The organism is Paenibacillus eucommiae (assembly GCF_017874215.1).
Taxonomy (GTDB): Bacteria; Bacillota; Bacilli; order Paenibacillales; family NBRC-103111; genus Paenibacillus_AI; species Paenibacillus_AI eucommiae.
Window position 1 is genome coordinate 1 of record NZ_JAGGLB010000024.1, and the last position, 57671, is coordinate 57671.

Annotated in this window: 42 protein-coding genes, 2 pseudogenes and 1 other annotated feature (1 of these 45 running past the window's edge); of the genes and pseudogenes, 15 read left to right on the forward strand and 29 right to left on the reverse strand. The window is 46.4% G+C overall.

From position 1 onward, the window contains the following. Window positions 1-403 precede the first annotated feature (403 nt). On the reverse strand, window positions 404-1042 hold the full coding sequence (locus J2Z66_RS28025) for a response regulator transcription factor (RefSeq protein ID WP_209976052.1): 639 nt from the start codon (window positions 1040-1042) through the stop codon (window positions 404-406). Then, on the reverse strand, window positions 1039-2451 hold the full coding sequence (locus J2Z66_RS28030; RefSeq protein WP_209976053.1) for a sensor histidine kinase: 1413 nt from the start codon (window positions 2449-2451) through the stop codon (window positions 1039-1041). The genes J2Z66_RS28025 and J2Z66_RS28030 overlap by 4 nt, the downstream gene beginning before the upstream one ends. A gap of 998 nt (window positions 2452-3449) precedes the next feature. Here J2Z66_RS28030 and J2Z66_RS28035 point away from each other — a divergent pair. The 5 genes from J2Z66_RS28035 to J2Z66_RS28055 all read left to right on the forward strand — a co-directional run bounded on the left by J2Z66_RS28035 (window position 3450) and on the right by J2Z66_RS28055 (window position 9506). Then, a complete protein-coding gene (locus J2Z66_RS28035) occupies window positions 3450-3635 on the forward strand; it encodes a hypothetical protein (protein WP_209976054.1) in 186 nt (61 codons plus the stop codon). Window positions 3636-3926: 291 nt separating this feature from the next. Next, a complete protein-coding gene (locus J2Z66_RS28040) occupies window positions 3927-5498 on the forward strand; it encodes an SWIM zinc finger family protein (protein WP_209976055.1) in 1572 nt (523 codons plus the stop codon). Further along, a complete protein-coding gene (locus tag J2Z66_RS28045; protein ID WP_209976056.1) occupies window positions 5495-8449 on the forward strand; it encodes a DEAD/DEAH box helicase in 2955 nt (984 codons plus the stop codon). Before J2Z66_RS28040 ends, J2Z66_RS28045 begins: the two co-directional genes overlap by 4 nt. 182 nt (window positions 8450-8631) lie before the next feature. Beyond that, window positions 8632-9171 carry a ribonuclease domain-containing protein gene (locus J2Z66_RS28050; RefSeq protein WP_245375897.1) on the forward strand — a complete coding sequence of 180 codons (540 nt, stop codon included), beginning with the start codon at window positions 8632-8634 and terminating at the stop codon, window positions 9169-9171. 2 nt (window positions 9172-9173) lie between these two features. After that, window positions 9174-9506, forward strand: coding sequence for a barstar family protein (locus tag J2Z66_RS28055; RefSeq protein WP_209976057.1), 333 nt, complete (start codon window positions 9174-9176; stop codon window positions 9504-9506). Between the two features lie 502 nt (window positions 9507-10008). Here J2Z66_RS28055 and J2Z66_RS28060 read toward each other — a convergent pair. The 6 genes from J2Z66_RS28060 to J2Z66_RS28085 all read right to left on the reverse strand — a co-directional run bounded on the left by J2Z66_RS28060 (window position 10009) and on the right by J2Z66_RS28085 (window position 18777). Next, window positions 10009-10326, reverse strand: a complete 318-nt coding sequence (locus tag J2Z66_RS28060) for a thioredoxin family protein (protein WP_209976058.1) — start codon at window positions 10324-10326, stop codon at window positions 10009-10011. Between the two features lie 275 nt (window positions 10327-10601). Continuing rightward, window positions 10602-13718: a hybrid sensor histidine kinase/response regulator gene (locus J2Z66_RS28065; RefSeq protein ID WP_209976059.1), complete on the reverse strand. Its 3117-nt coding sequence runs from the start codon at window positions 13716-13718 to the stop codon at window positions 10602-10604. Between the two features lie 610 nt (window positions 13719-14328). Then, window positions 14329-15219: a hypothetical protein gene (locus J2Z66_RS28070; RefSeq protein WP_209976060.1), complete on the reverse strand. Its 891-nt coding sequence runs from the start codon at window positions 15217-15219 to the stop codon at window positions 14329-14331. Window positions 15220-15455: 236 nt separating this feature from the next. Further along, the gene (locus J2Z66_RS28075) at window positions 15456-15902 is read right to left on the reverse strand and encodes an NUDIX hydrolase (RefSeq protein ID WP_209976061.1); all 447 of its coding nucleotides are present in this window, start codon (window positions 15900-15902) and stop codon (window positions 15456-15458) included. Window positions 15903-16019: 117 nt separating this feature from the next. Further along, window positions 16020-16814: an IucA/IucC family C-terminal-domain containing protein gene (locus J2Z66_RS28080; RefSeq protein ID WP_209976062.1), complete on the reverse strand. Its 795-nt coding sequence runs from the start codon at window positions 16812-16814 to the stop codon at window positions 16020-16022. 1 nt (window position 16815) lies between these two features. Continuing rightward, entirely contained in the window at window positions 16816-18777 is a 1962-nt protein-coding gene (locus tag J2Z66_RS28085; protein WP_209976063.1) for an AraC family transcriptional regulator, read from the reverse strand. A 150-nt stretch (window positions 18778-18927) separates the two neighbouring features. On the opposite strand from J2Z66_RS28085, the gene J2Z66_RS28090 reads away from it, so the two are divergent. Next, window positions 18928-19812: an Rpn family recombination-promoting nuclease/putative transposase gene (locus tag J2Z66_RS28090; protein ID WP_209976064.1), complete on the forward strand. Its 885-nt coding sequence runs from the start codon at window positions 18928-18930 to the stop codon at window positions 19810-19812. Window positions 19813-19823: 11 nt separating this feature from the next. Then, window positions 19824-20126: pseudogene (locus tag J2Z66_RS28095) on the forward strand (Rpn family recombination-promoting nuclease/putative transposase); the annotation flags it as partial. A gap of 110 nt (window positions 20127-20236) precedes the next feature. Here J2Z66_RS28095 and J2Z66_RS28100 read toward each other — a convergent pair. The 10 genes from J2Z66_RS28100 to J2Z66_RS28145 form a co-directional block, all read right to left on the reverse strand. After that, entirely contained in the window at window positions 20237-23971 is a 3735-nt protein-coding gene (locus J2Z66_RS28100; protein WP_209976066.1) for a family 78 glycoside hydrolase catalytic domain, read from the reverse strand. Between the two features lie 1612 nt (window positions 23972-25583). Next, window positions 25584-27128: a 2-isopropylmalate synthase gene (locus J2Z66_RS28105; RefSeq protein WP_209976067.1), complete on the reverse strand. Its 1545-nt coding sequence runs from the start codon at window positions 27126-27128 to the stop codon at window positions 25584-25586. Window positions 27129-27208: 80 nt separating this feature from the next. Then, window positions 27209-27437, reverse strand: a binding site (T-box leader). A gap of 101 nt (window positions 27438-27538) precedes the next feature. Continuing rightward, the gene (locus J2Z66_RS28110) at window positions 27539-28969 is read right to left on the reverse strand and encodes a M56 family metallopeptidase (RefSeq protein WP_209976068.1); all 1431 of its coding nucleotides are present in this window, start codon (window positions 28967-28969) and stop codon (window positions 27539-27541) included. A gap of 1 nt (window position 28970) precedes the next feature. After that, entirely contained in the window at window positions 28971-29348 is a 378-nt protein-coding gene (locus J2Z66_RS28115) for a BlaI/MecI/CopY family transcriptional regulator (protein ID WP_209976069.1), read from the reverse strand. Between the two features lie 90 nt (window positions 29349-29438). After that, entirely contained in the window at window positions 29439-29633 is a 195-nt protein-coding gene (locus J2Z66_RS28120; protein WP_446686406.1) for a DUF7695 domain-containing protein, read from the reverse strand. A gap of 12 nt (window positions 29634-29645) precedes the next feature. Continuing rightward, entirely contained in the window at window positions 29646-30683 is a 1038-nt protein-coding gene (locus J2Z66_RS28125; RefSeq protein WP_209976071.1) for a hypothetical protein, read from the reverse strand. Then, window positions 30676-31506 (reverse strand): hypothetical protein, encoded by an 831-nt coding sequence (locus J2Z66_RS28130; RefSeq protein ID WP_209976072.1) that lies wholly within the window; start codon window positions 31504-31506, stop codon window positions 30676-30678. The genes J2Z66_RS28125 and J2Z66_RS28130 overlap by 8 nt, the downstream gene beginning before the upstream one ends. 28 nt (window positions 31507-31534) lie before the next feature. Beyond that, entirely contained in the window at window positions 31535-31993 is a 459-nt protein-coding gene (locus J2Z66_RS28135) for a hypothetical protein (RefSeq protein WP_209976073.1), read from the reverse strand. A 76-nt stretch (window positions 31994-32069) separates the two neighbouring features. Further along, window positions 32070-32300, reverse strand: coding sequence for a hypothetical protein (locus J2Z66_RS28140; RefSeq protein ID WP_209976074.1), 231 nt, complete (start codon window positions 32298-32300; stop codon window positions 32070-32072). 244 nt (window positions 32301-32544) lie between these two features. Beyond that, window positions 32545-32967 carry a hypothetical protein gene (locus J2Z66_RS28145; protein ID WP_209976075.1) on the reverse strand — a complete coding sequence of 141 codons (423 nt, stop codon included), beginning with the start codon at window positions 32965-32967 and terminating at the stop codon, window positions 32545-32547. A 145-nt stretch (window positions 32968-33112) separates the two neighbouring features. On the opposite strand from J2Z66_RS28145, the gene J2Z66_RS28150 reads away from it, so the two are divergent. Then, window positions 33113-33268 carry a hypothetical protein gene (locus J2Z66_RS28150; protein WP_209976076.1) on the forward strand — a complete coding sequence of 52 codons (156 nt, stop codon included), beginning with the start codon at window positions 33113-33115 and terminating at the stop codon, window positions 33266-33268. 251 nt (window positions 33269-33519) lie between these two features. On the opposite strand, the gene J2Z66_RS28155 is transcribed toward J2Z66_RS28150, so the two are convergent. The 4 genes from J2Z66_RS28155 to J2Z66_RS28170 all read right to left on the reverse strand — a co-directional run bounded on the left by J2Z66_RS28155 (window position 33520) and on the right by J2Z66_RS28170 (window position 36550). Then, entirely contained in the window at window positions 33520-34002 is a 483-nt protein-coding gene (locus J2Z66_RS28155; protein WP_209976077.1) for an SRPBCC family protein, read from the reverse strand. Window positions 34003-34094: 92 nt separating this feature from the next. Continuing rightward, a complete protein-coding gene (locus J2Z66_RS28160) occupies window positions 34095-34406 on the reverse strand; it encodes an ArsR/SmtB family transcription factor (protein WP_209976078.1) in 312 nt (103 codons plus the stop codon). A 109-nt stretch (window positions 34407-34515) separates the two neighbouring features. Continuing rightward, entirely contained in the window at window positions 34516-35847 is a 1332-nt protein-coding gene (locus J2Z66_RS28165) for a sensor histidine kinase (RefSeq protein WP_209976172.1), read from the reverse strand. A gap of 7 nt (window positions 35848-35854) precedes the next feature. Further along, window positions 35855-36550, reverse strand: a complete 696-nt coding sequence (locus tag J2Z66_RS28170; protein ID WP_209976079.1) for a response regulator transcription factor — start codon at window positions 36548-36550, stop codon at window positions 35855-35857. Window positions 36551-36760: 210 nt separating this feature from the next. Here J2Z66_RS28170 and J2Z66_RS28175 point away from each other — a divergent pair, with 210 nt between their 5' ends. Further along, a complete protein-coding gene (locus tag J2Z66_RS28175) occupies window positions 36761-37801 on the forward strand; it encodes a DJ-1/PfpI family protein (RefSeq protein WP_209976080.1) in 1041 nt (346 codons plus the stop codon). Between the two features lie 60 nt (window positions 37802-37861). Continuing rightward, on the forward strand, window positions 37862-38512 hold the full coding sequence (locus J2Z66_RS28180; RefSeq protein WP_209976173.1) for a DUF2306 domain-containing protein: 651 nt from the start codon (window positions 37862-37864) through the stop codon (window positions 38510-38512). Between the two features lie 138 nt (window positions 38513-38650). Here J2Z66_RS28180 and J2Z66_RS28185 read toward each other — a convergent pair whose 3' ends face one another. Continuing rightward, window positions 38651-39109, reverse strand: a complete 459-nt coding sequence (locus J2Z66_RS28185) for an MEKHLA domain-containing protein (RefSeq protein ID WP_209976081.1) — start codon at window positions 39107-39109, stop codon at window positions 38651-38653. 526 nt (window positions 39110-39635) lie between these two features. Between J2Z66_RS28185 and J2Z66_RS28190 the strand changes: the two genes are divergently transcribed. Both J2Z66_RS28190 and J2Z66_RS28195 read left to right on the forward strand, forming a co-directional pair. Beyond that, window positions 39636-40130, forward strand: a complete 495-nt coding sequence (locus tag J2Z66_RS28190; protein WP_209976082.1) for an RNA polymerase sigma factor — start codon at window positions 39636-39638, stop codon at window positions 40128-40130. Next, entirely contained in the window at window positions 40127-41116 is a 990-nt protein-coding gene (locus J2Z66_RS28195) for a hypothetical protein (RefSeq protein WP_209976083.1), read from the forward strand. The genes J2Z66_RS28190 and J2Z66_RS28195 overlap by 4 nt, the downstream gene beginning before the upstream one ends. 1391 nt (window positions 41117-42507) lie before the next feature. Here J2Z66_RS28195 and J2Z66_RS28200 read toward each other — a convergent pair. The 4 genes and pseudogenes from J2Z66_RS28200 to J2Z66_RS43005 form a co-directional block, all read right to left on the reverse strand. Continuing rightward, window positions 42508-43032, reverse strand: coding sequence for a VOC family protein (locus tag J2Z66_RS28200; RefSeq protein WP_209976084.1), 525 nt, complete (start codon window positions 43030-43032; stop codon window positions 42508-42510). A 420-nt stretch (window positions 43033-43452) separates the two neighbouring features. After that, on the reverse strand, window positions 43453-44160 hold the full coding sequence (locus tag J2Z66_RS28205; protein WP_209976085.1) for a DNA alkylation repair protein: 708 nt from the start codon (window positions 44158-44160) through the stop codon (window positions 43453-43455). 330 nt (window positions 44161-44490) lie between these two features. Next, window positions 44491-45168, reverse strand: a complete 678-nt coding sequence (locus J2Z66_RS43000) for an FGGY-family carbohydrate kinase (RefSeq protein WP_312894816.1) — start codon at window positions 45166-45168, stop codon at window positions 44491-44493. A 45-nt stretch (window positions 45169-45213) separates the two neighbouring features. Further along, a pseudogene (locus tag J2Z66_RS43005) lies at window positions 45214-45893 on the reverse strand (FGGY family carbohydrate kinase); the annotation flags it as partial. Between the two features lie 729 nt (window positions 45894-46622). On the opposite strand from J2Z66_RS43005, the gene J2Z66_RS28215 reads away from it, so the two are divergent. The 3 genes from J2Z66_RS28215 to J2Z66_RS28225 all read left to right on the forward strand — a co-directional run bounded on the left by J2Z66_RS28215 (window position 46623) and on the right by J2Z66_RS28225 (window position 51403). Further along, entirely contained in the window at window positions 46623-47870 is a 1248-nt protein-coding gene (locus tag J2Z66_RS28215) for a saccharopine dehydrogenase family protein (protein WP_209976086.1), read from the forward strand. 1 nt (window position 47871) lies between these two features. After that, a complete protein-coding gene (gene nspC, locus J2Z66_RS28220) occupies window positions 47872-48999 on the forward strand; it encodes a carboxynorspermidine decarboxylase (protein ID WP_209976087.1) in 1128 nt (375 codons plus the stop codon). Window positions 49000-49360: 361 nt separating this feature from the next. Continuing rightward, window positions 49361-51403 carry an ABC transporter substrate-binding protein gene (locus tag J2Z66_RS28225; RefSeq protein ID WP_209976088.1) on the forward strand — a complete coding sequence of 681 codons (2043 nt, stop codon included), beginning with the start codon at window positions 49361-49363 and terminating at the stop codon, window positions 51401-51403. A 169-nt stretch (window positions 51404-51572) separates the two neighbouring features. Here the strand turns inward: J2Z66_RS28225 and J2Z66_RS43550 are convergent, their stop codons facing one another. Both J2Z66_RS43550 and J2Z66_RS28230 read right to left on the reverse strand, forming a co-directional pair. Beyond that, a complete protein-coding gene (locus J2Z66_RS43550; protein WP_281068896.1) occupies window positions 51573-51701 on the reverse strand; it encodes a hypothetical protein in 129 nt (42 codons plus the stop codon). 39 nt (window positions 51702-51740) lie between these two features. After that, window positions 51741-57671, reverse strand: partial view of an Ig-like domain-containing protein gene (locus tag J2Z66_RS28230; protein WP_209976089.1) — the final stretch only. It continues 8652 nt past the right edge of the window; only the last 5931 of its 14583 coding nucleotides appear in the window; its start codon lies off the right edge, out of view — the gene reads right to left on this strand; it ends in the stop codon at window positions 51741-51743.

Below are 57671 nucleotides of genomic sequence, written 5' to 3' on the forward strand. Positions count from 1 at the left end.
GCTCATTTGGATATTTTTTATTTATATAAAATCAACTTAATTTCCAATATTTGATATTTCCATAAAATTGGAAGCATAGTGGGGCAAGTTTAGACTGCGGTGACCATTAGCGTACGTTGCGATCTCGTACCCCGATGCGTACTCGTTCAGCCGGGCCTTCAGCCAATATTATAGATTTCCCCCCTCTCGGACTCGGGATCTCTGAACAGCCGCCCCATCGATTACGTTCATCTTAGCAGAGGCGGATAAGAGACAAAATGGCATAATGTTTCGGAATTCGGATTGCATTTTGTGCGGTGGGAATCAGCCTAAAAACGAACGTATGGTCGCATAAAAAAAACTCCCCGATGTAATGAGGAAGTTCATGTATGTACCTGCTTCGTTTTTAATCAATCGTCTAACCTCAATCCCCCTTATAGTATCGACTCTGCACGAATTTCTCCACGGCTTGACCTCTTGTTTTCACCCCATATTTCTCATATATTTTCCTTTGATAATTATCTACGGAACGCTTGCTTGTAAATATGGCGTCGGCTACTTGTTCAAGCGTAGCACCCTTCACTATCATGGTCATAATCAGAATTTCATCCTCAGTCAGAACTACTTCCTGTAGGGACTGATTAGGCATCATTTTGATCTTCTGCAGAATAGAGCGCGGCAGTACAATGTGGTTTTCCAGAATGCAGGCAATCATATTTTTGATGGATGTATGCCTCGTGCCTTTAGAGATAATGCCGCTGACCTCAAAATCCAGCAAATGATTAACGAAAGCGGAAACATCGACTCCGGTAAAAATAACGATATGTATATTAGGGTTCTTCCCCTTCACAATCCTGGCAACATCGGTACCCACCATATCCGGAAGCTGGTAATCAAGAAAAACCATGTCGGGTCCATACTGATCAACTAGCTCGATGCACCTCTGGCCATCATTGGCTACACCGACAACTTCAATGCCTTCGATTTGATCCAGGAGCTGTTTAGTCGCTTGAGCCATCAAGGGATGGTCATCCACAACGAGAACTTTGATAACCTGATTCATGCGACTTGACCTTCTTTCATTGGGAGTGTTACCGCTAACTTCATTCCGTTTCCTTTACTCGTACTAAGTTCAAATAACCCGTTTAATGACAACACCCTGCTTTTCATTTGCTCGATGCCTATGCCTGAAGAACCTATTTCTCTTACAGCTGTATGATTCGAATCGAAGCCACGTCCATCATCCTCATAGCTTAGCACCATCATTTGCCGCGCACAGATCAAGGTAACCTTGACCCGCGATGCCCGGGAATGCTTCTTGGCATTGTTAATTAACTCCTGGATCATGCGAAAAATATGCAGTTTCCGGTCCAAATCCCATTGCTCAATCTGGTAAGCGTTCTTGGCATCCAATTCCAGTTCAAAAGGACTAACTGCCATTTCAAAATCAAACAGCTTCTCAATCGTCTGGATCAGTCCGACCTCTTTCAATAAGTAAGGATGCAGTTCAAAACAGCTTTGCCGCAGGTTCGAATTAATGACATCAATATATTCAATCATATTAATCATCTTGGCCTGATCAGCACTGCTGAACATATACTTTTCGAGTAGAGAGTGCAGTCTTTCCTTGAAAAAAAAGAGATCCTGCATAGTAGTATCATGGAGCTCTGTTGCAATCCGCACCCGCTCCTTTTCCTGCAGTTCAAACATTAATTTACGGAACCAGACGAAGTCAGTCGCTACCTGTTCATTCGGCATATTAGAAGCTAATTGCTGCAGTTTCATAGTCAGCTTACGGATCAGATGGACATTTTCCAAGCTGACGGCCAAATAAGTAATGATGAGACTGAGCCAATTCCTCTCTTCCGTTCCTAGCAATGTCATTGTTTTTTTCTGGGTCATGATCAGATAACTGGTGTACTCCTCCTGCTCGTTAATCTCAAAACATGAGTACTCCTCATGTTCCAGATCCCCAGAAGTAATGAGCAGCTCCACCTCCTCAACATTAATATCCCCGTGACTGATCACTTCGATGGAATCGTTATGCTTATATTTTAAAGCAATAGCCCCACCGAATACCTGCAAGGTATTCACCAAATCAACCAATATAATCTCCTTTAACCCACGAAAGCTTGTGATAGACCCCAGCCTCTTCGATATGTTGCCCAGCCCGGATTGTAGTTGATACTTTCTCGGAAACATGACCGGCTCCAGCTTGGTCGTAAAGTATTCGAAGGAATATAAAATGAATGTGAAAATACCAACGAATAAAATGAAGATAACAAGCAGTCGCTCCGCAGTTGCTTCATGTGGCAAAACAACCCGGATAATGCCTACGAAAAGTCCACTTGGAAGGATAGAAATAACTGCCGCTAAAAGAATTCTGCGTAAAACCACGTCGATATCGTATAGTCTTTTGGTAATAATCAGGTAAGCAAACGTTAGAGGTAGAAAAAATACAAACCACCCCATAACAAAGGGATCTACGATTGGGTACCCTCGTATAATTTGCGGGATAAACGAAAAAGAAATGATAGGCGAAAATGATATAATTAATGCCACCCAAACACTTTTAATTATAGTAGATACATAAGTTTGCTGCTTTCGATACTTCGTATACATCCAGATAAGGAAGAAGAAATTACCTACTAATCCGATTACAAAGGATAGCATTATTTCCTTTGATATAAATTGGTATATGTAATATGTAACCTCGGATGTAGTAAAATATGATAATGTTGCAACAAAATTACATCCAGCAAATATATAAAGATATTTAAGAAATTTGGTGGATATTTCAATATTGCCTTTCTCTTTGAGAAAAACTATAAAGAAATGCAAAAACGTGATTGGAATTAATATGATAAGAACACTAATACATATTTTTCCTAATGCATCACCCCGAGTAGAGGCGCTTAAACTCAAAAATGTTATGCCAATATTTAATAGCACTAATGATAAATATTGTGCTGACCTGGACATTGGCATTTTTATGTAAAGCATATAAGCGATGAACAGACTAAAGAAAGAGACAGATATGGACAATAAATCATTGCTTGAGTAAAAAGATTCACTTTTAAAAGATACTTCAAATTCCTTCTCTTCCCTTGCAGCAAGGAGCGTTTTGGCTTGATCAAGTGTTTTCCACTTTATTATGGAAGAGAATGTGCTAGGATCAGAGCCATTAACTTCTTTAATCACATCTCCAATCCTCAGATCATATTTGAATGCCATATTTCTTGTGTCAAATTTGTCTATTACCCAATCTCCCCCTTTATCTCTCTCAACTATAATTCCTATTACTGGCTCGGATATCGTAAAGTAGATTAACCACAACGGAATTAGTAAAACTGCTAACAGCAGCAATAGCTTTAATTTCTTCACAGCCCCCTTCTCCCCCTTTACTTTTATATGATTAATGGTATAAAGTGTTAATATAGTTTATATTTCTCTAGAATCGAGGTGATGAAATGAGTACAATGGTATGGTCTTCCAATTTGCAACATTTGACTAAACAATTAAAGAACATAGATCTAGAAAGCACTACTGCTAAAAGATTGATGGAAGCGTTAACTCTTTCTGAAAAAAAAGCAGTAACTAGCACTTTTGCAAAAAAGAATGACGAAGCGAATATTAAGAATGGCTACTGGGTTTAATCTATTGAATATTTTACCAAATTAAAAAGAGATTGTATATTGGGTCTATGTACCCTAATATATAATCTCTTTTTAACGTCTGGGCTTAAGAGAAACAAAATAAAAGAGGCACTCAATGATTATTTTCCGCCCAATCCTATGATAGGCTGTGCAGCATCTGGCTTACCTCCACTTGCTGACACCATAATATTATTGTTAACATAGAGTGTATCGTGTTTATTTCCTTACCCCACTATAATAGAATAGATATTAATAGATATAAACCTTTATATGACAGCAAGGAGCTTTGTGATGAGTGCTACTCCTGCTTTAAACGATGAGCAATGGTTGCAGCTGCTTGAGGAAGTGGCTAAAACTTTTAATGAGGTTACCCTTAAACGAGGGTTTACTTATTTTAAACAGCAGCTTGTAACATCCTTGAACGTTTCTAAGGATCGCGTAGTTCAAGCAAATGTAACAGGCCCGGAGGATTGTAGCGTTACGCTGCGCTTGAACAATTTCAGTTCCAGTTCCTGTACTTGCCCCGCCCAAGCCTCCTGCAAACATCTGGCGGCAGTTATAATGGAGATGGCGGACCGGTTAGGCTACCCAGCTTCCCAGATTGTGAACCCCAGGCAGTTTCTCGAGCAGGCAGCTTCGGCGGCTTCCTCAAAATCCGCGATCAAGCAATTGCCTGGCATGGATGTTGTGGGCTGGCATGAATTCCTGAACCAATATACGGCTCATATTCAATCGTCTTATGATCAGGAAGCTTATGCAGCCGCTCTGCGGGATCAGGCGGAGCATATCCATAAAGCGAATGTCCCTTTTTCTGCGATTGACTGGATCTATTTCGAACTGCATCAAGAATTGTTCATCCTGCAAAAAATAACAGAACAAATCGCTCAAAGTAGTGCAAATACCTACACTTATCTTGCACTGCGCAAAAAATACGATGAAATGCATACCTGGTTTCTGCTGAAATCAACCCACTTTAACTTCAGAATCTCCCCTGAGCGTCTTCAACAAACGTTGGGTTATATAAGACTGCAGATGGCCAAAGAAACCGGTCATAAGTATCTGAATTTCAACCTTTATACGGCGATGTGGAAGCAGTGGATAGCCCCCTATCCCGATACTGACCAGTGGGCAGCGCAGGAAATCAACGATATAGAGAAGCATCATTCTGGCTCCAATTCTGATTCTATTTCTGCTTCTATGTCAGCGGCGAAGGCTTTTTTGTACCTCAATCAATCCAAAAGCAAAGAAGCATGGGCAGTTTTAGAGGCGGGCGGTGGGTTGGATAAGGTACCTGCGAGTCTTTTTCTTTTTTTCCTGAATCATATTTTCGACTCCCAGGATTGGACAAGCTTGTTGGAATGGTTAATTCATACTTCCTCTTCATTCTATGGCCAAAGCGCCACGGAAATCGATACTTATTTAGGTTATTGGAAAGAAGCGGTCTCTCATTTGCCTGAAGCGGATCAGCATTTGTGGAATGTTCTGGAAGGCATGCTTCCCCATTCAACCCTGTTTATCGAGGAACGGCTCTACGAGCAGCATAAATGGAAGAGTTGGGTGGAGATGCAGATCCTTCAAGACCGCAGTCCGCTCTACCATCGGGTCAACGTTTTGGAGCCCATCGAGAAGGAAGACCCGGCGGTTCTTTTGCCCTATTACCATCAATCCATCGAACACTTTGTCGCTCTTAAAAATCGGCATGAATACGAACTAGCGGTTAAACTGCTAAAAAGGCTAAAAAAAGTGTACATGAAAATGAAAGAAGTAGAGCGTTGGAATAATTTTTTTACCAGTTTTATAGATCGGCACAGCTGGCTAAAGGCATTGCAGGAGGAAATGAGGAAAGGAAAACTTTTGGAATGAGCATAAAATTAGTTGATATGTCCATGCACGTGATCCTAACTGAAAGCGGGGATGCCTTACTATGGGGATTTCAAGATGGAAAAGAGGTTCCCGGAGATAAATTCCGGCAATTATTGTTCGCTTGGCACGAGCCATCCTGCTATGGAACAATCCTGGAGCTGCAGCAGGCCGGGGATCTGACACTAACAGTCCTCCCAGTGGAAATGGTGCTTCCTTTCTTCGCTGAACCAAATTTTATGGACATCCTCCGATGGGAGGGCGGAAATGCCGCCACCAAAGGATTGCTAAGGGCAGCACCGCTGCTGTTCAAAGAAGCCCAAGAAGGCCGCTACTCACCAAGCTATAGCTCTTTCCGGAATGGGAAGCTGCAATGGACATGGGAAGCTGACGCCGAAGGGCTGTATGAACTGGATTGGGAGGCGATGCAAAGTCTGGACATCTCCAGCGGCAGCATGTCGGGCTTGCGTTCCGCTTTCTCTGCCGCTGTTACCTCAGCGCATTATGCGGATGAAGGCGCCATGTCCGAGCTTCAGCGGGACTATCCTGCGCTGTTCCAGGGGCCGCGGAATTCCGACGTCCAGATAGATGCGTTCGCGGAGGAAGAGTGGCTTGCAGCACTTGGCTGGAAGCCGGACACGGCCCCCTTCCGCCCTGCTTTGCAGCTGCTAGAGCCGGATGAAGAGCAGGACGAATGGCGTCTTCGTTTGGTTTTACAGGATAAAACCGAAGCTTCGTCACTAGTTCCCATTCGCCTCACTGCAGACGGACAAGCTTTCGGCTTATGGGACAGCCATTGGAGCCCTTATATCCATGAGCGCTCCGCGGGATGGGCATCAAGGCTTGCCGCAGCGCTTCCAAGCGAAACGGATTCCGACGAGCTCTTCGCTGAGCCATTAAGCGATGAGGCTGCCTGGCACTTTCTGAGCACGGACAGCCGCCAATTGCTTAGTGACAACTGGATCGTTATGCTGCCCGGGTGGTGGGAGGATGCCTCCAAGCGGAAGCCCCGCCTGCGCGCGCAGGTTACTTCCGAAGCCGGCGGCAAAGGTCCGTCTCTGTTCGGGCTAAATGCCATTGTCGATTTCGACTGGCGGGTATCCATCGGTAATTCGGAGCTGAATGAAGCGGAATTCGCAGAGCTGCTGAGCCGCAAGGAGAAGCTGATCCGTTTTCGTGGTGAATGGGTCTTCCTCGACCCTGCACTGCTCGAGCAGATCCGCAGAATCATGGAAAACATGAAGCCGGAAGATGGCTTGTCCTTGCAGGATGTTCTCCAGCTGCATCTGATAAGCGAACCGAAAGAAGGGCAAGAGAAGGAGAATGTGAAGTCTTCGGGGAGCCGCTCTACAGCTGCTGAAGCAGATGAGGACAACGAAGATGACCGGATCAAATTGGAGGTTGAGTTAAACTCGCACCTCTTGGCACTGTTCAAACAGCTTGGACAACCCTCGGCGTTACCAGAGCTTGACGTGCCTGCCGGGCTGCGCGCAGAGCTGCGCGGCTACCAGCGTGAGGGCTTCATATGGTTAAGCTTTCTAAGAAAGCTTGGGCTTGGCGCCTGTTTAGCCGATGACATGGGGCTCGGTAAAACCGTTCAATTCATCACTTATTTGCTGCATCACCAAACCGGGTCCGAACAACCTGCCCTGCTCATCTGTCCAACTTCTGTGCTTGGCAACTGGCAGAAGGAGCTCGCCCGCTTCGCTCCAGATTTGAAGGTTTGGCTCCATTACGGAAAGGGCCGGTTAAACGCTGAGGAGATGTCTGCCGTATTAAAAAATACGGATATCGTCATCACTTCCTACACGACTGCGTTATTGGATCAAGAGATCCTGCAGGAAATCCGCTGGAGCTCCCTCTGTTTAGACGAAGCCCAGAACATCAAGAACGCCCAAAACAAACAATCCGCTGCCATCCGTTTATTCAAAGCGCAGCACCGTATTGCGATGACAGGTACACCGATCGAGAATCGTCTGTCCGAGCTGTGGTCGATCTACGACTTCCTCAACCCCGGTTACCTGGGGAATTCGCGCGGCTTTCAGCATCGGTTCGCTAATCCCATTGAGAAGCATCACGACGATGAGCGAACAGCGCAGCTCCAGAAGCTTATCAAACCCTTCATGCTGCGCCGGCAAAAGAAAGACCCGGCAATCCAGCTGGATCTGCCGGACAAGCAGGAAACAAAGGTCTATATCAACCTTACCGCCGAACAAGGGGCCCTGTATGAGCAGGCTGTCAAGGATCTTATGGATCGGATGAAAAATCTGGAGGGCATTGAGCGAAAAGGAGCCATTCTCGCTGCTTTAACTAAGCTTAAGCAGCTATGCGACCACCCCGTGCTGCTGACGAAGGAATCTGCGCTCGCAGAGAATACCCTGCTCTCCGAAGAACGCCGGGAATCGTTCATTACCCGATCCGCCAAACTCGATCGGCTCGTTGCCATGCTCGATGAGCTCAGGGATGAAGGAGACTCCTGCCTGATCTTCACCCAATACGTAGGCATGGGCCGCATGTTGGCCGACATACTGAGCGTACACCGGAGCGAGCCTGTGCTGTATCTGAACGGCAGCACGCCCAAGGCAGAGCGTGACAAGATGATCGACACCTTCCAAGCCGCAGACGGATCGGGCCCCGGCATCTTCATCTTGTCGCTAAAAGCAGGTGGAGTCGGCCTCAACTTGACTGCAGCGAATCATGTATTTCATTTCGACCGCTGGTGGAACCCCGCCGTCGAGAACCAAGCTACCGACCGCGCCTACCGCATGGGACAAAAGCGCAACGTGCAGGTACACAAGTTCATTTCCCTCGGTACCCTGGAGGAGAAAATCGACGAGATGCTGGAGAGCAAGATGAGCCTGAGCGAGAACGTAATCTCCACCTCCGAAGGCTGGATTACGGAGCTCTCCAACGAAGAGCTAAGCGATTTATTTGCACTTCGGCAGTCGTGGTGAATAGTGATTTAATGATTTAATAGACAACCACGTCTGTAGGCACACTAGATTGAATATTTTACATCCGCACAACTTCTATATCATCATGTAAAATTGTTCATAATCATCATATTTGTTCACAATTGTTCATAATTGTTCATAATTACATTTAATTCCAAATAATTAGGAGGGCTATAAGGGAAATGAGGTCGATCAAACGAATACGGCTGCTGCTCTACATGGTACTCATGTTCTCGGTGCTTACTTGGGTACTCACAGGATGCACGGTTTCGGAGGTAGTTCCGGAGGGGACGCCAGGAGTGGTGTTGGAGTCTCCCCCATTAACTGGCACACCCGCCCCAACGCTCAGCAGTGAGTTTGAAGCGTTGGATCATGGCGACGGTGAGCTGGACGAATTCCGGGACATAGCACTCCATTTACTGGAACACGGAGAACTACCCGACTACTATTTAACCAAAGCCGAAGCTCGTAAGCTTGGATGGGTAGCTCAGGAAGGCAATTTGCACGATGTTGCTCCAGGAACATCCATTGGCGGCGATACATTTCTAAATCGGGAGCGGCTTCTACCAACAGCAAAGGGAAGAGTTTGGTATGAGGCGGATATTCACTACTCAGGGGGAGCAAGAGGAGCAGATCGGATTCTGTATGCCAGTGATGGACTGATTTACATGACAAGAAACCATTACAAAACATTTACCCGGATGGACAGAGGGGAGAATTGACTATGCGTATTGTGACACTGAACAGCGAAAAAATTAACAATGCAGCGCAGTTCCACGAGTTGTTAAGACTGGAGCTCGGCCTTCCGGAGTGGTATGGATGCAACCTGGATGCATTGTGGGATGTTCTGGACGGGTTCGTCGGGCTGCCACTATTGATAAGGCTCAGTGGTATGCCCCTAGTCCAAAAACCGGAACTAAACCCTGAACTTACCCCAGAACATAACAAAGAACATAACAAGGAACATTCACAGGCTAACACTGAGATTATAGCAATTATTCAATTGCTGCAGGAAGCCGCTGCGAACATCGATGGGTTTGATTTTGAACTGGTTTGACATTCCTTGAAGCTATGGATACATTGGAATATTAGAGTCAAGATGAGTCAAGATGCTCAAAAATCAAAATGAGTTCTTGAAAATTGGTTCTGCATAAAAATTAGCGCTGGACTCAACAGGCTACAGGGATCAGTATGGTGATTTGGCATCGGTAATTCTTGAACCCACTAATCTACGCATGTATAGCAAAGCTTACGGACATCACAGCCGTTATTCATAATAAAATCGCATGATTTGAAAGGACTACGGACACAGAAGCCTTTATTGAGGCTTTTTTCTCTTGTTTGGGCCCGATTCTGGGCAAATAAGGTATCTCATGTCCGTATGTTCTAGAAATGGCCTCATTTCAGAGAAATAAGGTATCTCATGTCCACTACGGCTTCGCTTAAACTGTCCTTAACCTGCCTAAAGACTATTTCATCATCGGAATCTGGCCAGATCCGTTTCTGTTAACTCAATCTACTTCATCAAACACTTATTTCTTTTACTTCTATTACATCCTTTACACATACCGCGCAAGCGCCGCTTGATACACCCCCTTGGTCCTAAGTCCAATAAATTTATCTACCGGTTCGCCGTTATAAAATAAGATAACGGTCGGCATAGACATGACCCCGAATTCAGAGGCGATCTCTGGTGATTCGTCGCAATCCACTTGCAAGATGGATAGACGATCCCCCTCTTCACGTTCCAATTCTTCAAGAATTGGAAGTAACACTTTGCAGGGTGGGCACCACTTCGCACCGAAATCGACAAGTGTCACTCCCTTCTCTCTAATAGCACTCCGAAAAGTTGTTGAGCTGATGGTCTGCAAACTCATTTTCATTCCTCCGCTTCACTGATTTTTCCATTCATCCAAATCGACTGTATGTGTTCCTTCAAATCCTCTACAGATTCAGACCCTAATGACTGTCGATTCGTTTTCATTATAAACCCTGACATTAGTAACAGGGTCAAGAGTTAATTTCACTTTACTTCAAAAAAGGAAGACCAGAGCGGCGGCCCTGATCCCCTAATATTTCCTCAAATTTTTCAATAACGCTATATATTTGTCCATGCTTGCTCCAGGCTCGCCTCCATGCTTACCCAAATTCCTTACTTATTTTTGTGAACAATAAAAGATATCGAAGTCCCAGAGCCCGGTTTGCTTTTGATTTGAAGTCCTTTTCCGTAGTGCCGTTTTAATCGAAGATCCGTATTCAGCAGGCCGACTCCCGACCTAATGTCCGATCTTCTTTCCGGCATTCGTTGCAGGATCGCTTCATCCATCCCAACGCCGTCGTCTTCTACCGATATCTCTGCATAAGTGTCATAATCCGAGATCCGAATGAGAATCTTTCCTCCCCGGGAACGCTGCATGATGCCGTGCCTTACAGCGTTTTCAACCAGGGGCTGGATCGTGAGCAAAGGGATTTTCAGCTGCTTGCATTCGTCTATCTCCCAGGCAACTTGCAGCCTATCGTCAAATCGTTCCTGTTCAATAAACAGATAGGAGCGGATGATACTTAACTCATCCTCGATGGGTGCGAGCTCATCCATATTTTGAAACTGAAATTTATCCCTCAAAAATGTACCGAATACTTCAATCAGATTGCGCATCCGATCCAAATCGATTTCGCTTAAAGCTGCAACTGCATTCAAGGTGTTGAATAAGAAGTGAGGTTGTATTTGTGCCTGAAGCCATGTGGCTTCCATCCTCAGCCGCTCGCGCACGGATTGTTTCACTTCGGTTAGCGCTCTAACTCGTGACCTGATTTCCAACGCATCCACCGGTTTCGTCACATAATCGTTGGCGCCGGATAGGAAGCCGTTTTCGATGTCCTCAGGATGACTCCTAGCCGTAAGGAGCAGTATGGGAAGTTCCGTTAGCGTGAACCGTTTACGAATCGTACACGACAACTCATATCCGGACATTTGAGGCATCATGACGTCGGAAATGATTAAATCCCATTCCTTAGAATCCAATACAGCCAATGCTTTTTTACCGCTCGTTACCGTCATAATGTCATATCGTTCTAAGGAAAGAATCGTTTCGAGCACTTTCAGGTTAACGGGATCATCGTCTACGACTAATATTCTGGGGCGATCAGAAAGAATCAGCGGTTGCGGCCCAGAGTTGGCATCAAGCGGTGCGGAAGAAGCAGCCAATGTAGATTCCGCAATAGCAATCGTTGTAAGAACTCCCGCCTCTGTTTCTTCTTGCGAACCGATCTGCGAACCGGTCTGCCCGGCAAGCTGTAAGGTAAAGACGAATTCCGAACCTTGACCGGGAACAGAACTGACCTGCAGCGTTCCTCCATGCAGTTCGACCAGTTGTTTGCTGATGCTAAGTCCGAGTCCAAATCCTCCCTCGATCATCGTCTTGCCAGGGTCTGCCTGTTCATAAGGCTCGAACACACGACGCATCGTTTCCTCGTCCATGCCAATGCCCGTATCCGAGATCACAATGGAGGCTCTCCCGTCCTTCACATCCCCCCGAATTGAAACTTCGCCTTCGTTTGTGTACTTCACCGCATTGTGAAGCAGATTAAATATGATTTGTATAACCCGGTTTTCATCGGCAAATACTTGCGGGAAATTGTCAGGAATATGATCTACAATCCGTACCGGCTTTCCTTCCGTCATAAAACGGAGCATATCCAACACGCCATTTGTTATCGTCTGGATGGAAAAGCGGCGGAACTGCAGCCGGGGGACGCTTTCCTGCAGCCTCATTGCATCAAGCAGGTCGTTTAACATCAATGACATTCGGCGTCCCACAGATAGAACCGTCCCTAAATCCTTGATGCTTTTTTCATTTAGCGAATGCTGCTCTCTTTCCAGAACCGCTTGTGAGATGCCTAGTATGCCATGAAGCGGATTTCGCAGCTCATGCGACGTATTGGCCAGAAATTCATCCTTGAGCTTATCTGCTCTTTGAAGCTTCGCCGCGAGCTTTTCGGTTTCGAAATGTGCCTGAAAATAACGCCTGAACCAGACAGATGCAAAACAGGCCGTCGATACAATCAGATCAAACGGATAATAGACAATTTTGATTCCTGTTAGCAGAAAAAATCCCCACCAGGCAAAGCTGCTCGTGAACGCGACAACAGACATCAGCAATAAAACATTATCCTTGATATCCTTAATGGACGTACGAAGCATGGAAACCATGGTTATTAGAATAGAAGCCCCAATGGTCAACACATACAAAGGCTGCAGCACCACAACATACTGGGCAGGCAGGAGCAGCGCCAACAATGCAGCAATTCCACAAAAAATAACAAACACCGGAAAAATTTTGCGCCAATACGCGGACAGCTGGTGTTTCACACATTGAAGAAGAGCGTATGCTGCGGTAATTAAAGAAAGATGGACTAACTTAAATCCCCATTCAAAATTAATGTGCAGCCAAAAATGCAATATTTTTTCTTCGCTCCCAAGAATATTTGCGAACATCACACTGACGGCCACCAGGGAAAAATAAAGCATTCTCTTCTCCCGGGTTCCCAACAGAAATAGTATAAGCGCATATACGGCATGCATCAGAAGTACAACCGCCACCAGTTGCTGCATCGTCACAGACAGTTGTATCTCCCGGGCAATCGCAGACTCCGTACCGAACTTGATCGACCGGATGATGCCGCTACTACGAGGATCATTATAATTTGCCGCCTGGACAACAACCTCGATTACGCTGCCTCCGTTCGCTGAGAAGGAGGATGAGTAAGGAATATTCCGTGCAGCATGCTCCTTCTCATTCTCCCCCGGCTCCCCCGACTTGGCGAGCAGCCTGCCATTTACATACAAAGCCGACGAGCTTCTAACGCTTGGAATGCGAATGCTGTAGTTTAAATCATTTTCTGGACTAACAAGAATTCGTAAACGATAAGAACCATAACCATACGGAGTGTTATCTCCTGGCTGCAAGAAAGCATTCCAGCTTCCTGGAACTTGTATCAATTGGGGATTTCCCACTAATGGTTCTTTGGAATTTTCATTATTTATCAGCCATTCATGAGGATAAAATTCCCACTGGCCATCTAATGTAACAGTACGACCTTCACCAGCATTCCAGTCTCGCAAATCCAGCTGCCCATTCACAGCATTCAGGTGATCCGTATTTTGAAACGACACAAGCCAAAGTATACGCGAGCCTGTCAGGATGATAATAAACAGACCTAATATTAATAAAATGTTTCTTTTTTCAACTTTATTTAGATGAATGGACAAAGCAGCCTCCCTTAAAAGTTACCAACCTAGCCAAGTTAAAATCACAAAGAGGTTAAACCAAATTTTAACATACCATATCACAATCTTTTTTGTATAGACTAGATACTGGAAAAATAGTAAGAAAACCGCCTTGCGGGACTGTTGACAAATTACCTTTTTGACGAAATTGACGTTTGAGAACCCGCATAAACACTGGGTATCTAAAAGTCATTTTTCGTAAAATTGGCTTTTGTCAACAGTCCCTTGCGGCGTCCTTTGATGTGCGTGTTCGTGACTTGGATGCGTTACCGAGGGAATGGCTGTGGGCTCCAGCCGCTGTTAAAGATTTGTTCCTGAATGGAATCGATGAGGAGGTAGGAACAAATCTTTAAAGGCGGACGCTATCGCTCTTCCTCACACAGCCATTCCCTCTCTCAGCTACAATCGCACGAACACCAACCTCAAACGGACAGCCAGCAAGGTTTTTTCTCTTGATTGGAGGAGATTTCCTAGCGGGCAAAGAAGCTGGGGATGAAGAGCAGCAACTTTACCGATGTTTTCATCGCAAGACTTTCTTATCTGGCAAAAAAAGACCAGGAATCGCTCCAGGCCTTTTCATATTCCGCACTACTTATAGCGAATCAAGAAATTCATGGTACAAATCCAGCACGTCAGATAGGTTCACTTCTCCCTTGCACAGCACCTGACGGATCCTTGCACTTCTTTTGTCACCCGGCTGCAAGTTTTCACCGAATAAATTTAGATAGGTTGCGTTATGCTTCATGATATCGTCCTCTGTATCCGGACTTGCATAGGTCACGTCGATTGCCAGACAATGCTCCGGATCAGTCATCTGCACGACATATCCCTCTTGGCTAGCCATAATCGCTATCGGTCTTCCGTAGCACGGACCAATCACATGATGAGCGATCATTTGGCCTGTTGCCGCATCTGCCCACCTGCCATCCGTTCGAATATGCGCTGCCTTCTGATCACGCGGCAAACAAAAGTAGTAGCCCTTAATATAAGGGTGATCCTCCATTTTGATTAACCTCATATCAGCATCATCATTTTTCCCCGGCCAAGAAGAGATAACCGCAAAGGGCTCCCATGAAAAATCAAAATAGGAAGATATCGATACTTCATAGCTTTCCAACTGCTGCAGCGCTTCCACGGACAAAGTGAAATCCAAAACAGATTCATTGATTGCTTCATAGGTGGCGACCATATTGCAAGGATGTGCATCTTGCGCTTCCCATTCCAGGACAAGCCGATTGCTTGCAAAGCTAGTCACCCGAAAAGGTTCGTACCGGGCTACGCCCATCAACTTCCCTGAACTCATCAACCGGTAAACATTGAGTCCGAAATAAGGTTCCCTGATTAATTCACCTGATATTTCTTGCATTTGCAGGGATACAATACCATGACGCTGTTGGTCCGCACCCAGAATAAGGCGACTTTCTGGAAACTCGATCGTGTACCGATTGTCGTTATTTTCCGCTTCATGCGCTTCATACATCATAGACTGCATCCCTCCTCTTGCTGGTCTATTCCAAGCCGCATACCAATGAACCCGATAAAACTAGATTTCTCCGCCATATGTTTTTCCTCCCAAAAATTCCACATTGCCTCTCGGCTTAAACTCTACTGTAGAGTATGGTACCTCACTACATGGGGGAAGTCTTTATCCTTTTGGTTATACTTTTTGCACTGAAGAGGATTTATTTAATTACAGGTAGTCAGGCATGACTAGTGAAGTCAACTTTTGAATAATTTTTCGTATACAGATTCAGCCATCGTTAGGAGTTCCATGCGAAAACCGTCCCCTTCAATTTTTGAAATCATTTGCCGGGCTGTTTCGAAATTCATCGTTACTCTGCCTGTAGTTTCAAAACCTTCCGGTATTAAGGCATAATTCTTTACTTTAGCCATAACGTAAACGGTATAGGTATCCGTATTTTCCCAATACCAGGCAGCAATAGGTACCCTCCGAGACTCTAAAATAATTCCGGCTTCTTCAATCGTCTCACGATCTAAAGCCGTGTGAATATCCTCATTATCTTCTAACCTTCCCCCGACTGTAGTTAGAGCTTTTTCATTCTTATCCCAAACCATCACTATCGACCCGTCGTCAGTAATAGGTAAGCTGTGTATGCCTGCAATTTTTTTATCAGTAGGAAAATCCCCATTTAATGGACGAAGCATTCTATCCCTCCTAATGTATGAATCTTTAAGTAATTCATTATAAAATTGGGATATCCTTCTTAAATTAGTTTGGCCGGAAATAATAAAGAGAGGCAATTTGCCCCTCTTTACTTATCTTTAGGTCATGAATCGGCTGGGTATCGGGCATTTCCTGCAGTACTCAGCAGCTATTTCGTAAAATAGACAGCAGGTTTGGCGAATACCCGTCGCCTCCTCCACTGGGGAACCCATGACCGTCGAGCCCATAAATCGGGACAGAGGGTTCCGGGGTTCGCCAAACAAACTAGCAGGCGCCTTGTGTGCGATATAATCAAAATCATCGCAAATACGCTGTTTAACCAAACCTATAGCTGTACCATCGCTTTCTTCCAAGCCATCCTCGTACAGCGGAACAATCCGGACGGCCGTATTTTCCCATAATATCGCCATCGGCACTCGTCCAACCTCTGATAGAGAGCGAAATATAGGAGACAAATGGCCGGCAAAAATATCATGCAGTACATGGTCCCGCCATTCCTGCCTTTTACCGGCAGCCGGTTCAGTAACTTGCAAGCCGTTCAGAGTGAGATCGGGAAACCGGGACTTTTCCTGATCGCATCCGCTGTAATCTGGCGATACCAACCGGCAATTCCCGGACGATAGTCTCAAGCCTTTATCATACATCGTCATCGCATATAGGACCGGAGCAACCGTCAGAAAAGCATATCTCTTCGCAAGCATAGACGCCGTTACCCTTCGTGAAGGGGCTCCAATGTAAGCCATCAGCCAGTCCAAATACCGCTCGCACTTTTCCCTCTCCAGCAAATCGACCGGTGACAAAGATTGAATGAATGGACGGGAGTTGTCGTATAGCGAAAGACTGAAAGAAGTCGACAAGCTTTCCCATTCCATTTGCGTCAGTGAAGCCGGCATATCAGTGTGTACCCAACAGTGCTTCTCCGACCTGGTCCACTATCATATTAATGGCGATCGGCCCATAATAGGCAATCCATAAGGTTGAATCTACTGTGTACACATGATTCTGTTTGACTGGTTCGAGAGTTTTCCATGTCGTTGTGTTTTGAAACTCCTCTACCAGTTCCTTGAACATGTCATCCTTCAGCAGAAAGTAATGATCAGCGCCTACATCCGCCAGAGCCTCCAATGGAATGTGATACGCTGTGTCTGTCTCTTTACCCACTGCTTCCGGAACCTTCAAGCCCAGATCATTATACAAAATAGCTCCTGTGCGGTGCCCGGGTGTATGTACACGGATCGAATCGTTCCGCGGCCGAATTAATGCGACGGTTTCCCCGTTAAGCTTGGCCGCAAGGTCTGCCTTCAGCTTGGCGGTCTTATCCTTGTATGCCTCCAGCACTTGCTCGGCTACCTGGTCTTTGCCCACGATTTTACCAAAAGTGATTAGCGTCTCGCGCCAGTCCTCGTCAAAGTCAAGCATAATGGTCGGTGCAATTTTGGATAAACTATCATATATTTTTTCCTGGAAGCCCGTACAAATAATAACGTCAGGATTCATCGCCGCAACAGCCTCAAGATTAGGCTCATCCCTCGTTCCCAACACTTTAACATCTGTGAGCTTATCCATTAAGTACTCCGGAAAATCTGAATTAGACCCGGCCGCGGTTACGCTTCCAGCTGGCTGCTCCTCCAAGGTTACCAGTTGGTCCACGAATTTGGTGTCAAGAACAGCAATTTTCTCCGGCTTCTGCTCTAGCGTTAAATCCCCTTTCAAATGCTTGATAGTTACCGGAAACTGCGTCTGTGGAGCTTGGGTAGAACTTGCCCCTGCCGAAGCTATTGGAGACGGGGACACCGTTGATCCCTTCCCGCTTGTTATATTCCCTGTCCCAGTACTGCTGGAACATGCCCCCATAAATAGCATTAAACTTAACATGAAACTGACAACTAACATTGCCCTTGTACGCCTCATCACTTGCATATCTCCTCCGCTCGTGTATTGATAATGATTTTCATCATCAGAAACACTATACGAAAGAATACGCTCCGATCCAATGGAAGTTTGCGACATGCCTGATGCACTTATACGACAATTGCGCCGGTATTGAATAGGAGAGACTCCGCAATATTTCTTGAATGCGCGGCTGAAATAATAGCTGTCTGTATAACCTGCCGCCTCGGAGATCTCCCTGAGCGGAGCGTTTGTATTTAACAGCATGGCTTGCGAGTGATGCATGCGAATTTGGATTAAATATTCCATCGGGCTGATGTGAAGCCTCGCCTTGAATTGCCGCTGCAGCTGCCTGGCCCCATATTGGAGAACAGAAGCCAGCTCTTGGAGGCTGAGAGGCTCTGCATAATGCTCCTCCATATAGCGGATGGCTTGTTTTACAAGGTCAGGACGGGTTACCTGCCCTCCGCCATAGTTATGAAACTGCTGCAGCAGCTCATATATCAGTTGATGGAACAGGGCCCTCACATGAAACTTCTCCAGTTGAGTCTCCACCTGCCATTGCCGGTGCATCTGCTCGATCCTCGTATAGAGACTGAGTGGATAGGCAGGGGCAAAACCATATTGCACCTGGAACGGATTATTTTCCTGGTACAAGCGCAGTAATTCCTGACGACATGGAAGTACTATAGCTGCTTTATAGAAAATTAAATAATAATCCAGCTCTTCATCGACTTGCACAATATCCAGCGACGCACCTTTGCCAGCATGACAAACATAGCAGCAGTTGACGATATGCTTGAATCCGTCGATGAGCACTTGTGCCTGGCCGCGGTCGATGAACAAAAAAGCGCTCGCCGGCAAATGGGCACGCATGCTTTCTCCAGGCTGTATAACGGCTTGCCGGATATCCAGCACTCTAATGGCTGCATGATTCCATAACGGCAAGTGTTCCAGTAATTTCATCCCTCTCACCTTCTATGCACCAGACTCTTTTCTATTTTTGATTATATCAACAATGATTCTCATTATCAAAATGATTTTGAGAAGGCAGCTAAGGCTTAAAAAGCGCATGTCAATTATGGTATAATAAAAAGAAATGGAGTTGATTATCAGATGACGGATTTGCTTGACCCTCGGAACGATTTCGTCTTCAAACGAATTTTTGGAAGTGAAGAGAATAAAGATGTGCTGCTGGCTTTCTTAAATCGCACGTTTACCGAGTCGGGTGAGCCGCCGCTAACGGAAATTATTCTTTTAAACCCCTATACAGATAAAGATGCTCCGCTCGATAAACAATCCATCTTCGACATCTGGGCTAAGACAACCGAAGGGAAATTAATAAATGTCGAGATGCAGCTCTTCAATAAATACGATATCGAAAAACGTACACTCTACTACTGGAGCAAGCGCTACTCCAGCCAGTTGCAAGAAGGGCAAACCTACAAGGAGCTGAAAAAGTGCGTCACCATTAACATTTTGAACTACTCGTTCATTGCCAATGACCGTTATCATAATGTATACCATCTGAGAGAAGACCATACTGGCATTGAACTGACCGATGAAATAGAAGTGCATTTTTTGGAGCTGTCCAAACTGGACGATCAATCGGTTCCGGTGGAAGGTGGTTTGATTAACTGGCTGTTGTTCTTGAAGGGCTCGGACAAATCGAATTGGGAGGTGCTCAAGATGAATGAACCAACTTTGAAGAAAGCCATGGATACGCTGGAGTTTCTCAGCCAGGATCGGGAAGCTCGCCGCTTGTATGAGAAACGGCAGAAGTATTTGCATGATGAGGCTTCTATGATTGAGTGGGCTACGGAAAAAGGGATGGCTGAAGGCATGGCAAAGGGCATGGCGGAGGGTATGGAGAAGGGAGAACATAAGAAAGCACTTGAGATTGCCAAGAACATGCTCTCGCTGGGAATTGAAGTTTCAGTTATCGCCAAAGCAAGCGGACTATCTGAATCCGAAGTTGAATCGTTAAAGCCGATTCACTAATTCTCATCATTTGGGAGGTGCTCAAGATGAATGAACCAACTTTGAAGAAAGCCATGGATACGCTGGAGTTTCTCAGCCAGGATCGGGAAGCTCGCCGCTTGTATGAGGAACGGCAGAAGTATTTGCATGATGAGGCTTCTATGATTGAGTGGGCTACGGAAAAAGGGATGGCTGAAGGCATGGCAAAGGGAGAACATAAGAAAGCACTTGAGATTGCCAAGAACATGCTCTCGATGGGAATTGAAGTTTCAGTTATCGCCAAAGCAAGCGGACTATCTGAATCCGAAGTTGAATCGTTAAAGCCGATTCACTAATTCTCATCATTACAATTCACCGCCTTCAGCGGAGTATTGTACCAAAGCAAAATAATCGCCCTGCCCCTTCAGAAAGGACAAGGCGATTTATTTTTATTGTGAAATCGATGTTAAACTTTGGTCAAGTTCAAGGGCCACTCAAACTCGTACATGCCCGACTCTAAATGAAGAACCTGTTTGCCCTGCTCTTCTCTGACCCATCTGACTCCCGCTGCTTGCAATACCGGCCTGCCTTGCTCTGTAAGCTGTTCCCGGCTGTGTACTGGCACATGCACATCTGCTGTACTATTAGCAGGAACTCGAATATGCCAATGTACATGGGTCCCTTCCAACCTCCATTTACTCTCGATGGTGCCATACGCCGATTTGTAGCTTGTGTTGACGAAGGTCAGATTGTCCGCAAAGTAAGGCCGAATTTCAAAATGCTTGAAACCGGGTGTTTGCACGGCTGGACGAATACCGCCCAATCCTTTGTAAAACCAGGCTCCGACACTGAGGAAGCAGGCATGAATGCGCGACATATGCGGATGCCATTGTTCCCAGATTGTCGTAGCGCCCTGATCGATCATATACCCCCAGCTGGGGAATGTCCGCTTGGATACGATATGATGGGCGATATCTTCCCTTCCATACTGCATAAGTGCATTCAACAGAAATCTCGTTCCAAAATGCCCCGTATCCAGATGTCCCTGACGCACTTCCATAATATCGTAGATCAAGGCATTTAGTACCCGCTGCTCTTCACCGGGAGGAACGATTTGCAGCAGCAAAGCAAAAGCGAGATAAGGCTGTTCGCCGTTGCCATATACCGCGTGCTCGCGATCATAAAACCGTTCATTGATGGCCTGCTTGATCTGCTCCGCCATTTGGCTGTATTTCGCTGCATTAGTATCATCGCTGACCATGACGGCAATTCGATGGGCAATCCACACATTCAAGTACAGGAACATCGAATTGAATAAAATATTGGATGGCAGATCAGGCCAATTTCCGCTTGCCTGCTCAAATGGACGCTCATCACCAGGATTGCTCGAACTGGAATCAAATGCCTTCTGCCAGTCATACGTGGTCATATCCCGGCGGGGGGCCACCCAATCACCCAGAAATTCCCATTCAGGCTGATGCGGATGGACCGCATAAAACTGCAGCAGATGGTTTTCCGTTTGCGATTCCAGGAAACCGATCCATTTCTGTATCGCAGGGTACTGTCTGCACAAAATCTCCTTGTCTCCATAGTAGACATACATATCCCACGGGATTAGAGCAACCGCGCTTCCCCACCCGGGCCCGCCGCCACTAAACCCGTGATACGGAGCGGCATGATAAATGCTTCCGCTCGCCTCCTCCTGCGCATCGGCCCAATCTCTCGACCATTTCGAATAAAAGCCGCCCATGCCATAATTAAACATCGCTTGTTCTGTTACCATATGGCCATCGCCGTATCCGATCCGCTCCCGGTGCGGGCAATCCTCGAATACACCACTGTGCATCAAACTTTTTTGTGTCCACCTGACCGCTTCTGCAATCTGATTCAGCATTTCGTCGGAGCTGCTGAAATCTCCATGATCTTCCACATCATCATGCACCCATTCTCCAATAAGCTGGTCCACTGCCGGCTCTCCCGGTAATCCTGCGACAGACACATAGCGAAATCCGTGATAGGTGAAGCTAGGACGCCAAATTTCGACACCTTCTCCTTTTAAAATATAACGATTCTCCTGGCCGTACACATTGTCTTCATCCAGTTCCCCTGAATCATGAATCAACTCGCCGAAACGCATACTCACCTCAGTGCCGCGTTCGCCTTCTACTTTCAGCACGACCCACCCTGAAAAGCAGCGTCCAAAATCGTAGACGACGTTGCCCGACTCTAGCCTCGTCATGGTCACCGCCTGAAGAGAACGTGTCACGCGCGTTGGCTCATGCATTTGGGCAGACAGCGCCTGTGTAGGCGACGGAAACTGCTCCGCAGTTACCCAACTGTCGGCTCTATCCGCGCGAAACCCGGGGCTGCTCCATCCTTCCTGTTCCAGACGGGCATCATACACTTCTCCACCGCTTTTGTTCCAGACGTAACTGCTAATCTGCATCAGCGGGCCAGACGACACTTGCCAGCTTTCATCCGTTATCCATTTTTGTACAGATCCGTCTTCGTACTCCACATGCAGTTGAACAATCAGCCGGGGCGCCGTGCCCCATTCCGTGTTAATCAGATCATTCTCCCGGCCGTACCACCCGTGTGCCAGAGACACAGCTACGGCATTAGCGCCCGTACGACAGTAGTCAGTCACATCATGCGTAACATAAAGCGAGCGTTTGTCATAATTCGTATGACCTGGATCAAGCAAATGATCGCCGACCTTCTGACCGTTAAGAAACAATTCATAATAACCAATTCCGCATACATATGCCCTTGCTCTCACAATCGGCCGGTCAGCCACATATTCCTTACGCAAAAGTGGAGTCGCACAATATGGCTGGGCTGCAGGCATCCCGATCCAGCGCGCCTGCCAATCTTCCGGTGCAAGCAAGCCCATCTCCCACCAGGCTGGGGCGCTAAAGTTCGTAATACGTCCTTCTTGGTCCCATATCCGCACCATCCACCAGCACTGCATGCCGGAAGTCAGCTTTTCCCCTGCATAAGCAATATGTACCGACTGATCGCTCATCACTTGTCCGCTGTCCCACAAATCCGCCTTGCCTTGACTTAATTGTCCTGCCGAGCTCGCTACCTGAATTTGATAGGCGCTTTGTCTGCTGCCTCTTGTCTGCTGTTCCCATATCCAGCTCAGTCTCGGCCGGTCTGCGTCAATCCCGAGCGGATTGCGTAAATATTCACATTTCAAATGACTTGGAGCCTTCAATTCCATTCTGCTGTCCTCCTGATACTCGTTATCGTTCTGCCTCAACTGCTGGTGATAGGCTTGAAAGGCTTTTGGACTCATGCCTGAATCCCGTTTGAAAACTTTATTGAAAAAGCTGATATCGCGAAACCCAACCTCTTTGCTGATTACACGCACTTTTTTATTGGATAGGGACAGCAGCTTCTTTGCACGCTCGATACGCAGCCGGTGCAAATACTGGATGACTGAAACGCCAGTCGCCTGACGAAACGACCTGGCAAATTGGCGTTTGCTGCAGGAAGCCATCTCCGCTAATTGTTCAACTGAGAAGTCTTCATTGTAATGATGCTTCATAAAGTCAATAATTCTTGGCAAATATTCAGCCGTTCCCTCCGATGTTTCCGTGACAGATGTACTCAGGCTGTCCTGATCCGTCTTCTCGGCATAACAACGGCTGATCCGGATGAACAGCTCTGTCAGCAGCAGCCGCAATAAATGGATATAATCCTTGCGTTTCTCCTCATATTCCTTTTCAATTTTGACGATCAGCCCCTTAATTTCTCCGATGGCCGCCGCATCCAGCTTCAAAATCAAACTCAATCTCGCTTCCTCGGACAGAAAAGGCTGTGCATAAAAAAAGTCCATTAATTCCTGTTCTGACATGGATGATTCGAACATAAAGATGGAATCCAGCATGGCCGGATCAATGAGCATATTGACGATTTCCACTTGTTCGCCGTAATCCAATTGATACGTGTGCGTATCGTTCGGGTTAATCATAAAAATATCACCAGGATAAATTTTATACTTAAACTGTCCGAATCGCCGGTAATTCACAACATGGGTAGCCGATCCGCTCCACACAAATACAAGCTCTATAAAATTATGGGAATGCAGCGGAACAGGTTCGAGATAATGATGCTGATAGCGAAAAAAATAAAAGGGGCGTTCCCTACTCAAGTTGAAACTTTTCGCCTTCATTTGATAGAGCTTGTCGTCCAACACATGGCCTCCGTTCCGAAGATAATGTGCTCATTATAGCATACGAATTTGCGGATTTGATTGGGTGATCGGGACATATGATTGGTGGATACGGATTTTTATAATGAGGATATGTTTTAGGCCAGCTGCTAAGCTGCTTACAGAGCTTGTCCGCCATCTATTTGCTTTGTTCACTCTTGGATAAGAACAAGCGCCTTGAGGGACAGCCAATTTTACGAAAAAAGACTTTTAGATTCCCAGTGTTTATGCGGGTTCTCAAACGTCAATTTCGTCAAAAAGGTAATTTGTCAACAGTCCCTTGCGGCGTCCTTTGATGAGCGTGTTCGTGACGTGGGAGCGTTGCGGAGGAAAGGGATAGTGGCGATAGGATAATGTGAGCTTCTTTCTGATTCCCTCGGAGGATGTTTTCTAATAAAATCAGCACAAAAGACCATACCGCAGGCGGCTATGCCGAACGGGTTGGTCCTTTGTGTGCTCGTAATGCACCTTGAAGACTTCAAGGGAGACAGAGATTGCCATTAAGGGTGTAAGAGCAAGCATTGACACGAGACTTGATGTCTTTGATTTAGGTGAAGCGGACAGATTAAAAAACTCGTAAAAATACATTTGGCTCAACCTAATAATCAGTGCTTGACAATCAAGCTAACATTCGATCGCGGTTAAATGCTACGAAAATGCCAGCTTTATAGCGGCTCGGTACTTGTCATAGCTACTTTCATATCGGCGAGGGTAACACGTGCGCTAATGGTCACTGCAGTCCGTTAGAAGCGGAAATCCAGTGAAATGAGATTGTAACGGTCACGGATGACTAAACTTGACCCACAACGCTTCCAGAAAAATGGGATTTCATATTAGCTCCATGTGAGCGTTGTTCAAGAGCGGAAAATATACTATTTTACCAATATATGATGAAATTTGATCTCTCCTCGTAGAGCCCCAGCTCTATTTTCTGTAAAAGAGCCGCTTTCATGTCGGGGGTCCGCGGCAAGCCATAGCTGTTTTTAGTAATTTTGTTCGTTCCCAGTGCTTTTAAAAGGGAAAAATTATTATTATTGGGCTCATTTGGATGTTTTTTATTTATATAAAATCAACTTAATTTCCAATATTTGATGTTTCCATAAAATTGGAAGCATAGTGGGGCAAGTTTAGTCACGGATGACCCTTACAGGCTGAAAAGGGGGCGATTGTGGGGAAAACCGCCTTCTAATGGTTACGGATGACCAATAGAATCGTGAATATGTAAAAATCTGCCTCTAAAGGTCAGCGGTGACCGTTAGAGACAGGTCCTTTCCGGATCGGGAAGATATCTTCCGTCGTTGTGATATACGGATTCTGCATCGGTCTATTCCTCTTTTGTTGTTGGGTAGGCCTTTCAACCGTACAGGATTGGCAGATGCTTTTCCAGTCTTAGCTATCCATTCATTTATCAAGCACTGATTGTGGTGTTGAGCCATAAATTTCAAGCAACTTCTATCTTTAATCAAGTGATTTCCTGGTTCCCCCTGACTGGTTAGTTTCACTGCCCGATATGGGCTACGAGACTAACCAGTCTTTATTTTATGGATATTACTTGCCCTCTTGTCATTTCAACTATGCCCTATGCCATCGGATGTTAATTCCTGCCGTTGTCATTAGTAGTATCAAGTAAAGCCGCATTAATACCATTGAGGAAGGCCATAGCGCTCGCTTTGATAATGTCGGTGTCCATGGCGCGTCCCAAGTATATTTTGCCTTGGTATTCGATCCGCAGGTTGACCCTGCCGATGGCTTCTTTCCCCCTGGACAGGCTGTTGATTTTGTAATCCTTCAACTGTACCTCCAGCCCTACTAATGATTTAATGACACTATACAGAGCATCAATCGGACCGTCGCCTACAGCACTTTCTTCAAAAATCTCGGAGCCCTTTTTCAATTTAACGGTTGCAGAAGGATTCAGATCATTGGTGACTACTTGGAAAGAAACCATCTCATACAGCTGGCTGTTGCTCTCCTCAAGGGAGCGATGATTGTTCACCAGGTAAAATACGTCGTGATCATAAACTTCTTTTTTGGCATCCGCTAAGGCAAGGAATTTCTGGAACAGACCTTCAAAGTCTTCGGCATCGCTCGTGTCAAAACCCATTTTCTCAACCGCATTCTTGAAGGCATGCCTGCCGGAACGGGCGGTCAGGATCAATTCCATACTATCGGCCCCGACCTCCTCAGGCGACATAATTTCATACACTTGTTTGTCTTTCAGCAACCCATCCTGATGGATCCCGGAAGAATGCGCAAAGGCGTTCTCGCCGGTAATCGCCTTGTTCACTTGCACATCCAAACCTGTCAAATGAGTTAAGAGCCTGGAGGTTTTGAATAGCTCCTTCGTATTGATTTGGGTGGTGCAATGATAATGGTTTTCCCTCACTCTGATCCCCATTACTACTTCCTCTAGCGACGTGTTGCCAGCCCGCTCACCTAGCCCGTTGATCGTGCATTCGACTTTTTCGGCTCCATTTTTGATCGCACTGAGTGTATTTGCCGTTGCGAGTCCAAGGTCATTATGGCAGTGTACACTAAGGATCACTTTCTCATTCAAGTTTTTCAGCCGTTCGTTTATTTTACGGATCAGCTCTCCGAATTCATCTGGAACCGCATAGCCCACTGTATCAGGCACATTAATGATGGTAGCCCCCGCTTTGACAACGGATTCGATTGTTTTCCACAAATATTCGAATTCCGACCTCGATGCATCCTCTGTGGAGTATTGGACTTGCGGCAGCAACGTTTTTGCATACTTAACCGCATCAACCCCCATCTGCATCACAGCATCTTTGGAGCGATTAAACTTTTTCTCTACATGGATGTTCGAGGTTCCAAGTACGATATGAATAAGCGGATTCTGTGCAAGCTTGATACTTTCATAGACGGCATCGATATCACTTTGCACCGCCCGTGCAAGCGCAGTAATGGATACAGTGTCTCCTACATTTCGGACAATTTCCTGTACAGCTTGGAAATCGCCAGCAGAAGAAGCTGGGAATCCCGCTTCGATGATATCTACATGGAGCCGTTTAAGTTGTTGAGCAAACTCGATTTTCTGATGTACATTCAATTTAGCGCCCGGAACTTGCTCACCATCGCGCAAGGTTGTGTCCAATACGATAATTTTACGGTTCATTTACAGTTCCTCCTAAAATGATTTTGGTTAGCTGCATACATGTATGGCTATTTTAGAACACAAAAAACCCCGTCTCTACGTATAGAGACGGGGTTTAACCCGCGGTACCACTCTAATTCATTTCTCACGAAATGATCTTCTTCGATGGCAATTACCATCTATCCCTGTAACGGTGGAATTCCGTCTAACCCTACATGTCGGGCAGCTGTTCATAGACGAGTTCAAAGCAATCGACGCCACCGTTTCTCACCAACCAACGGCTCTCTGAAGGGTCATTTCGCTCCTACTATTTCTAATCCTAACATTTGAATAATGAATTATTTTTCATAATAAAGCACTCCGTTGAATCTGTCAAATATTTAAATCTTAATATTTAAATTTAATATTTACATCCGTTTATGATAAACGCCTCATACAAGCGGTCCTTCTAATTTCTTATTTAATTTTAATTGAAAATGGACGATGTCTATTGCATTGTTTTTGATATATACGCGATAATCTCCATCCTCGGGAACCGTAATGTTCACTATACCCGTTCCGGTTGTGACGATTTCACTATACACTTTATCGGTGGAGACGGACATGATGCCAATTTCAAGCTCTCCTATCTCCTCAGATTGAACAGAAAATGTGATAGGCTCGCCTTTTTTCCATGCCATCTTACCGAAGTTATTGCTACGTCCAGCAGCCAGCCATATCGACAATTCCTTCCCATCCGATGTTCGAATTTGTCCTCCTTCAACTGGCGCTCCCTCTGATGCTTGGGCTTGCACCGGGTTCGCCTTCGACTGCTCCAGAGCCGGGGCAGCTTCACCAGCTTCACCATTGGCCATGGTGCCCGCCCGGATTTGCTCTTTTGCCGTTTCCTTTGGGGAACTGATGGCAAAAGCCGCTCCTGTTCCAATTGTGACAATAAGTGCAATGCTTAAGATCATAAAACCGGCCTTCTTTTTCCTGGAGTTCATAATTGAAAAAACACGAGTTTTCATCCCTTTTTGCCCTCCATAAAAGTTTGTTGTTAGAGATGTTTGGTACTTAGCTGTGTTTCTGACGACACCAATAATCGTCTCACCGTAATGCTTGCGCTGCTGGAAGCTTGCTCCTTCCAATACCCGTTCGTCACATGCGATTTCACACTGCGCAGCAATCGACTTTGACATCCTATATACAATGGGGTTGAACCAGTGGATGGCAGTTGCAAGCAGAACCAATGCTTTGTACCAGAGGTCGTTTCTCTTTAAATGAACCAGTTCGTGCCTTAGGATGAACGCCAACTCGTCGGGCTCAAATTGGGTGGTAGGCAGTAAGACAGCGGGTCTAATAAAACCAATCAACATAGGCGTTGTGATTCCCGGACAAATCCGGATACGTACACGACGCACAATTTTCATCTCGGCTTTTAAAGCATGGAATACGCCTACTATCTCACAATCCGTAACATCTTCGCTCCATCGATTGACCATTTTCATAAAACGCCAATATCTCCATGCTTGAAAAGCTAACACGACAATCATACCGGCCAGCCATACGCTTGCTATTGCCCACCACAGGACTGCAGATAAATCCCTGCTTGCTTCATGCACCACACCTGTAGGCAAAAAAAATCCGCTAGTCCCTGTAGGTTCAATTGTTGGCATAGCGGGTATTTTAACAGGCAAAAAAGCTGAATCAAAGCGTGGCCGAAAAGGGATCACCCACCCGACTACGATCACCAGCCAAATATAATATAGCCACTTAGCAGCATAACGTAGAGAGAAAAGACGCAGCGCAGCCATATAAGCTAGAGCTATGACCGACATGGCTGCCGAGCATTCCAGTAGTGTTAACAAAAATCCTTGCATCTCACTCCCTCTTCTCCTTTACCCACTTCATCAGTTCGTCAAGGTCCTTATCCTTCAATTTGTCGCCGTCATATAACGTGGCAACCAGACTGGTAAAAGAGTTTTCATGAAATCTTTGGATAAAATCACCTGTTTCGAACTTTAGATACTCCTCCTTGCCTACAAGCGGAAAATAAGTACGTTCCTTCCCGTTTTTTTCTGTTCGAATAAAGTCCCGCTCCACCAACCGCGAAAGCAGCGTGATAATCGTCTGAGCTCTCCATTCTTTGGCTTTTCCTAATTGTTCCATGATGATGCTCGTCGTAATAGGCGGCTGATTGGCCCATACCACTTTCATAATCTCAAACTCAGCATCAGGCAGCTTTCTTAACTTTTTCAAGGCATCATCCCAACCCTCTACAGTTTTCTACAATTGTCTATATCAATATTCTACAATCGTCTTAAATCCCTGTCAACTGCAGAAGATACATCAGGTTTCATCATCTACTTCTTCCCAAACAGATAACTCTTCAATTAAATCAAGCTCACCAACTCTTCTTAAATAGCTTTTCCCTCCGTCCACCCCTACTTTACCGCACTTGCATTTTTGGAAATCATGCGTGGTTTCTGACACCACCTCCTGCAAGCACTGCTTACACCTAACCTTGTTCACAAGAATCCTCATAGCCTACTTCTCCTATTTAATATGTATAAAAGTAACCATTTCGTCCAGCTGACAACACATAGAAGGCAAAAACTCCCACTCCAAATCCTCTTTTAACCAAAGTGTACTTTCAAAATAATCGACCACCTCCTGAACATGTAACAAAGAGACATATTCAGCTCCGAAAATGGTTATCTTGATCTTATGATCCTGACTGATCAGGTTCTTCAATTCGATTGCAGAAAAATTAGGGACTACCTTTTCCCGATTTTCCTGCAGCGTGAAGGTAAATTTTGCAAAATTCCATTTCTTAATCACTTTTGTTTCTGAATAATCGTTAAACCAGTTCAACAAATACTTGTACATTTTTGCAGGAAAATTCACATGAATGCTGTTTGGCGATGGCTTCAACTCTTCTGCACCAAGCAGATTCTCCTCACCTATCCTCTCCAAAATAGCAGCACATTGCAGCATTCCCCCAAGATGAAACGGTGCTGTGGGAGAAAAATCATGAAAGAAATCCGTATAATCATTCAACATGTAATCAGTAAAATTAGCTAACAAATTACGAACAGCTTGTTGGACTTGGATAACGGACATTTCAACCTGGTTAGAATCCAGCTCTAATAATTGAATCAATCGCACCGCCATCTTGATGTCAGCAAACAGATGAATAGATAATTCCCTCAAATTCAGATAATTCTCTTCCCGGCAATCTTTTATCCATGCAGAGTAACGTTTCAAGTTCTCTATTAGTCGTTTAAGCGCTGCCATATTCACTAAATATTCAACATCATCGGCAGAGAAATATGGCCGGCTCATCCTATCCCTTATGTCAGAATCCAGTTTAACCCCATGCTTTTCCAATTCAGCTGCCATAATCGCAAATTTTCCGGTTACTTCGTAAGTGTTTATACCTAGCAGTCTCAATCGATCAATCATTGCGGTCATAAGCTCACCATGCAAACGGTCGGTACATGCATTAGGACCTATATGACCTTGATTATATAATTGTGTGCTCTCCTTGATAAACCATATCCAATAAGGCACCGCCATGTTCACACTATCCATTGTGATGCTCCTCTCTGCCTGGTTCATCTTCCCAAAACAACATATCTACAACTTCAGGCATAAGCGGACTTAATTCATCATCAAACTTTCGGAAATCAAAAGCTCTTCCTAACGAGCACAGCGATTCCAAGTTATATTCTCTAGACAGAAGTGCCACTCTAGCCTCCTTGACTTCCGGCCGAGATGCCTCTCCCATGTGAACAATCAACAGACGGGAAGCTGTAAAAAAGAAATCACTAGCGATACATAGCGATGAGACTTCCTGATATTTCTTAGCTCGAACAGCCGCGTAAAATTGCCGTAATGCCAAATACTCTAAATGCTTAGCAACCGAATTGAATGCCTCTGCCAGTTGCATAACGCTTGTAACATAATCTTGAAATTCTTGTCTGAGTTCTTGAAAAATCTCCTTAATACGAACCAGTCTGCTGAAATATTGCTCTCCCAAGGCAAACAACGCTTTATACTGAGATACGTCAGCCTCTTGTAGTAGTTCAATGAATTGAACATTTCCTTGATTCAGCAATTCCAGTTCCTTGGTCAAATCTTCACATGGTAAATCTCCGCAATGGATTTCGCTGAGTAAATGATTCACGCTGGAAATCACGCTTTCGTAACTGCCCATCATCTGATCAAAGCTGTACTCTGCATACTCCATACGATTAATCACGACAGACAGATTTGCCCCAAAAACCGCAAGCTTATTCGCCTCATCCAACCATTCGTATTCCAAGCCTACGCTCCAAGTTAGGTAATGAATCCCATATTCGTGGTACGAATTTTCTACATATCCCTTGAGTAATTTATGCCTTTTTCTAAGCATCCACTTCTCTCCTTGTTCATGATGGGCCTTACATACCTAAAGCTTTTCGCAAGTATGCACATTGAGCAATGATGTCTTCCTCATCTCTCAAATCAATCTTGTAATTGCTAATATTTATCACATGACCTTGACGGGCATTCTGCTTTTTAGAAACTAGATACCAGTCGTGAGTCTTATGATCGAAATGAATCGTTAAAATTTTCCTGCCGCTCTTCCTATCCAGTGAGAAATGAAGTGTTCCTAATAGAGAAGAAGGAATTTTAAATATACAACTGTCATTGCGACATCCAAATACAACCCATTCTGTCTCATCTGAAAATGCTGAACGAAGACCAAACACGTAATCATCCGTAGACGGAGCGGATGCCGCGATAATGATTGGATCAGCTCCGACTTGATACAGGGATCCCTCTAAATAATGGATCGTCTCCCCGTTAAATGCCTTTGCAGAAATTTGATCTAAATAGGCTTGATACATTTTCATCATATGTAACTACCTCCAGATTATTAGATATAAAGGATATAAGTAATCTGCCGATTGGCGAGTTTTATTTCTAGTTGAGCTAAGTAACCTTGACAAACCATTTCCTTTTTTTGATAAGCTCGGCTCTAAGAGGGATAGGAGTGGAATCATCATCACGCTTCATGTACGGAGTTGGCAGATGGTCATGAGCAACGATCTCCCAAAGCTGCCCTGCTTCATCCAACAGCGTGGATCCGTAAAAGATCATATTTCCTTCTGAGCAGTTACAACCGGTGTACTGACCTTTTTTTTGCGTATTAATCATTGACATTTTTCATTCCCCCCATTAATTTGGTGCGATTGTAACTAACGTTAGCGCCACATTTTTTATTGCTTTTTAGTTTTCAAAGAACACTTCTCACACTCTTTACAATAACTATAATAGCAAAGTTATAAAAGTGGTGTCAAGCACCACTTTTATAACTTATTTAATATAAGTTCTTTCGAGAACAAAAAACACCACATAAGCTTTTGAGTTCCATAAGCTCATGTGGTGTTCATGCATAACGATTCATTCATTTGTCTAAATCCTCGACCATACCCTCAACTGATACAAGAATCATTTTAATTTTCGTAAGCAATTTGAAATCAGCAGCATCAAGGTGCAACGGGTTCCTGCTACCTGCTTCTGATTCAATGCGATGTATCGTATTTAGCAGTATATTTTGAATAGATTCTTTAAGTGGAACCTGGTGAATCGACTCCTCTGACTCGCTTCCCCCCATATACTGGTACACAGCTCTTCCGACATTCTCATAGCCTTCTTCTTTCTTCACCAGATCTCTGAGAGTGCCTGCATAATTCCCATGACTAAAAGTCTTTCCCGCTTGTTTCTCCACATATTCTTTAATGTCTTGCAGCTTATGCTCTTTTCTATCCGATAAAAGTTCTTTCACATAATATCTGATTTCATCGGCGCTGGAGCTGAATTTGAGCATATGATTCCCACCTCAAACTTTAAGTGATATACAAACTTTTCAACACTATTACATATTAGAACAAACTTTCAATAATTTCAAACTATTTGACTGAAAAAGCACAAATAAAGAATTGATTACTTGCTCATTAGAGCATATCTCAGGCTTGATGGTAAGAAAAAAATCTTTGACCGTTGAAGATTTCACGAACCTCTTGGAAACAATGAGAATGAGTCACGAGAAGTTTTTTGCCGAGAATCGGACAAGCTGGGACACCCATCTCGACCGGCTTGGCGATTACCTTAACGGGAATCCGCAATAATCACATAATTGGAGGAATGAAACCATGGAGCTTAAGCGCGCAGATTAAATAGGAATCGGAGCTGAACATCACTTGCATAGAGCTAAAATCATAAATTCAGCATAATCTCAATGCCATCCCGGCTTACAGATGATGTTAAAATAAATGGGTTGTCTCAAAAAGAAAAACACCGAATCGTTTGGCTAAAGTGAGAGGGTTAACCTTCACCTGCTGTACCTTCGGTGTCTTTTCGTCTTTGGCTAGGGGTACTTTTAGACTTGGGGCAATGCTTCAATTGCTTTCACATACTGCTCGTACTTGATTTCCCAACGCGCTTTTCGATCCTCGACAGACCCGCCGTCCAGCAGCACTTCGACGACCTCCAGACATACGTCCCAGCCGGCCAGATCTCTGGGTGTATGTGGTGTAAGCTTCAATATCGTCTCGATTAGAACGAGGCGGCACCCCTCCTGCTCCGGATAGAGCTCGAAACGAACCCTGTCTTCCCCCCACTTGTACTCCAGAACAGAAAGAGGCTTCAACTCTAGAATCTCCAGCTCCTCGAACGTGCCGTCACCCATGTCGAACTTGATGAACCCTCCCTCGCGCAAATCGTCGACGCTCAGCTCCGAGAACCATTTTGCCAGCTTTTCGTTCTCGGTTAACGATGCCCATACCTTCTCCGCCGAATGTTTCAACTGACGTTCGAACCGTGCCGTATAACCTTCCTTCGTTTGCTGTATCACCGCTAACATTGTCATCCTCCTCTTATTTACAGATAGCTCCCTGAATAGGAGGCTTCATGCTCTCACTGTACGCTCGCTTCCAACTACTCCTCTTCATCCAACTATTCCTCTTCATCCAAATGCTTCTCCAGCGCGTCCAGCTTGTTCGACCAAAACTGCCGGTAAGGCTCCAGCCACTGATCAATGTCCTCCAGCGGCTTGGCATTGAGGCGGTATAGATGCTTCTGCGCCTCCTTGCGCACCGAAACAAGTCCAGCCTCCCGCAAAATCCGCAAATGCTTCGAAATCCCCGGTTGACTCAGCGTCGAAGCGGCGACCAGTTCTCCCACGGAACGCTCGCGATCCCGGAGGCAGTCCAGAATAGTCCGCCGATTCGGCTCGGCCAGTACTTCAAAAAGTTTATCCGTCATCATATTGTTATATTACCACATAGTTATATTTCCCGGAAGTAATATACTGATTTTGCACCGCTTAAGCTCGCAGTGGCCGTTGCCGTTCCCCAGTTTCTTGATCAGATTTTAGTCAGGACGGATGGTTTACAGGGATCCAACCCGTAAGCAGTGCTCCCCCTACCGAATGGTTGCTTACGGCAAGCTCGCCTCCGTGCCGCCTAACAATTCTTTGTGAAATGGTTAACCCTAATCCGCTGCCTCCAGTTGAACGATTTCTAGATGCTTCACCACGATACAAAGGTTCAAATACCCGTTGCAGTTCTTCTGATGAGAAACCCGGCCCTGTATCACGTATCGTAAACATTATTTTGTTACCGTCTTTATAACATTGAACAACAATTTCACCATAGGAAGGTGTGTGTCTGACGGCATTATCCAAAAGATTGTTCATCACACGCTCCAATAAGTGCGTATCGCCGCTAATGACGCAATCGTCTGCAGCATGGTTTGAGATCGAGATGTGCTTTTGCCGGGCAAGTGGGCTCAGACTGTCAATCGACTTCCGGAGTATGAGGTTAAGATCAACAGCCTTGTTGCTAAGTGTCGTCCCCAAATACTCCAGTTTGGTAAATGTGAAAAGCTCCTCAACCAGCCGATCCAATTGTGCCGATTTTTCCTTACATACCGCCACATATTTTGTTATTTTCTCCGGTGTCTGGGCAATCCCTTGTTCCAGGCCATCCAAATACCCCCGCAAGGCGAACAACGGTGTCCGTAAATCATGCGCGACAGCAGCAATCACGAATCGGCGCTCTTCTTCCAATTCCACTTGCTTCTGATAGGATTGTTGAAGCCCCTTCACCATCACTTCAAATCCGTCGCGCACTTCAGCGATTTCTGTGATCCTCGACAAGGGTAATTTCACATCCCAGTCTCCCGCTGCAAGTTGTCTTGCCGCAGCACTCATCTTCTCGAGGGGTTTAAGAAGGAACCGTCTCATTTCAACACCGACAACAAAGAAGGCAAGCAGTATTCCGGCAAATGCCGAAATCATTTGAACTGTATTTGATTTTGGCACATAAAGAGTAACCCTTCCTAGCAAAATACCGTCCTCTATGACGGAAAACCGTTCAGTTGACGACAAAGCACCACGCCGCTCCGGGTTAGACCGATAAATATCCAGATCTGACGCAGATTGAATAACCACATCCATCTTCGCTTTCTGCAGCTCTTCATGTAATTGGTTTTGCCAATTTGGATCCCTCCATTTGCCCGCTCCCGCTTCGATCAAGTGAATCGTCCCGGTCAATTGTTTTTGGAGAGTCTCATTTTGCAGCTGACTGTTTGCAAATCTTAGGGATTTTGTTTCCATATAGTGAGCTGTGATAAAAAAGATCCACGGCAATAAAAGAATGAAGCAGAAGCAAAGCATAGTAAAGGTACGAATGCGAAGTGTCCTCATCCTCATGTTATCCCCCCTCGAAGCGATACCCTATTCCCCATACGTTGAGCAGATGCTGCGGGTGGTTCGGATCGGACTCGACCTTCTCTCGAAGCCTGCTGAGATGGACCCGAATCGTATGCCTGTCGCCGACCCCCTCCCAAAATTTCGCAAGTAATTGTTCATATGAAAAAACATGTCTTGGATGTTCAACAAATAATCGCAACAACTCAAATTCCTTCGGTGTAAGCACTACACTTTTCCCTTCCACCAGCACTTCTCTTGCGGACAGATTTAACTTGATCCGGCCATAATCCAAAATTTTTTCATCCATTTGCTGCTTGGATACCTTGGATGCGGAGCGCCGCAATACAGCTTTTACCCTGGCAACAATCTCTCCGGGTGAAGCGGTTTTGACGATATAATCATCTCCGCCGAGCGTTAGTCCTCGAATCTTGTCCACATCTTCGCTGCGGGCACTCAAGAAAAGGATAGGAACGCTGCTCTCTGCCCGAATCCGGCGGCATAGCTCAAATCCGTTTTGTCCCGGCATCATGATGTCAAGCACCATGCATTGAATGGAACTCTGTTGGAATAAGGCCCATGCTTCATCGGCACCACAAGCGGTTATAACGTGAAAATTCTCATTCTCCAAAAAATCCCTCAAAAGTTCAACGATACTTTGGTCATCGTCTACAACGAGTATCGTATTTAATCCATTCATGATGATCCCACCTTCACATCCTAGTTTATCATTTTTTCTGCAAAAGCAGACGGAATCCCATGTTTTGTGATGAATTGTTTATTGTTTTGTGACCTTTTTACAACTTCGTTTGAGATATTCATTTGTTATGATGCTACTAGCGAACACGGAGGCAAACATTGCGTGCAATGACTCCTCCCTTTATTTACTTTGGACAAGGAGGATTTATTTATGATAACAGTTCAAATCGTGCTTTTTGATGGCTTTGACCTTCTGGATGCCATTGCTCCTTACGAGGTCTTTTGCGCCGCTGCAATGAATACGGAAAACGCGTTAAGCGTACAATTCGTCACAGCCGAAGGACCAAGGTCCGTGACTAGCGGCATCAACGGGTTAAAAATTGAAGCAAGCGGCAGGCTGAACCCGGAACATGCTGGCATCATTCTAGTGCCTGGCGCGTCCGGTGACGTCGAAGGAGATGGCCCCAATTCGATCCCGGCTATTCTAAGCCGTGCCATGCATACAGAATTGACCGGTTTGATCGGTCAGGCACTCGAACTCAAAGACAACGTAGTCGCCACGGTATGCGGCGGTTCTCTGCTGCTCGCTATGGGAGGGCTCCTGGAAGGCAGACCGGCGGTAACTCATCATCTGGGCATGGATGTGCTTGGAGCAACCGGGGCTATTCCCGTCAGGGCACGCGTAGTGGACGACGGCAACCTGGTTACCGGCGGCGGCGTAACTTCAGGACTCGATGTAGCTCTGTATCTGGTGGAGCGTGAGCTTGGACCACGCATCGCACACGCGGTAGAGCAACTGTTCGACTATGAACGGAGAGGGACAGTTTGGAGAGAAAGGGGGCTGGCACCTGGCAGTCATCAAACATTGACGGGCGGTGAACCGAACAACGTGGTGGATAAAGCGGCGATAACTTACGGCACCCAGCGTAACAATATTACACAGTCATCTGTTTTCGATGGGGATTGGGATACGACAATCGCTACTCCAGTAGGGAAGCTGCAGGTCAAGCTCTCTATATCAACAAGTAATGGAATAGTCCGGGGCAAGGCAATACAAGGGGATGAGACGGTCGAGTTTATGAACCCGGCGCTTCAGGACAACAAGCTTAGCTGGTCGCTGAGAATCACGAAACCAATGCGCTTAAATCTCAAATTCGAAGTGGCCGCCGACGGAGATCACATGACCGGAATCGCCAAGGCTGGCCTACTGCCTGCATCCAAATTAACAGGTAAGCGGATTTCTAAACCTTAAATTTTGTTGTTAATACATGCAGCCGCGGAGGTTTTGGATCAAATGAAGAAAATGCAGAAAATGCAGAAACGGAAACCATTATACGGGCTTTTAGCCTGTGTCAGTATTGTATTTATCCTTTACGCCTTGGTGGACAATTATATAATCGATCCTGGAGCTGAGGGATTTCTAAGCCATAAAACCGGACTTAAGCGCGAGCTTAATTTGCCGGTGTGGTTAAACGTTATGCACATTCATGTCGCTTTTGCCTGCATCGCCATGGCGACTGGGCTGCTCAATTTTTCTAATCGAATCTTTGATAAAAGCCACAAGTTCCATCGCATAAACGGTTACGTTTATTTAGTTTGCGTACTTCTTGTCGTGCTGACCTCAGGTTACATGGCGCCTTATGCCACCGGAGGAAAAATAACTAGTATGGGATTCAATGCGCTAAATATGATATGGCTGCTGATAACCCTTATGGCACTTGTTCAAATCAAAAAGAAACGGATCACCCGTCACCGGAATTGGATGATCCGAAGTTACGCCTTTTGTTTTACGAACCTGCTGATTCACCTCATCACCTTCCTTTTTCATCAGGGATTCGGTCTCGCTTACGCTACCAGCTATACCGTTGGCGTGTACGGCTCCATAGTGCTGCTGCTGGTCATCGCTGACGTCATCATCAGAAGGATAGGTCCATCCAGAGAGGTTGCAGCTCTCAATAAATGAGGTGCCCACTTGCCGCAGCTGGATAAGAACAATCCACCGCGTTTTTTACCTATATATACTGTATGGATGTGACGCTGATACATATCGACCTATTCCCGGTCCGGCAGGAGTGTGCTACCTTGTCCATCTCTTCACCTATTACAAATCCTCATACTGCGAAAATGTCGCCGCCTGGCCCTGATACAGCCCCGCTTCATCTACCAAATTCCAGACCGTAGCCTGCTTGATATAAAACCGGCGGCCGGTACTCGATATGCGGATACCCGTATAATTGCTGACATATCCATACTGTGTGACCTGCGCTAGAAAGCGGACTCTATCTTCCCGTTCCATCGGCTCGGCTGTCAGGCGGGAGGGTGTGCTTGTGAACTGCTGCCAATCCATCTCCCACAGCTTTAGCGCCGCATAATTGCCGTAATACAATACAGGATCGGCCTCCGTCCCATGGGACAGCACGATTACTGGGGACTCGTCAATTTGTTCGGCTAAACTTAGTCCCGGAGTGAGATGAATCAGCTCCTGACCAACCCATCTGCGGTAGCTGTTTACCAGCAGCCTGGCATGTGCCTCCGCCGCCTCATCTGTCAGTTGTACCATATTTGCTTGATTTCCTTTCCTTCAATTCTTTAATCAACTAGAACGATCACACCACTTTTGTAGGTCGCTTCGAAATTCATATAGGATCATTTTAACATAAATAAGAAAGTTATTGACAATATTCTCCCATGCTTCCTATCTATTATACCTAAGGTGATTGCAGTAACCTTTCATAGATAAATGGTGTTAATAAAGAATGAGATTAAAACATATACCGCTGACACCGTCTTTTAGAAATGGAACGAAGCTTCTCCTTCTCCTTCACAGTCATAGAAAGCAGCATGAGATTCGTCGTGTTCGGGAAAGAACAACTGGTGAAATCCGGAGAGCGCATCACCGTTCATCCCCCGCAAAAGTGCATCAGTTCTGGAATATGAGCGAAGATGGTCTTAAGGCTGTCCAAATATCCACCCGCCGGGCCGAACTGATTTTTTACTATACCGAAATTTTCCTGCCCTACCCAACAACAAAATGTGACCAAATACCGTTCTTAACTGTGTTATAGGTAAAGGAGGGCAGAGCAACCATGCAGCGATCCATGACCCGGCCGGGGAATTATGTGATGAAGAGCTACGAAACTTACTCAAGCATGCTGTTCCGGATTGCCATGGTCCATCTGGGCAGCCGCGAGGATGCGGAAGAAGCCACTCAGGATACCTTCATCAAACTAATGGAAAAAGCACCCGAGTTCAAGGATGCCGAGCACCAGAAGGCATGGCTGATCCGGGTTATCACCAATCATTGTAAAACGATGCTTGGCAGAGGCTGGCGCAAACGGGAGGTCAAGCGGGATGGACTGGAGACGATTACAGCTGACACTCCAGAGGATCTGGCGCTGCTCCATCTTGTGATGGCGCTGCCTATAAAGTATAAAACAGTTATCCATCTGTACTATTACGAGGACTATCAAGTCCAGGAGATTAGCAAGATTCTGCAGATCAGCGAGTCTGCAGTAAAGATGAGACTCCAGCGGGGACGACAGCTGTTAAAACTGGAGCTGGAAGGAGCAGAACCGCAATGAATGAAGATCAGTTCAGGACAAAATATAAGAAAGTAGTGGATACGATGAAACCTAATGAAGAGATGAACAAACGAATGGAAGACAGGCTGCAGAAGCAGCAGCAGCAACCGCAGGAGAGGAAGCGTCCGCGCCGGACGGCTTATATCGCCGCCAGTCTAGTACTCGCTGCCGGTATCGGACTGGCCACGCCAAGTGTGTGGAAGCAGTTGAACGGACCGGCATCGCCTAACGGCCAAGCCGTTCAGGTAACTCCGAACACACCTGCCGTACATGAACCCGGCAGCGTCGTCATCCCCAAGGTGAAGCTTCCGGATAAGAGCTCCGGCGTCAGTATGGACATGGTAGCCCTGGTCGTCTATCAAGGCAATGTGTATACCCAGTCGGCGACCCGCATTGATGCCGCCGATGCTGCTGCGCTGCGCGGCGACAAACTGGGACGGACAACAGGCGGCATCGATGAATGGAGCGGCAAGGACGCGTATATCGAGCTGGCCTCAAATATCGGCGAAGCGGACATTTACACGGTGAAAGGATACGATTCAGACTTCCGCATCATGACCTATACCGAGATCGATGGCCAAGTCATCGCCGAGCTATTCGAGCGTACCAATGGCATTACGGTGAGCAGTGGCGCCGATCTGCTTGGTAAGCTGAATTTGGACGACCGGATCGCTTCGGCCCAGTGGGAGAGCTTCGCTAGCTGGAACGAGGGCCTGCAGCAGTATGCGCCGCTGGCCAACGACGAGACGCTCGGCAGCTTCCTGGCAGCCCTCCAGGATGCCAAGCCGCTCGCAGCAGAGCCGCTGATTCAACAAGGCATCTACGACGACGAGAACCGCAAGGTCATCTATCTGAAACTGGAGGACAACACCCGGGTAGAGCTAATTCTGTTTGGCAAAGGGCTGGTCCGTTATGGCAATTCACCAGTATTCTTCGAGGCAGAGTCTGGCGCATTCCAAGCATTGTGGGAAAGTATGCGTTCATAAATAAACGAGTGATCAGACAGCGGCTTGTTCCTTTGGGATCGGGCCGCTTTTGCTTTGGGAACATGCCGCAGTTTTTTGCGGGCGGATGGACTCTTGGCAAGCAGTCAGCAGCAGTACTGGGTGGTCTAAAAAAATCACACAAGAAGACTTTCCATAATTTTATATTTTAAGAATTATAGCTTTGACATCCTTTAATTTCACATCCCAACTTGATTCAGTAATCTGCGGAGATATGGTTACATTATGAGCAGAGGTTCTAACTACAGTGAGGTTATTGGGTAGCTTAACATCATAATCTCCTAAGCCAGCGCATCCTGTAATATAAATGGATAAAATAATGGCTCAACCTAATAATCAGTGCTTGACAGTCAAGCTAACATTCGATGGCGGTTAAATGCTTCGAAAATGCCAGCTTTATAGCAGCCCGGTACTTGTCATAGCTATTTTCATATCGCGAGGGTAACACGTGCGCTAATGGTCACTGCAGTGTCAACGCAGTCCGTTAGAAGCGGAAATGCAGCGAAATGAGATTTTAACGGTCACGGATGACTCTTACAGGCTGAAAAGGGGCGATTGTGAGGAAAACCACCTTCTAATGGTCGCGGATGTCCATTAAAATCGTGAATATGTAAAAATCAGCCTCTAAAGGTCAGCGGTGACCGTTAGAGACAGGTCCTTTCCGTATCTGGAAGATATCTTCCGTCGTTGTGATATACGGATTCTGCATCGGTCTATTCCTCTTTTGTTGTTGGGTAGGACTTTCAACCGTACAGGATTGGCAGATTATTTCCAGTTTTAGCTATCATTCATTTGTACAAGCACTGATTGTGGTGTTGAGCCAAAATAGTTAACGTGAATAAGTACTTTGTCTTCCATAACCTGTTCAAAAACATTTTTATCTCCACACCTTTTAGCGATATCAACTCCATATGTCTTGAGAGACTAGTAAAGATGGAGTTTCTATTGAATATTAATACGGCTCAGATCGCTTCAATTCCGGAAAGAAATAAGCAGCCCCCGCTTCATATCTGTCCTGTGCTGACAGGCAGTTGTCCATTAAGGACGCAGCAGTGCGAGGGCTTATCCGATATAGATATGCATTTAAAAAGAGTAAAAGAGGCCGCCATGTCTTCGAATAATTATGGGAAATTCATGATAAGATCACCTTAACATAAATAAGAGAGTTATTGACAAGACTCCCCCATGCTTCCTATCTATTATACCTAGGGTGGTTCCCGGAACACTGCTCAACGTACATGCTACATATACCGATTTATGCAGGATGCAGGCTGTGACAAGTGACGGTCGTCAGGCATTGTTCCCTCATCTTCTCATTGCTGCTCGAAGCCACTCGAATCGTCACCTGCCCCGCACCATGCAGCTCCTCCGGTTTATGCTCCGCCTAGCTGTTCAGCCCATTCTCTGACTCTACGAATACTTTCTTCCTCCGATATATCTTCGATCCTGGTCATGATGGACCATCTCACGCCAAATGGATCCAAAATGTTCCCATACCGGTCACCTGAAACAAAGTTAGCAATAGGCTCCCTGACCTTCGCTCCCCTCGCCACTGCCTGTTCAAATACATAATCTACATCCGATACATAAATGCCCAAGGAATAACAGGCTTGATCCTCCGTTGGCGGCAAAACCAGTTTATAGGCCAAGTTCGCTGCTCCCAGCTGCAAAAATCCGTTGCCAAAATCCAGCTCTGCATGAACAATCATTTTGTTGCCTTCGCCATCCGAGAATTCGGTAATATCTTTCACTCTGGCTTGAAAAACAGATTTGTAGAACTCTATCGCTTCAGCAGGATGGTTAACTACCACGAAAGGTGTTATAGCTGTAAAGCCGTTAGGCACACCATTCTTGGTGTGAGCGCCGGATACTCCTGTAAATTGGGGACTATTAGTCATTGGTCTATCTCCTTTTCAATATAAAAGTTTGAGTACCTGTCCCCTATTATAAAGAAGCTTCACTGACAAAGACTGTCAGGTAAGCTTCTAGATTTTATAATATTCCATTAATTCTGATGCAATAGAAACGAGCTTTATTACAAGCTCTCTAACTCCTACACAAAAGAAACCATCCCTTGTGAAATGGAGGTCGTAGCCGGCCATTGCCCAAGAAGATGGTTTTCGGAATACATCAAAAATGCCACCGACTAACTTTTTCACCTAACTCATCTCATGTTAATTTATACATAAAATCCATAATTTTAGTCTTATCAATATGGGTGCAAGCCAATATATCCGGTTTCTCTGATCAGCTTTGTATCAGGATTCTATCATCCACTTTCCACAAGCTTCAAAGTAAACATGGCCTAAATATCGCCCCTAGCATCTTACATGCTTGCGTTTGAAACCAATGTCCCCTTTATCTACTGCCTTTTGAATACGTTCGGAAGCGATTAGAGGACCACCTTTTTTCTTGCCTCTGTTGACATCAACGGGACCGACTGCCTTTGCAGTTTCGACCGCCTTATCATGGAGCGGCAAATAGGATACCCCTACTGTATAAATAAAATTGTTCATGGAGTATTTCGCCCGTTCGGGAGCAGTATGAATCGTATTTTTCGCGAGTTCCAGCATAGCGGCAATTTTATCTTCAGAAAACTCACTGTCCGGCTGATTTCCCAAAAGCCAGCAGTAACAGCTCCAGCCCGCTGACATTTTCAGTTCTTCACCGCTTGCGATCCATGTATCTGACACTTCTTGTGCAATATCTGCTTCTGCCAATGTCACCGAAACCACAAAATCGGACAGCATATAAAAATAAGCCGCATCGATCCAGCGCTCAAAATCCGCTGCAGTCATCGCTTTTGGATCTGCAATGATTCCCGCAAAGTACATAGCGTCGTAGTTTCCTGTAGCGTAAAGCTGCTCTGCCAAAGGCTGGTTTATTTTAGTTTTTCTGAAAATGGGCTTCATTTCCCCGGTAGCCACGCCAAAAAGCGGTTCATGCGCGCCATTGGACAGGTACATTTTTTTGAGTCTTTCCTTCCCGAGAGCTTCAAGCTCCTGCATCACCATTTCCAAATCCATGATTATCACTTCCTTTTGAATGTTTGCCCTTACTTTTCCTCTGCACCTATTATAACAAAATCAATGACACACGTATCCTCTGAGTCTCTCTCATTTTATGGTAATAGATAGGGCATTGATATAGTAACAGGGAAAAACGTGAAATGATGTGGCAATTTGCTCGGCAGAAATAAAAACCACATGCAGGGAAACTGATAGGGTAAAAAACCTATTGCCTGCAAAGAGGCGATAGGTTTTCCTTCTCGGTACCACTCTTTTTGATTCGTCGGCTCCATTAGCTGCACGAATCATCTTATAAACCTAACGACGGAGGTTAACCATCTCGTAATTTTATGGAATACGGCTCAATCGTTGAAACAGTTCTTTATTTTGCTGATAAGCATCTCTGTAAATCCCGTATACCTCTTCGTAAATGCGCACATTTTCCGCAATAGGCGTTACCGGCTGATCGTTAAACTTGATAAGCACCGAGCACGCTTCAAAAACCGACGTATACCGCTTCACACCAACTCCGGCCATAATTGCTGCGCCTAAACATGCTTGCTCGCTCTGATCCGATTTATAGATTTCACGATTCATAATGTCAGCCTGGATTTGCATCCACACTTGGCTTCTTGCTCCGCCTCCCGATGCAATAAACATATCCATATGAATGCCAAGCTCTTGAAAAATAGCTGCGGAATCCTTCAGAGCAAAAACGACTCCTTCCATCACGGAACGAAGAAGATGAGCCTTATCATGCTTCAGAGCAAGGCCGAGAAAGGTTCCACGGGCGGAAGGGTCCATATGGGGAGTTCTTTCTCCGGAAAGATAAGGTAAAAATACCAATCCTGCGCTCAAAGAAGCCCCCATGATATTCCATGTCCCCGGTATAGCGTTGCAGAACGTATGCGTTCTTAGTTGGGGATCATAATATGGCTTTTCGATCACTGAAAATACTTGCCCGCCCGTGCCTATTGTCAGCGATACTTGTCCCGGCTGCACGATTCCGTTGCCAACCGCCTGCATCGATTGGTCTCCACCGCCAAATGCGACCGGAGTTCCCGGCGCCAAGCCTGTTTCTTGAGACGCCTCGGATGTAATTTCGCCCGCAATGTCAAACGGATTCGAAACCTCCGGGTACATCGCGGAGTCTAATCCCACCCTGGACAGCAGCAGCTCAGACCATTGCCTATTTGTTGTATCAAAAGCAAGCGTAGCTGACGCATCCGTAATTTCGGTTCCTATCGTTCCCGTTAATTGCATGCGGATATAATCCTTAGGCGAAAGCACTTTGAAAATACGCTCGTAATATCCCCGCTCATTGTTTTTGATCCATAGCAAGGATGCCGTTTGAAACCCGGTAGATATAGGATTTAACGTGATTTCCCCCAAGCGGTCCTTCCCTAGCAAGCGGTAAACTTCCTCTACTTCACTGACGGTTCTTTGATCGGACCAAATGATGGCAGGCCGGATTACCTCGTGATTGTGGTCAATCAGCACCATTCCGTGCATTTGTCCGGAAAGTCCGATGCCTTCCTATCCCTGGACGATATCCCGGCTTCCCTCAAGGATGACCGGATCGTCTCAACGGTAGCCTTCCACCAATCTGCGGGATGCTGCTCCGCATAGCCAAGGCTTGGAATCAGAATCGTATAGCTGCTCTGCGCGGAGCCGCGGATTTCGCCGTCCTCATCCATAATGATTGTTTTGACACTGGATGTGCCTAAATCGATTCCCATCAAGTAACCCATCTCAGCTTCTCCTTTATTCTCCAGAAAGAAAGGACCCCCTGTCAGAATGCCCTAAATAACAAGCACCCCAAACACACTCTTTTTTCAGGAAAATGAGAGCGTGCACCTTGGGGTGCTTTTGCCATCTGATCATTATCAGTAAAATGTCATAGATTATTAAGAAATTTTAAATATTTGTTGTTGATATATTTGTAATTTATGATATTATAAAAATGTTAATTTGGAAAGTTGCTATTCAAAACATACAGGATCTTTCCATGCAGATAATTTTTGACCACATCCACTTAGGAAGTAAAGGCCATACGGACAGCCGGGTCAAATGCCGACTGGCAACTTTAGTTGCCTTATTGATGGAGCTAGAAGCTCAAATTTTATAAGTTAGGTTTCTTTTCAACCAGTGCACCGCACATCAACTTGTGAAAAGATCAATAAGAGTGGTAAAAGTGATTATTTGCTATATAGACTCTGATCCTTTATTGATATATTTTGAATATTAAACAGCTTCCTTAAAAAAGCTATGTCTCCGGATAATGGTGACTTGTAATATATTCTGGTTATATCTAAACAAGTGTGATACGCGAAGATGCGTTTCTTCCACTTGTTTTTTTGTTTGCAAAAAACGAGGGCAAGCATCTGATCGCAATAAACATCGCAAGTGGCAGGTACGTGGCTATTGGATTGTTGAGAAATTGAGATTGACCAAAATCTAAGGGGTAAGGGGATTGAACAATGGGAAAAGCACTAATCATTGGTTGCGGCGGTGTAGCATCCGTAGCCATCCACAAATGTGTTCAAAACAGTGAGGTATTTGAAGAGATTTGTATCGCTAGCCGTACTAAATCAAAATGTGACGACTTGAAAGCAAAATTAGATGGCGGTAAAACGAAAATTACCACTGCGCAGGTGGATGCCAATAACGTGGACGAGCTCATCGCATTGATTGAAGAGGTAAAGCCGGATATCGTCATGAACCTGGCACTCCCGTACCAGGATTTAACGATAATGGACGCCTGCTTGGCAACCAAAACCCATTACATGGATACAGCCAATTATGAGCCGGAAGATACCGCGAAGTTCGAATACAAATGGCAGTGGGAATATCGCGAGCGCTTTGAGCAAGCTGGTATTACCGCGCTTCTTGGCAGCGGGTTTGACCCGGGTGTAACAGGCGTGTTCTCAGCTTACGCCCTCAAGCATTACTTTGATGAAATAGAATATATCGACATTCTGGACTGCAACGGCGGGGATCATGGCTATCCATTCGCTACGAATTTCAACCCGGAAATCAATATCCGTGAAGTATCTGCCAACGGGAGATATTGGGAGAATGGCGAATGGATCGAAACCAAGCCGATGGAAATCAAACGTGGCTATAACTTCGCTGAGGTTGGCGAGAAGGATATGTATTTGCTTTACCATGAAGAGCTGGAATCCCTTGCAGCCAATATGCCGGGACTTAAGCGTATCCGATTCTTCATGACCTTCGGCCAAAGCTACCTGACTCACCTCAAGGCTCTGGAGAACGTAGGCATGACTTCTATTGAGCCTATTGAATTCGAAGGAAAGAAAATCATTCCCCTCCAGTTCTTAAAGGCTGTATTGCCGGATCCCGCCTCTCTGGGACCGCGTACCGTCGGTAAAACAAACATCGGCTGTATCTTCCAAGGGAAGAAAAACGGACAAAATAAAACGTACTATGTATACAATGTTTGCGACCACCAAGAATGCTTCAAAGAAGTGGGCTCTCAAGCGGTCTCTTATACAACCGGCGTTCCTGCTATGATCGGAGCAGCTATGGTTCTGACTGGAAAATGGAACAAAGCGGGCGTGTACAATATCGAAGAGTTTGATCCAGATCCGTTCATGGAAGAGTTGAACAAATGGGGACTTCCGTGGGTAGAAGACTTTAATCCTGTACTGGTTGATGATGGACAGGAAGCTCAGGAGGCTCCCAAACAGCCGGTGCTGGTTCCATAGGATGCGGATTGAAGAACTGCCGACGCCTTGTTTTGTGGTCGATGAAGCCGCCATTGAGAAAAATCTTAAAATCCTAAACGGCGTCATGCAGCGGACGGGTGCAAAGATTATTTTGGCGCAGAAGGCATTCTCCATGACAACCATGTACCCCCTCATTGGCGAATACTTAAGCGGCACGACCGCAAGCGGCTTATTCGAAGCTCGCCTTGGCTATGAAGAAATGGGCAAAGAAAATCATGTCTTTGCCCCTGCCTATCGGGAAGATGAGATTGATGAAATCATCTCTATCTGTGATCACATTATTTTTAACTCCTTCTCGCAGTTGGAGAAGTTTAAAGACAAGGCTCTTGCTGCCGGGAAGAAGGTAGGCTTGCGCGTCAATCCGGAATGCTCCACTCAAGTTGGGCATGAGATTTATGACCCATGCTCCACTGGTTCCAGATTCGGCACCAAACTGGAGGATTTCCGTCCGGAGCTGCTGGATGGCGTATCCGGACTGCACTTCCATACCCTCTGCCAGCAAAACTCCGACGACTTAGCGACCACACTGCAGGCATTCGAAGCCAAGTTTGGGAAGTGGCTCCCGCAAATGGATTGGGTCAATTTTGGCGGTGGCCACCACATCACAAGGGACGATTATGATATTGCCACCCTTGAAGCTTGTATTAAGAGAATGCAGGATCTATACGGTTTAGAGGTGTATTTGGAGCCTGGAGAAGCCGTTGCCCTCAATGCGGGCTATTTAATTGCATCTGTATTGGATTTTCATAAAAATGGCATCGATATTGCGATTCTTGACACCTCGGCAACTTGTCATATGCCTGATGTACTAGAAATGCCGTATCGTCCGCCGCTTATTGGCTCTGGCCAGCCTGATGAAAAGCCGTTTACCTATAGGCTTGGTGGACAAACGTGCCTGACCGGGGATGTGATCGGAGATTATTCGTTCGATGAACCGTTGCAATGTGGGGATAGGTTAGTGTTTGGGGATATGGCCATTTACTCCATGGTGAAAACCAACACATTTAACGGCATGCCGCTTCCCGCTATAGCCGTACAAAGTAAAGATGGCTCTTGCCAAATCGTACGTCAATTTGGCTATCAAGATTTTAAGTTGCGACTGGCCTAGAAGTGTAGTTGTTGCTTCTTGTTGCTTCATCCCGAAAGTTTGGCCCCTTAAGCTGACACCGGTATTCACCGGTGTCAGCTTTTTTTAGTGGTTAGGGATCAGGGGAAGATGAGCGTTAGCAGCAGCCCGCCCTCTGCCGAAATGAGCGTACTCCACTTAATGATGTTTTTTATCGTTAAGCAAGGATGTGGAGAGGAACTGATGCTTTTAACGATGAAAAACATCGTTAAAGCATTAGCTCCTCTCAGCTGCGCGGACTCTTCATCTCCAGCGGAGAACAATCGGCTTTATGGAACTATTGATAATCATAATCATTTGAATTATCCTACACATAGGATGCTTACAGGAGGAGTGAACGCACTTGCCAAGAGAAAGCAATTTTACTAATCATTTATCGCAAGAGCTGATCGAAGCGGCCATTCAATTGTGGGCGCGATCTTCGATCGACATTGTCGATGTTCGTCTTCAATTGCTTCAGCCTGACAAGCCGTTGCAGCCTATCAGGCTGCCAACCAGCATGTTTATATATACCCAGGGTGGTGCAGCGAGCGTAACACTTAATCGTACTTCTTTTCAAACTGGAAGATTTGGAATTTTTCATGGGGGGAAGGGAACCGAACTATCGATTTGTCCAATTGATACGGATTTGGAAACCTATATGGTCTTATATAAAGTGGGGAGTACTCCGTTCCACAAGCGGAACATTCATCGATTACTGGAACAGATCAATCCATTTACACAAATGTACGGGCTTTCACCGGAAAATCCCATCTTTTTTATGGAAAAGCTTAAAGCGATGTATGACCATTGGAATTCGAATGTGAAGCTAAATCAATTTTATTCAAAGGTAGTCCTGTATCAGACGATACATCAAATTTACATGGAGCTTAGGAAAGGGAATATTCGTTACTTTGAGCCTGATTATGTGGGGATGGTCAAGCAATATCTCGATGAACATTATAGCGGGCAGGTGTCCATTCAATCACTGGCGGAGCTGCTTCCCATTAGCAGAAGTTTGCTCACTAAATTATTCAAGAAACGCGAACATAAAAGTGTACAAGAATATTTGAACGAAAAAAGATTGGAAGCAGCCAAGAAGTATTTGCGGACAAGCCACGTGACCATACAAGAGATTGCCGCGGGATGTGGTTTTGTAGATGAGTTGAACTTGAACCGTATGTTTAAGAAGTATTACCGCATGACGCCAAGGGATTACAGAAGAAAAATGATGGATAACTTTACGAATTGTGATATTGATAACCTTTCTCAACAACCTTACAATGATAAAGGACTAGATCGACTAGCCAAATCAAAAGGAGATGGGGAGTTATCCATGTTTGGACAGACAAGAAGTAAGGAATTTGTACTAGCTGCGGCAACGAGTTTGATGCTGCTGTTGTCGGCATGTGCGTCGAATGCGCCGGTGAATCATGCAGGATCGCCAAACCCGACGCCTACACAGTCGCAAACGCAGGCGGCCTCCCCTGCAGATACTAAGGGGACAGAGACGGCCGCGCAGACTCGTGTTATTCAAACAGAGAGTGGAGATATGGAGGTTCCGGCTGATCCGCAGCGTATTGTATATTTGGTAGGCAATAATGTTGGAGATATTTTGCCATTTGGAAAAACTGTGGTCGGCGTCGATATTTATGGTGACCCCTCTAAGCGGCCCGAGGAATGGAAGCAGCAATGGGGACAACATCTCGATGGCGTTAAACTTGTTGCCGGAAATGATTTGGAAAGCATTTTGGCTCTGGATCCTGACCTCATAATTGGTTCTCGTACATGGACATCATCATCGATCGAGCAGTTGAACAAAATAGCGCCTACTATCTTTTATAATGAAATGTCTGCTTTGGAAGAACGGATGACTTTTTTTGGTGAAGTTTTTGGCATGCCCGAACAAGCCAAGGAATTTATTGCTCAGTATGAAAACAAAGCCGAAGCAGCTAAGCAGCGCCTAGTGGACTCCAATCTCTACGACAAGAAAATCGTATTTTTACAAGGCGTGGAAGAAGGTACACCTGGTCTGCAAGGCGACAAAACGAGAGGAATTATCTACGAGGATTTGGGCATGCGAGCGCCTGAAATGGTTGAGAAAGAGTTTTTCAATAGCAAAAATCCTAAATCAGAGGGGTTCTTCTCACCTCTATCCATGGAAGTAATCAGTGAATATCTGAGTGAGGCCGATATGATTGCGTATACGAATTTTGATCCTAATGTGGAAGAACTCAAAAAGCGTTTAACAGAGACATCCATTTGGATTGGTCTTCCAGCAGTGAAGTCAGGAAATGTACTCTTCTATTCAATTGATGATACACTGAACGATTACGATTATGCCAGTCGTATGGTTTCCCTGGATACTTTTGTGAATGCCATGATGGAACTGCCGCTTGCCAAGTAAACAATGCGGGATAAGGCCATTTAAAATCTGACTGACAGTATGAAAAAGACCATCGCTCCTCTCACCTCATAGTGGATTTGCCACCGAACCACAACAACTCGCTGCACCTTGAAGGCAAGGGTGCAGCGAGTTGCGTTGGCAGTTCAACAGCCTTTCTTTTAAGTATCTACTAGGCGGGCGCAGCAAATCCGGCAGCAAAATACAAGTAGTTCTCTTCACTGCCGTTTCCGGCATCAGCAATCACGGGTTTCGATATAAATAAGTAATAATTTAACGTTAATGTTCCATCCAGCACCAAAAACGCAAGCTCCAGGTTAATGGAACTTGCGCTTTTGGTTTAATTGACCTGCGTTAACTCCGGTTGCAGCAGCACATGGATATCGTGCTCCAGTTGTAGCAGGTTAAGCAACATGACAACTGCTTCGGCGCGGGTAACCTCTCCCCGCGGGCGGAACGTGCCATCCTGATAGCCTGTAATTATGCCCGCATTAGCCGCCAACTCGACAAGCTTCACTGCATAGCCACTCACCTGCTTACTGTCCGTAAAGGACCGCTTGTGTTGCTGCGGCAGCGTCTCGGTATGCACCAGGCCAAGCAGTATCGTCACCGTCTCCTGGCGGGTAATCGTCTGGTTCGGGCGGAACGTGCCGTCCGCGTAACCGTTAATTACCCCATGCCCGGCGAGAGTGCCAATCGCCTGAGCAGCCCAGTGTGCTTCAATATCCGAGAGCGACCACGTCTTCTTGCCGGTGTCCTCAATTCCAAGCAGTTGCACAAGCAGCGCTGCGAATTCAGCCCGTGTGATCGTCTGATTGCCTCGCGCTGTGCCATCCTTATAGCCGCGAATCCCTTCCAATCTTGCGAACAGCCCGATCGGCTGCTTCGCCCAATGCTTTGCCAGGTCCGTGAACCTTGCTGCACCATCCTCACCCGCGGTGCTTGCAAGCAGCATCCGGAAACGGGCGAGCACTTTCTTCAGATCGAAAATATCGGACTTGAACAGCCCTTGCTCTTCCGCCGGCTCTGTTGGATCGACCGGATCAACAGGCTTCGGATCGGTTGGTTTTGGATCTGTCGGACCCGTGGGACCTGTTGGGCCCGTTGGACCTGTTGGCGTACCCGGCGTAGAAGTGCTGATGAATTTCACGCTCGCCTTCTGCTCCAGCACAACCGGCGTGCTGAACCCAATGCCAGTGACCTCAACTTTAAACTCTACCTGTTCCACTTTTTTATTGGTAACGGTAAATTCAACTTGGCCGCTCGCATCTGTGGTCAGTTCATCGTCTGTTATTTCTGCACTGCCATTTACTGCTTTGAGCGTTACCCGGTATTCCGGCAGCGCATGGCCAAAATCGTCCTTTACCGTCACGGTAATCTTCGCTTCACTTGTACCATCTGCTTGGATTTCCTTCGGTGTTACGGCAACGGTCGAAGCCTTGCTGCTGGCTGCGCCTGCTGCGAACTGCAGGGGAACCGTTTCTTTCAGCGGCTTCTCTTCCGTTACATCATACGCCTGGTAGGTCCAGCTTCCGATTGTGGTGCTGTTCACCAGGAACTTCGCATCGCCATTCGCATCCGTCGTTGCGCGCCAATTGCGGCCCATTTTTTCTACGAGCTCGACTTCACGATTGGCCATGCGATTGCCATACTCATCGATGAGCGTGACGGTAATCGTGGCATTCGTCTTGCCATCGGCTAGGATTGGTGCTTGTGTATCAACCACGAGTGTTGATGCCGCAGCATCCAGCTTGCCATTTGTAAACACAACGGTTGCGGCGCCCAGCAGTTGCTCCGATCCGCCGATCATAACATAAACCTCATATTGCTTGGACTCGACAACTCCGTTAGCTACTGCGAAGGTTGCTTCGCCGCGGGCATCGGTGACTTGCTTCCCAATCCCTGTATCGCCATCCTTAAGCGTTACTTCCTGACCGCTAAGCAAGTGCTGATGTCCATCCTTCAACGTAACTGTAATATTTGCGGTAGCCGTCCCGTTCCCAGGAACCGCGGCAGGAGCTGCGGTAATTATAGAAGCGTTAAAATCCACTTCCCCAGCGACAAACATAAGATTCGCCCGCTGCAGCAGCTCAAGTCCTGTGTCTACATCTGTTACATAAACGGTAATTTCTTCGACCGCTGTGCTCGTAACCTGGAATGTTGCTACGCCATCCGCATCCGTTGCAGCCTGCCAGCTTCGGCTAGCATCATCGGCCACATGCAGCTGCAGAGCACGGTTCGGCACGGCAAGGCCGTTAATATCCTGCAGCGTAACCGTTACTGTAGCTGCAGTTGCCCCATCCGCCACAACAGCCGCAGGAGTTGCGCTAATACTAGATCCAAGGTCAACATCTCCATTGATAAAGGATACGCGAACCTTTTGGGCGAGCGCTACTTCTTGAGCATTCGGCAGCGCAGCATAAGCGGTGTACGTCACTTGCCCAACCTCGCTGCTTGCCACGGTAAATACTGCTGTACCCGCCGCATCTGTAACCGCATTGACTGCTGTAAGCGTCGCATCGCCCCCATCCGCTTCCAGCCTGACGGTTGTGCCCGGCAACAGATGGCCATATGCATCCTTGATAACCACCTTGATCGTCGATGTGCTTGCGCCGTCTGCGATAATAACATTCGGCTGAGCCTTCACCTCGGAACGACTAGCGTCCGGTGCCCCTGTGACAAAATGAATCATCACTTGATCCGTTAGCGTAAGGTCTGTCGCAACGTCTATAGCCTTGTACGTAACCGCCGCCACCTCAGCAAGCGACACCGTAAAGCTCGCTACGCCATCGTTATCGGTGAACGCCAGCTGCGGATCGATCGCCTTCTGGCTGCCGGCCGCTTCAAGGCGAACCTGGCGCGCAGGAAGCGGATGCCCGTTTTCATCAAGCAAAGTCGCCTGCAAGGTTGCCGCGGACTGGCCGTCTGCCAGCACCTCTGTATGCGTGCTCGTCAGACTGGACAGGTTAATGTCCAAATTGCCGGCTACGAACTGAATGGTCGCTTGTTCATCCAGCGCAGCGCCGCTGAACACATCGATGGCCTGGAACGTGACCGCTTCAACCGCTGCATTGGATGCAAAGAACCATGCGCTGCCATTCTCGTTCGTCTGTACAATTACGCTGTCGATCGTTGCCCCGCCATTTAATGCCCTCAGTTCCACATCCCGATAGGCAAGCGGGTTGCCCGCCTGGTCGACCAGATTAACCATAACAACACCATGTTCGCGACCATTCGCAAGGACGGATGCATCCACAGCTTCAAGCTTGGAATGCTGCAGGTCAAGCTTTTGCTCTGGCGTAATAAATCGCAGCATAATTGGCTCTAGCGTGCTGATCTGTCGATAAGGATCGCCGATTAACAGCAGTACTGTCGCCGGATTCTCACTCGTCACCCTGAAGCGATACACGCCATCAGTATCTGAGCCTGCCTGCGCATCTAACTCTTCCACTTGAACCTGATCCATGCCATAGCCAAATGGATATACCCGCTCACCAGCCATCGGCTCGCCATCGATGTTAACCATATGAACGGTAATAAGCGAAGCTTCCTTCCCGTCTGCAAGCCGTTCATAATGGTCGACTTCAATCCGCGATTGCACGGGATCAAATACTTTTTGTACAAAGGCGTGTTGAGGCTGATACTGCCCTACCGTTCGCCCCAATGCCTCATCATACGTCTCAAACGTTACAATTCCGGCCTCACTCCGCTTTACCTTGAACGTGATATGGCCATCAGCATCGGTCAGCGCGCCGCGCAACAATTCAATTGTTGTTTTCGGATCAGAAACGAGTTGCCCTGCGTCATCCTGCGTATAGGCATGCAGCGTCAGCTCGCGTCCCTCTACCGGATTGCCCCCCGCATCCATTGCCGTTAACTGTACATTCGTCCAGTTTTCCTGATGTACGCTGGCCGGGGATTCGTAACGTTCAAATGACCAGTTTACATTGCCCTCAAAATCACCCGTCATAAACGTCATAATCGGCAAATCCCCGAGCTTGGCAATTCTTTGGCCAGTAGTATAACTCGCCAGATAAACCTCTAATTTCGCCTCGCCCACGCGGGAAATATTCAGCTCATACGGCTCATAGGAATCCTGCCCGCGATAACGCAACATAAATGTTTGCGGCCATATTTCCGTATCTCCAACCGTACCGACAACTTCAAAATATTCCCCTCCGGCCGGCTCATACGGCAATCCGTTCTCGGTCTTGAGCACCATCGTCAATTGCGGCTTCTCGCCGACCTTGAAGCTTGTTTTATTCACCTTGAGTTCAGCATCAAGCAGTTGAAGCTCGCCCGGAATAAATTTAAAGTTGTTGATTGCTGGCGCAGAAGCTTGCTGGCCATCGTACTTTACGGTTGTATAGATACTGAATGTATCCGAGCCTAAATAGCGCAGCGGAATGATCGCTTGCCCGGCTGCATCCGTTGTACCCGTAAACGTCAGTGAGCCTCCAGTCTGGCTATAGAGGGATACAATCACTTCTGCCCCCGCATAAGGATTTTCTTTTTTATCCTTTGCAGTAACCGTAAGCTTCGCCTCATCGATGCCATTGCCTAGTACCTCGGACTTATCCAGTAAACTGCTGATGACGGCATTTCCGGTTTGAATTTGCTGCGGCACCACCGTAATGGTCTCGTTCAGCTCCACTTCGCCTACTTTTATGGTGAGTACAGCGGTGCCGACAGATTCGCCATAAGCGCCAATGATAAGCCGCCCGGATGGATCTGTTTGCCCGCTGCTCATACTTAGCCTTACATGCGGGCTATTCATAGTAATACTTACATTGGCGCCCGGTAAGCTATACCCCAGTGCATCCTTCGCAAATATCGTTATTGTTGCAGGCGTGTTGCTCTTTGCTTCAATTGTTCTTGAATCGATATACACCTCTACCTTCGAGCTGTCCGGAGCACCGTAATCAAACATGATAGTAAACTGTCTAAACAGGGATGGATTAGTCCCAACATACAGACTATAATTAACCGCGCCGTATGGCAGGGCTTGAATCGTAAATTCCACCTTGCCATTGTCGTCCGTTGATAGCCCTTGCCCTTGAACAGCTCCACTTCCAGTTATGCGCTGCGCTCTTAATTGAACCGCTTGATTCGCAATCGGATGGCCGGAGGCATCACGAATGTAAGCTGTAATCGTCGCCGTCTCTGAAGTGCCGACGTGAATGGTGCTCGTCGAAATGCTCGCTGCAGAATGTGACGAAGAGAAGCCGCCCGGTACAAAGGTAAGCACAATCATCTGTGACGTATTTGTCTCCGCTTCTGTTGCAGTAATCGTTGCCTTGCCAAGCTGGCTGCCCCATACTCGAACACGTGCCTCACCGCTCGCATTGGTCGTAACCGTATCCGATTCAAAACGCACGCCCGGCAGATCTGCAGCTAGGCGGACGGACTTATTGGCAATGCCTCTTCCTTTACCATCCTTCACCGTTACCTGAAGCGTTCGTGAATCGCTGTCATTGGCAGTCACTTGACTGCCCTGGAAGCCCAAAATTTCGATTCCCATTTTGCTGCCGTCGACCGGCCCTGCAATAAACTGAACCTGAAAAGGCTTGCTCTGTGACGGATTGTTGTTCAACCAGATTTCAAAGGATTGGACACCCGCCGAATCGCTGGTAATTGTCGTATAGAACTGTCCGTCTTGATCTGTTTGGCCGGTATAGTTACTAATGGTTACAGTACCGGCAGACGTTGGCTGAAATATAAAGATATCCACGCCCGGCAGCGGATTGCCGCCCGCATCCCTTGCCGTTATTGTAACTGCTGCCTCATCAATGCCATTCGCATATTTGCCAGACTCCACCTCAACGGTTGAACGTGCCACGCTAATGCCGCCCAGCTTGAACGTCACGTTCACTGGCTGGGCGAAGCTTGCTCCGCCCGCTTCCATCGCTGTAAAGGACACCGCCCCCGGAGTCGTTGATGCCACCTGGAAAAGCGCCTTGCCGTCGGCATCCGTAGTCACTTGTGCCGGCTCGATTATTGCAGCTGCCCCGGACGCTTGCGCCAGCTCTACTTCCCGGCCTGCTAGCGGGTACCCATTTGCATTGCGCAGGACCGCTTGCACGGTCAGCTTCGTCGTCCCGTCCGCCAGCCCTTCAGGAGCCGCAGCTTCGGTGGTCGATTTCACAGGGTCCATCGCAGGGTCTTCAATCGTGAAAGCTTGCTTCTCCACTTCCTGCGTTAAGCCGTTCTCCAGCATGATGCGCACTCGCATCTCATACTTGCCTGGTGCTGTCACCTTGGCCACTTCGGT

Bases quoted from the DNA above. Each gene is read 5' to 3' on its own strand.
- J2Z66_RS28025 (WP_209976052.1), bottom strand. From the start codon at position 1,042: ATGAATCAGGTTATCAAAGTTCTCGTTGTGGATGACCATCCCTTGATG.
- J2Z66_RS28030 (WP_209976053.1), bottom strand. From the start codon at position 2,451: ATGGGGTGGTTTGTATTTTTTCTACCTCTAACGTTTGCTTACCTGATT.
- J2Z66_RS28035 (WP_209976054.1), top strand. From the start codon at position 3,450: ATGAGTACAATGGTATGGTCTTCCAATTTGCAACATTTGACTAAACAA.
- J2Z66_RS28040 (WP_209976055.1), top strand. From the start codon at position 3,927: ATGAGTGCTACTCCTGCTTTAAACGATGAGCAATGGTTGCAGCTGCTT.
- J2Z66_RS28045 (WP_209976056.1), top strand. From the start codon at position 5,495: ATGAGCATAAAATTAGTTGATATGTCCATGCACGTGATCCTAACTGAA.
- J2Z66_RS28050 (WP_245375897.1), top strand. From the start codon at position 8,632: ATGAGGTCGATCAAACGAATACGGCTGCTGCTCTACATGGTACTCATG.
- J2Z66_RS28055 (WP_209976057.1), top strand. From the start codon at position 9,174: ATGCGTATTGTGACACTGAACAGCGAAAAAATTAACAATGCAGCGCAG.
- J2Z66_RS28060 (WP_209976058.1), bottom strand. From the start codon at position 10,326: ATGAGTTTGCAGACCATCAGCTCAACAACTTTTCGGAGTGCTATTAGA.
- J2Z66_RS28070 (WP_209976060.1), bottom strand. From the start codon at position 15,219: ATGATGTATGAAGCGCATGAAGCGGAAAATAACGACAATCGGTACACG.
- J2Z66_RS28075 (WP_209976061.1), bottom strand. From the start codon at position 15,902: ATGCTTCGTCCATTAAATGGGGATTTTCCTACTGATAAAAAAATTGCA.
- J2Z66_RS28080 (WP_209976062.1), bottom strand. From the start codon at position 16,814: ATGCCGGCTTCACTGACGCAAATGGAATGGGAAAGCTTGTCGACTTCT.
- J2Z66_RS28085 (WP_209976063.1), bottom strand. From the start codon at position 18,777: ATGAAATTACTGGAACACTTGCCGTTATGGAATCATGCAGCCATTAGA.
- J2Z66_RS28090 (WP_209976064.1), top strand. From the start codon at position 18,928: ATGACGGATTTGCTTGACCCTCGGAACGATTTCGTCTTCAAACGAATT.
- J2Z66_RS28105 (WP_209976067.1), bottom strand. From the start codon at position 27,128: ATGAACCGTAAAATTATCGTATTGGACACAACCTTGCGCGATGGTGAG.
- J2Z66_RS28110 (WP_209976068.1), bottom strand. From the start codon at position 28,969: ATGCAAGGATTTTTGTTAACACTACTGGAATGCTCGGCAGCCATGTCG.
- J2Z66_RS28120 (WP_446686406.1), bottom strand. From the start codon at position 29,633: ATGAGGATTCTTGTGAACAAGGTTAGGTGTAAGCAGTGCTTGCAGGAG.
- J2Z66_RS28125 (WP_209976071.1), bottom strand. From the start codon at position 30,683: ATGGATAGTGTGAACATGGCGGTGCCTTATTGGATATGGTTTATCAAG.
- J2Z66_RS28130 (WP_209976072.1), bottom strand. From the start codon at position 31,506: ATGCTTAGAAAAAGGCATAAATTACTCAAGGGATATGTAGAAAATTCG.
- J2Z66_RS28135 (WP_209976073.1), bottom strand. From the start codon at position 31,993: ATGATGAAAATGTATCAAGCCTATTTAGATCAAATTTCTGCAAAGGCA.
- J2Z66_RS28140 (WP_209976074.1), bottom strand. From the start codon at position 32,300: ATGTCAATGATTAATACGCAAAAAAAAGGTCAGTACACCGGTTGTAAC.
- J2Z66_RS28145 (WP_209976075.1), bottom strand. From the start codon at position 32,967: ATGCTCAAATTCAGCTCCAGCGCCGATGAAATCAGATATTATGTGAAA.
- J2Z66_RS28155 (WP_209976077.1), bottom strand. From the start codon at position 34,002: ATGTTAGCGGTGATACAGCAAACGAAGGAAGGTTATACGGCACGGTTC.
- J2Z66_RS28160 (WP_209976078.1), bottom strand. From the start codon at position 34,406: ATGATGACGGATAAACTTTTTGAAGTACTGGCCGAGCCGAATCGGCGG.
- J2Z66_RS28165 (WP_209976172.1), bottom strand. From the start codon at position 35,847: ATGAGGACACTTCGCATTCGTACCTTTACTATGCTTTGCTTCTGCTTC.
- J2Z66_RS28170 (WP_209976079.1), bottom strand. From the start codon at position 36,550: ATGAATGGATTAAATACGATACTCGTTGTAGACGATGACCAAAGTATC.
- J2Z66_RS28175 (WP_209976080.1), top strand. From the start codon at position 36,761: ATGATAACAGTTCAAATCGTGCTTTTTGATGGCTTTGACCTTCTGGAT.
- J2Z66_RS28180 (WP_209976173.1), top strand. From the start codon at position 37,862: ATGCAGAAACGGAAACCATTATACGGGCTTTTAGCCTGTGTCAGTATT.
- J2Z66_RS28185 (WP_209976081.1), bottom strand. From the start codon at position 39,109: ATGGTACAACTGACAGATGAGGCGGCGGAGGCACATGCCAGGCTGCTG.
- J2Z66_RS28190 (WP_209976082.1), top strand. From the start codon at position 39,636: ATGCAGCGATCCATGACCCGGCCGGGGAATTATGTGATGAAGAGCTAC.
- J2Z66_RS28195 (WP_209976083.1), top strand. From the start codon at position 40,127: ATGAATGAAGATCAGTTCAGGACAAAATATAAGAAAGTAGTGGATACG.
- J2Z66_RS28200 (WP_209976084.1), bottom strand. From the start codon at position 43,032: ATGACTAATAGTCCCCAATTTACAGGAGTATCCGGCGCTCACACCAAG.
- J2Z66_RS28205 (WP_209976085.1), bottom strand. From the start codon at position 44,160: ATGGATTTGGAAATGGTGATGCAGGAGCTTGAAGCTCTCGGGAAGGAA.
- J2Z66_RS43000 (WP_312894816.1), bottom strand. From the start codon at position 45,168: ATGCAGGCGGTTGGCAACGGAATCGTGCAGCCGGGACAAGTATCGCTG.
- J2Z66_RS28215 (WP_209976086.1), top strand. From the start codon at position 46,623: ATGGGAAAAGCACTAATCATTGGTTGCGGCGGTGTAGCATCCGTAGCC.
- nspC (WP_209976087.1), top strand. From the start codon at position 47,872: ATGCGGATTGAAGAACTGCCGACGCCTTGTTTTGTGGTCGATGAAGCC.